General features: G+C 66.9%; 46 protein-coding genes and 1 riboswitch (1 of these 47 cut by a window edge). Of the genes, 17 read left to right on the top strand and 29 right to left on the bottom strand.

The window, feature by feature from the left end; genetic code table 11:
• Window positions 1-201, bottom strand: the beginning of a protein-coding gene (metX, locus tag WIX41_RS13845; protein WP_339448434.1) for a homoserine O-succinyltransferase MetX. It extends 828 nt beyond the left edge of the window; the window shows 201 of its 1029 coding nt (coding positions 1-201); the start codon lies at window positions 199-201; the stop codon falls past the left edge of the window.
• 78 nt (window positions 202-279) lie between these two features.
• Window positions 280-399, bottom strand: a riboswitch (SAM riboswitch).
• Window positions 400-544: 145 nt separating this feature from the next.
• Here metX and WIX41_RS13840 point away from each other — a divergent pair.
• The 4 genes from WIX41_RS13840 (at window position 545) to WIX41_RS13825 (ending at window position 6320) form a co-directional block, all read left to right on the top strand.
• Entirely contained in the window at window positions 545-1435 is an 891-nt protein-coding gene (locus tag WIX41_RS13840) for a M23 family metallopeptidase (RefSeq protein WP_339448433.1), read from the top strand.
• A gap of 75 nt (window positions 1436-1510) precedes the next feature.
• The gene (locus tag WIX41_RS13835; RefSeq protein WP_339448431.1) at window positions 1511-3115 is read left to right on the top strand and encodes a peptide chain release factor 3; all 1605 of its coding nucleotides are present in this window, start codon (window positions 1511-1513) and stop codon (window positions 3113-3115) included.
• A 91-nt stretch (window positions 3116-3206) separates the two neighbouring features.
• Window positions 3207-3839 (top strand): PAQR family membrane homeostasis protein TrhA, encoded by a 633-nt coding sequence (gene trhA, locus WIX41_RS13830; protein ID WP_339448429.1) that lies wholly within the window; start codon window positions 3207-3209, stop codon window positions 3837-3839.
• Between the two features lie 498 nt (window positions 3840-4337).
• Window positions 4338-6320, top strand: a complete 1983-nt coding sequence (locus WIX41_RS13825; protein ID WP_339448427.1) for an AsmA family protein — start codon at window positions 4338-4340, stop codon at window positions 6318-6320.
• Between the two features lie 67 nt (window positions 6321-6387).
• Here WIX41_RS13825 and WIX41_RS13820 read toward each other — a convergent pair whose 3' ends face one another.
• From WIX41_RS13820 to mtgA, 3 genes are read right to left on the bottom strand one after another with little or no spacing between them, the layout of a single operon-like run.
• On the bottom strand, window positions 6388-6819 hold the full coding sequence (locus WIX41_RS13820) for a CBS domain-containing protein (protein WP_339448425.1): 432 nt from the start codon (window positions 6817-6819) through the stop codon (window positions 6388-6390).
• Complete coding sequence (locus tag WIX41_RS13815) at window positions 6779-7798, bottom strand: glycosyltransferase family 2 protein (RefSeq protein WP_339448423.1); 1020 nt, start codon at window positions 7796-7798, stop codon at window positions 6779-6781. Before WIX41_RS13815 ends, WIX41_RS13820 begins: the two co-directional genes overlap by 41 nt.
• 39 nt (window positions 7799-7837) lie before the next feature.
• On the bottom strand, window positions 7838-8587 hold the full coding sequence (gene mtgA, locus WIX41_RS13810; RefSeq protein ID WP_339448421.1) for a monofunctional biosynthetic peptidoglycan transglycosylase: 750 nt from the start codon (window positions 8585-8587) through the stop codon (window positions 7838-7840).
• An 83-nt stretch (window positions 8588-8670) separates the two neighbouring features.
• Here mtgA and WIX41_RS13805 point away from each other — a divergent pair, with 83 nt between their 5' ends.
• The 3 genes from WIX41_RS13805 (at window position 8671) to WIX41_RS13795 (ending at window position 13776) form a co-directional block, all read left to right on the top strand.
• Entirely contained in the window at window positions 8671-9564 is an 894-nt protein-coding gene (locus WIX41_RS13805; protein ID WP_339448419.1) for an Hsp33 family molecular chaperone HslO, read from the top strand.
• 152 nt (window positions 9565-9716) lie between these two features.
• Window positions 9717-10541 carry a hypothetical protein gene (locus tag WIX41_RS13800; RefSeq protein ID WP_409187507.1) on the top strand — a complete coding sequence of 275 codons (825 nt, stop codon included), beginning with the start codon at window positions 9717-9719 and terminating at the stop codon, window positions 10539-10541.
• Between the two features lie 388 nt (window positions 10542-10929).
• Window positions 10930-13776, top strand: coding sequence for a TonB-dependent receptor domain-containing protein (locus WIX41_RS13795; protein WP_339448415.1), 2847 nt, complete (start codon window positions 10930-10932; stop codon window positions 13774-13776).
• 138 nt (window positions 13777-13914) lie between these two features.
• Here WIX41_RS13795 and WIX41_RS13790 read toward each other — a convergent pair whose 3' ends face one another.
• Window positions 13915-14517, bottom strand: coding sequence for a TetR/AcrR family transcriptional regulator (locus WIX41_RS13790; protein WP_068853700.1), 603 nt, complete (start codon window positions 14515-14517; stop codon window positions 13915-13917).
• A gap of 177 nt (window positions 14518-14694) precedes the next feature.
• Between WIX41_RS13790 and WIX41_RS13785 the strand changes: the two genes are divergently transcribed.
• The 3 genes from WIX41_RS13785 (at window position 14695) to WIX41_RS13775 (ending at window position 18653) form a co-directional block, all read left to right on the top strand.
• On the top strand, window positions 14695-15615 hold the full coding sequence (locus tag WIX41_RS13785) for an alpha/beta fold hydrolase (RefSeq protein WP_339448413.1): 921 nt from the start codon (window positions 14695-14697) through the stop codon (window positions 15613-15615).
• Window positions 15612-18092: an acyl-CoA dehydrogenase gene (locus WIX41_RS13780; RefSeq protein ID WP_339448411.1), complete on the top strand. Its 2481-nt coding sequence runs from the start codon at window positions 15612-15614 to the stop codon at window positions 18090-18092. The genes WIX41_RS13785 and WIX41_RS13780 overlap by 4 nt, the downstream gene beginning before the upstream one ends.
• An 87-nt stretch (window positions 18093-18179) precedes the next feature.
• Window positions 18180-18653 (top strand): hotdog fold domain-containing protein, encoded by a 474-nt coding sequence (locus WIX41_RS13775; protein ID WP_339448409.1) that lies wholly within the window; start codon window positions 18180-18182, stop codon window positions 18651-18653.
• Window positions 18654-19048: 395 nt separating this feature from the next.
• Here WIX41_RS13775 and WIX41_RS13770 read toward each other — a convergent pair whose 3' ends face one another.
• Window positions 19049-19405, bottom strand: a complete 357-nt coding sequence (locus tag WIX41_RS13770; protein WP_339448407.1) for a DUF1304 domain-containing protein — start codon at window positions 19403-19405, stop codon at window positions 19049-19051.
• Window positions 19406-19434: 29 nt separating this feature from the next.
• Window positions 19435-20772, bottom strand: coding sequence for an NTP/NDP exchange transporter (locus WIX41_RS13765; RefSeq protein WP_339448405.1), 1338 nt, complete (start codon window positions 20770-20772; stop codon window positions 19435-19437).
• Between the two features lie 177 nt (window positions 20773-20949).
• Here WIX41_RS13765 and WIX41_RS13760 point away from each other — a divergent pair, with 177 nt between their 5' ends.
• Both WIX41_RS13760 and WIX41_RS13755 read left to right on the top strand, forming a co-directional pair.
• Entirely contained in the window at window positions 20950-22542 is a 1593-nt protein-coding gene (locus WIX41_RS13760; protein WP_339448403.1) for a GMC family oxidoreductase, read from the top strand.
• Window positions 22543-22684: 142 nt separating this feature from the next.
• Window positions 22685-24082, top strand: a complete 1398-nt coding sequence (locus WIX41_RS13755; RefSeq protein WP_409187396.1) for a serine hydrolase domain-containing protein — start codon at window positions 22685-22687, stop codon at window positions 24080-24082.
• A 542-nt stretch (window positions 24083-24624) separates the two neighbouring features.
• Here WIX41_RS13755 and WIX41_RS13750 read toward each other — a convergent pair.
• From WIX41_RS13750 to nudE, 9 genes are all read right to left on the bottom strand, one after another.
• The gene (locus WIX41_RS13750) at window positions 24625-25176 is read right to left on the bottom strand and encodes a hypothetical protein (protein ID WP_339448399.1); all 552 of its coding nucleotides are present in this window, start codon (window positions 25174-25176) and stop codon (window positions 24625-24627) included.
• Between the two features lie 915 nt (window positions 25177-26091).
• Window positions 26092-26487 carry a glycine cleavage system protein GcvH gene (gene gcvH / locus WIX41_RS13745; protein WP_339448397.1) on the bottom strand — a complete coding sequence of 132 codons (396 nt, stop codon included), beginning with the start codon at window positions 26485-26487 and terminating at the stop codon, window positions 26092-26094.
• Between the two features lie 65 nt (window positions 26488-26552).
• Window positions 26553-27665, bottom strand: coding sequence for a glycine cleavage system aminomethyltransferase GcvT (gene gcvT / locus WIX41_RS13740; RefSeq protein ID WP_339448395.1), 1113 nt, complete (start codon window positions 27663-27665; stop codon window positions 26553-26555).
• 180 nt (window positions 27666-27845) lie between these two features.
• Entirely contained in the window at window positions 27846-28277 is a 432-nt protein-coding gene (locus tag WIX41_RS13735; RefSeq protein ID WP_339448393.1) for an NfeD family protein, read from the bottom strand.
• A 1-nt stretch (window position 28278) separates the two neighbouring features.
• Window positions 28279-29241, bottom strand: coding sequence for an SPFH domain-containing protein (locus tag WIX41_RS13730; protein ID WP_339448391.1), 963 nt, complete (start codon window positions 29239-29241; stop codon window positions 28279-28281).
• 59 nt (window positions 29242-29300) lie between these two features.
• The gene (locus tag WIX41_RS13725; RefSeq protein ID WP_339448389.1) at window positions 29301-29624 is read right to left on the bottom strand and encodes a YnfA family protein; all 324 of its coding nucleotides are present in this window, start codon (window positions 29622-29624) and stop codon (window positions 29301-29303) included.
• Window positions 29621-30433, bottom strand: a complete 813-nt coding sequence (mazG, locus tag WIX41_RS13720) for a nucleoside triphosphate pyrophosphohydrolase (RefSeq protein WP_339448387.1) — start codon at window positions 30431-30433, stop codon at window positions 29621-29623. Before mazG ends, WIX41_RS13725 begins: the two co-directional genes overlap by 4 nt.
• Before the next feature lie 11 nt (window positions 30434-30444).
• Window positions 30445-31248, bottom strand: coding sequence for a 3'(2'),5'-bisphosphate nucleotidase CysQ (cysQ, locus tag WIX41_RS13715; RefSeq protein WP_339448385.1), 804 nt, complete (start codon window positions 31246-31248; stop codon window positions 30445-30447).
• Window positions 31245-31793: an ADP compounds hydrolase NudE gene (gene nudE, locus WIX41_RS13710; RefSeq protein WP_339448384.1), complete on the bottom strand. Its 549-nt coding sequence runs from the start codon at window positions 31791-31793 to the stop codon at window positions 31245-31247. The genes cysQ and nudE overlap by 4 nt, the downstream gene beginning before the upstream one ends.
• Before the next feature lie 62 nt (window positions 31794-31855).
• On the opposite strand from nudE, the gene bioA reads away from it, so the two are divergent.
• Both bioA and WIX41_RS13700 read left to right on the top strand, forming a co-directional pair.
• Window positions 31856-33247, top strand: a complete 1392-nt coding sequence (gene bioA, locus WIX41_RS13705) for an adenosylmethionine--8-amino-7-oxononanoate transaminase (RefSeq protein WP_339448383.1) — start codon at window positions 31856-31858, stop codon at window positions 33245-33247.
• A complete protein-coding gene (locus WIX41_RS13700) occupies window positions 33238-33972 on the top strand; it encodes a 16S rRNA (uracil(1498)-N(3))-methyltransferase (protein ID WP_409187395.1) in 735 nt (244 codons plus the stop codon). Before bioA ends, WIX41_RS13700 begins: the two co-directional genes overlap by 10 nt.
• Before the next feature lie 45 nt (window positions 33973-34017).
• Here the strand turns inward: WIX41_RS13700 and WIX41_RS13695 are convergent, their stop codons facing one another.
• The 7 genes from WIX41_RS13695 to pilG form a co-directional block, all read right to left on the bottom strand.
• Entirely contained in the window at window positions 34018-34488 is a 471-nt protein-coding gene (locus WIX41_RS13695) for a chemotaxis protein CheW (protein ID WP_339448378.1), read from the bottom strand.
• Between the two features lie 33 nt (window positions 34489-34521).
• Window positions 34522-35835 carry a chemotaxis protein CheB gene (locus tag WIX41_RS13690; RefSeq protein WP_409187394.1) on the bottom strand — a complete coding sequence of 438 codons (1314 nt, stop codon included), beginning with the start codon at window positions 35833-35835 and terminating at the stop codon, window positions 34522-34524.
• Window positions 35822-42100, bottom strand: coding sequence for a hybrid sensor histidine kinase/response regulator (locus WIX41_RS13685; protein ID WP_339448374.1), 6279 nt, complete (start codon window positions 42098-42100; stop codon window positions 35822-35824). The genes WIX41_RS13690 and WIX41_RS13685 overlap by 14 nt, the downstream gene beginning before the upstream one ends.
• Window positions 42101-42194: 94 nt before the next feature.
• Entirely contained in the window at window positions 42195-44231 is a 2037-nt protein-coding gene (locus tag WIX41_RS13680; RefSeq protein ID WP_339448372.1) for a methyl-accepting chemotaxis protein, read from the bottom strand.
• Between the two features lie 43 nt (window positions 44232-44274).
• Window positions 44275-44805: a chemotaxis protein CheW gene (locus WIX41_RS13675; protein ID WP_339448370.1), complete on the bottom strand. Its 531-nt coding sequence runs from the start codon at window positions 44803-44805 to the stop codon at window positions 44275-44277.
• Entirely contained in the window at window positions 44805-45173 is a 369-nt protein-coding gene (locus tag WIX41_RS13670) for a response regulator (RefSeq protein WP_339448368.1), read from the bottom strand. The genes WIX41_RS13675 and WIX41_RS13670 overlap by 1 nt, the downstream gene beginning before the upstream one ends.
• A gap of 18 nt (window positions 45174-45191) precedes the next feature.
• On the bottom strand, window positions 45192-45593 hold the full coding sequence (pilG, locus tag WIX41_RS13665) for a twitching motility response regulator PilG (RefSeq protein WP_339449486.1): 402 nt from the start codon (window positions 45591-45593) through the stop codon (window positions 45192-45194).
• Window positions 45594-45841: 248 nt separating this feature from the next.
• On the opposite strand from pilG, the gene gshB reads away from it, so the two are divergent.
• Window positions 45842-46792, top strand: coding sequence for a glutathione synthase (gene gshB, locus WIX41_RS13660; RefSeq protein WP_339448366.1), 951 nt, complete (start codon window positions 45842-45844; stop codon window positions 46790-46792).
• A complete protein-coding gene (locus tag WIX41_RS13655) occupies window positions 46789-47676 on the top strand; it encodes an energy transducer TonB family protein (RefSeq protein WP_339448364.1) in 888 nt (295 codons plus the stop codon). Before gshB ends, WIX41_RS13655 begins: the two co-directional genes overlap by 4 nt.
• A gap of 476 nt (window positions 47677-48152) precedes the next feature.
• Here the strand turns inward: WIX41_RS13655 and tsaB are convergent, their stop codons facing one another.
• The 6 genes from tsaB to mrcB form a co-directional block, all read right to left on the bottom strand.
• Complete coding sequence (tsaB, locus tag WIX41_RS13650; protein WP_339448362.1) at window positions 48153-48860, bottom strand: tRNA (adenosine(37)-N6)-threonylcarbamoyltransferase complex dimerization subunit type 1 TsaB; 708 nt, start codon at window positions 48858-48860, stop codon at window positions 48153-48155.
• 5 nt (window positions 48861-48865) lie between these two features.
• Window positions 48866-50899, bottom strand: a complete 2034-nt coding sequence (locus tag WIX41_RS13645) for an ATP-dependent DNA helicase (protein WP_339448360.1) — start codon at window positions 50897-50899, stop codon at window positions 48866-48868.
• 407 nt (window positions 50900-51306) lie between these two features.
• Complete coding sequence (locus WIX41_RS13640) at window positions 51307-51648, bottom strand: hypothetical protein (RefSeq protein WP_339448358.1); 342 nt, start codon at window positions 51646-51648, stop codon at window positions 51307-51309.
• Window positions 51649-51891: 243 nt separating this feature from the next.
• Window positions 51892-52269, bottom strand: a complete 378-nt coding sequence (locus WIX41_RS13635) for a hypothetical protein (RefSeq protein WP_409187393.1) — start codon at window positions 52267-52269, stop codon at window positions 51892-51894.
• Window positions 52270-52324: 55 nt separating this feature from the next.
• Entirely contained in the window at window positions 52325-52855 is a 531-nt protein-coding gene (locus WIX41_RS13630; RefSeq protein WP_339448357.1) for a tetratricopeptide repeat protein, read from the bottom strand.
• A 23-nt stretch (window positions 52856-52878) separates the two neighbouring features.
• Window positions 52879-55317 carry a penicillin-binding protein 1B gene (mrcB, locus tag WIX41_RS13625; RefSeq protein ID WP_409187506.1) on the bottom strand — a complete coding sequence of 813 codons (2439 nt, stop codon included), beginning with the start codon at window positions 55315-55317 and terminating at the stop codon, window positions 52879-52881.
• Between the two features lie 95 nt (window positions 55318-55412).
• Between mrcB and WIX41_RS13620 the strand changes: the two genes are divergently transcribed.
• Window positions 55413-57512 (top strand): glycosyltransferase, encoded by a 2100-nt coding sequence (locus tag WIX41_RS13620; RefSeq protein WP_339448355.1) that lies wholly within the window; start codon window positions 55413-55415, stop codon window positions 57510-57512.
• The last annotated feature ends 18 nt before the right edge of the window (window positions 57513-57530 follow it).

Raw genomic sequence — 57530 nt, 5'->3', positions numbered from 1 at the left:
GGAGATGCCCCCGGCCAGCACCGCCACCGGCGCCTCGGCACGGCCGACCAGCTCATAGCGCAGCCGCACCGGACGTGCCCCGCCATGTCGCATCGACAGGATCGCGGCGATCTCGCCGCGCACGGCGCGACGCCCGGCATCCACCGGAACGCTCAAGGGGGCGAAGGAGTCGGAAGCAACGGCGGCAGTGGCGAAACTCATGGCGGTATCCCAAAGAGGAAAACGGCCATCGAGCTTTCGCGGAGCTCGCGTTCGAAGCGCACGCATGGTGCACGGTTCGAACCATCTTTCGGAAGACACCACGGTCCCCGCAGGATTTGGCACCTACGCGGGTCGCTTGCGCGCCTGCGGGCTGCCCCGGCTTCAAAGGGCCTGTCCCTCTGCCGGTCTCGATGGTGGAGCCACGATGCCAGCACATTCCGGCCATGTCAATCCTTTCATCTGGATGAAGCGATATAGTTTTTTCTCATCAGCCCGGAACGGGCCTCTTTCCTGAACGGACGCGGTTGCGTAGAGTCCGCGCACCCTCACTGGAAGATCGACGATGCGCCGGATCCTGCTGTTGTCCCTGCTGGCGTGCCCGCTCATGGCGCCGGCGGCCGAGCCGGGCCGTCCTTCGGACTGGCGTGCCGGCTGGGGGCTGGTCCAACCGGCAAACGAGCCGCCGCAGGGTTCCAGGAGTGGCCCCCTGGCGTCGGTAAGGCTCGAAGGCGGCGCTGCCCACTGGCAGGCGCGGGTCGACAACCACCTCACTGGCCCGGTGCAGATCGCCCTGCGCCAGGATGCCGGCGCTGCGCTGTTGCCCGGCCTGCCCTTGCAGACCGTGTTGCCGGGGTCGGCCAGCGTCGTGGTGGCGCGGTTGCAGCTGCCACCCGGCACCCAGCGCCTGAACCTGCTGCTGGACGCCGTGCCCGGTGACCCGGCAGCACGCCCGCAGGATGTGGCCTACCCGTTGCCGTTCGATGCCCGCCGCTTCCAGGTAACCCAGGCGCCGCGAGGCCGTTTCAGCCATGACGACGCCGAAAACCGCGACGCGGTGGACTTTGCCCTGCCCGAAGGCACCCCGGTGCTGGCCGCCAGAGCTGGCAAGGTGATGCAGGTACAGGGCAATTTCAGCGGCCACGGCCTGGACCCGGTACGCGACCGTGAGCGGGCCAATTTCATCCGGGTGCTGCACGAAGACGGCAGCATGGCGGTGTACGCCCACCTGCGCGAAAAGGGGGTACTGGTGCGTAGTGGGCAGCGGGTCGAGGCCGGCCAGCGTATTGGCGTTTCCGGCAACACCGGCTACAGCACCGCCCCGCACCTGCACTTCGTGGTCCAGGCCAACGTGGGCATGCAGCTGCGCTCGATTCCGGTGCGGATCGTGGCCCCCCAGGGTGAGCTGCACTTCGCGCGTGAACAGGCCGACGGCGGCGAGGCGGCCAGCCACTGACCCGTCGTGGGGGGCGGCCCGGTATACTGATGGGCTTATCTCTTTGAAAAGCGCCCCGGGCGGGCGCGTCACGCCATGTCCGAAGTCGCTACCGAAGCTGCACGCCGCCGCACCTTCGCCATCATTTCCCACCCTGACGCAGGCAAGACCACGCTGACCGAAAAGCTGCTGCTGTTCGGTGGTGCGATCCAGATGGCCGGCTCGGTCAAGGGCCGCAAGGCGGCCCGCCATGCCACCTCGGACTGGATGGCGCTGGAAAAGGAGCGCGGCATCTCCGTCACCTCCTCGGTGATGCAGTTCCCCTACGAAGGCAAGATCGTCAACCTGCTCGACACCCCGGGCCACGCCGACTTCGGCGAGGACACCTACCGCGTGCTGACTGCGGTGGACTCGGCGCTGATGGTGATCGACGTGGCCAAGGGCGTGGAAGAGCGCACGATCAAGCTGATGGAGGTGTGCCGCCTGCGCGACACGCCGATCATGACGTTCATCAACAAGCTCGACCGCGAAGGCAAGGAGCCGATCGACCTGCTGGATGAAGTGGAGAGCGTGCTCGGCATCCAGTGCGCGCCGGTGACCTGGCCGATCGGCATGGGCCAGCGCCTGAAGGGCGTGGTCCACCTGATCAGCGGCGAAGTGCACCTGTACGAACAGGGCCGCAACTTCACCCGCCAGGATTCGACCATCTTCCCCTCGATCGATTCGCCCGGCCTGGCCGAAAAGATCGGCGAGCGCATGCTGGCCGATCTGCGCGATGAACTGGAACTGGTGCAGGGCGCCAGCCACCCGTTCGACCTGGAGGCCTACCTGGCCGGCAAGCAGACCCCGGTGTTCTTCGGTTCGGGCGTGAACAACTTCGGCGTGCAGCCGCTGCTGGACTTCTTCGTCGAGCACGCACCGTCGCCGCAGGCGCGCGCCACCACCGGCCGCGTGATCGCACCGCAGGAGAACAAGCTGACCGGTTTCGTGTTCAAGATCCAGGCGAACATGGACCCGCAGCACCGCGACCGCGTGGCGTTCATGCGGGTCTGTTCGGGGCGATTCGTGGCCGGCATGAAAACCTTCCATGTGCGCAGCGGCAAGGAAATGAAGCTGGCCAACGCGCTGACCTTCATGGCAAGCGACCGTGAAATCGCTGCCGAAGCATGGCCGGGCGATGTGATCGGCATCCACAACCATGGCACCATTTCCATTGGCGACACGTTCACCGAAGGCGAAGCGGTGAGCTTCACCGGCATTCCGAACTTCGCGCCGGAGCTGTTCCGCCGCGCACGCCTGCGCGATCCGCTCAAGCTCAAGCAGCTGCAGAAGGGCCTGGCGCAGCTGTCCGAAGAAGGCGCCACCCAGTTCTTCCGCCCGCTGATGAGCAACGACCTGATCCTGGGCGCGGTCGGCGTGCTGCAGTTCGACGTGGCCGCCTACCGCCTGAAGGACGAATACGGCGTGGAAGCCACCTTCGAGCCGGTCAGCGTGACCACGGCGCGCTGGGTCACCTGCAACGACGCGAAGACGCTGGAAGAGTTCCGCGAAAAGAACGCGGGCAATCTCAGCATCGACGCCGCTGGCCAGCTGGTCTACCTTGCCCCGACCCGGGTCAACCTGCAGCTGGCGCAGGAACGCGCGCCGGACGTGCGCTTTGCGGCCACCCGCGAAGCGGCCCACAGCGTGTCGGTCTCCTGATCTGCTGAAACCGACGGCGCGTGCAAGCACGCGTCATCGCGGCGATGATAGGGGGGAGCGGGCTCCCCCTCCCCGCGCGACGATCATCGCCATGACCTCTGTTGCTTCCGTACGTGAAGAAATCGCCAGCGCCCTGACCCACGGGCTGGGCGCGGTAGCCGCACTGGCCGCCAGCGCGGTCCTGATCACCCTGGCCGCAATCCATGGCGACGCCTGGCAGCTGGCCAGCGCCATCGTGTTCGGCGTGGCGCTGCTGCTGCTCTACACGGCCTCCACGCTCTACCACGCCATCCAGCACCCGATCGCCAAAGGCCGGCTGAAGGTGTTCGACCACTGTGCGATCTACCTGCTGATCGCGGGCACCTACACGCCGTTCACCCTGATCGGCCTGCGCGGTCCCTGGGGCTGGGGCATGTTCACGGCCATCTGGGCACTGGCGCTCGCCGGCGTGATCTTCAAGCTTTTCTTCACCGGCCGTTTCAAGCTGCTCTCCACGATCATCTACATCGCCATGGGCTGGATGGTGCTGGTGGCGATCAAGCCGATGTGGTCCCACATCGACGGCTGGACCTTGGGCTGGCTGTTCGCCGGCGGCCTCTCCTACACGCTCGGCACCTATTTCTACCACCGCGAATCCATCCCCTACTCCCACGCGATCTGGCACCTCTTCGTCATCGGCGGAAGTGTTTGTCACTTCGTTGCGGTTACTGCACAGATTCTTTGAAGCAACGGCGAAGGCGAAGACGAAGGCAACAGCAACAGCAACAGCAACAGCAGGTTGCCGTTTGCTTACTGTTTAGGGGCGATGTGGGTGGGCCGCCGGGACACGCCGCAAGTACGTCCTTGTAGGCTCGTTCGCGCCATCCATGGCGCTCTACGGTCCCGTCAACCCACCCACACCGCCCCTTCGACACTTGGTCGGCCACCAACGAAGATCAAGAGCAGAAATCCGCTCCATTGTCCGCCGACGCAATGCTGAGGGGACGGGCGGGGGTATGCCATTGCGGGACCGTAGAGCGCCATGGATGGCGCGAACGAGCCCCCATGGATGGGTTTACGGCGTGTCCCGCAATGGCATACCCCCGCCCGCCCCAGCTCGTAAAAGTGAACAGCACGCGCTTTGGCCTTGGCTGTGGCTCTGGCTTTGCTTTTGGCGCCACGCTGACGCGATCCTTACCAATACTTCGCGTTGCCTGCACGATGAACGGGCAACGATGGGCGCGTGAATACCGTCCCTGCGTCTACGCCTGATGCGCCCTCCCCCCGCTCACGCTGGCGTCTGCGCCGCCCTGGCAAGCGCGGGCAACGCTGGTTGGCCGTGCTGGTGTTCCTGTTCGCGCTGGTCCTGCTGGTGATCGCACTGTGGGACTGGAACTGGTTCAAAGGCCCCGTCGAACGCGCGGTGCAAGCCAAGACCGGGCGCGAATTCCATATCGGCGGCAATCTGGATGTCGATCTGGGGCGCACCCTTACCGTACGCGCCGATGGCCTGACGTTCGCCAATGCCGAATGGTCCAGAACACCACGAATGGCCAGCGCCGATCGCGCCGAAATCGATCTGCGCACCTGGCCATTGCTGCGCGGCCAGGTACGCATTCCCGAAATCCGCCTGACCCGCCCCGACCTCCTGCTCGAAACCGCGCCCGGCGGGAATCAGCCCGGCAACTGGGATTTTCTCGGCCCCAGCGAAGGCAACCCGCCTATCCTGCAGCGCCTGCTGGTCGATGATGGCCGCCTGAAATTTCTCGATGCCGCCGGCAAGACCGATATCCTGGTCGCCCTCACCAGCGGCAAACCGCGCAGCACCGATAGCGCCCCGCCCCTGCTCGTTAGTGGCAAGGGCCGCTGGCAGGGCAACCCGTTCACGCTGGAGGGAAACACGGAATCCCCGCTGGAGCTCACCAACAGCGACCATCCCTTCCGCATCCACCTCGACGGTCGCGCCGGCAACACCCGCGCCATCGCCAGCGGCACCCTGACCAACCCGTTCGCACTGCGCACCTTCGATCTTGATTTCGCACTGAGCGGCCAGGACATGGAAGACCTGTATCCGTTGATCGGGCTGGCCATTCCATCCACGCCGCCCTACCGGCTCAAGGGCCGACTCAAGCGCAACAACGATGTCTGGCGCTACGAAAACTTCACCGGCGTGGCCGGCGACAGCGACCTGGGCGGTACCGCGCAGATCGATGTCAGCGGCGAGCGCCCGTTCCTCAAGGCCGAACTGGTTTCCCGGCGCTTGGACTTCGATGACCTGGCCGGCTTTGTCGGCGCACCGCCCAGGACCGGTGCAGGCGAATCGGCCAATGCCGAGCAGAAAGCCAAAGCCGCCGCGCTGGCGGTAAAGGCGCGCGTACTGCCCGATACGCCGTACGACCTGAGCAAGCTGCGCGCAATGGACGCCGACGTGCACTGGAAAGCACAACGCATCAACTCGCCTGCGCTGCCGCTGGACGACATGGACGCCCACCTGAAACTCGACGACGGCCTGCTGCGCCTGGAACCGCTCGACTTCGGCGTGGCCGGTGGCGACATCCGCAGCACCATCCACATGGACGCCCGCACGCCGACCATCGCCACCCAGCTCAAGGCCAGCATCCGCAAGGTGCAGCTGGGCAAGCTCTTTCCCGATGCGAAGCTGGCCGAGCAGGCTTCCGGCGGGATCAGCGGCGAGATCAACCTCAGTGGCAACGGCAACTCGATCGCCGCCATGCTGGGCAGTTCCGATGGCGGCGTGGCGGTCGGCATCGGTCGCGGCCATGTCGGCAACCTGATCATGGAACTGGCCGGCCTGGACGTGGCCGAGTCATTGAAATTCCTGTTCACCGGCGACAGGCAGATTCCGCTGCGCTGCGCGTGGGGCGACTTCGGCGTGGCCAATGGGCTCATGACCTCGAAACAACTGGCGTTCGACACCACCGATACGCTGATCCTCGGCGAAGGCACGGTAGACCTGAAGCAGGAGAAACTCGATCTGCTGTTGCGCCCGCGCCCCAAGGACATCAGCATCCTGGCGCTGCGTTCGCCGTTGCGGATCGGCGGCACGTTCAAGGATCCCTCGTTCCGCCCCGACTTCAAGGCGCTGGGCATCCGCGGGGCGATCGCGCTCACGTTGGGCAGCATTGCGCCGCCGGCGGCGTTGCTGGCGACGATCGAGACCGGCCCGGGTGAGGATTCGAATTGCGGTGGGCGGTATGCGAAGTAGAGCCGGGCTCTGCCCGGCTGCTCACGGACCATGCCAGCCGGGCAGAGCCCGGCTCTACGCCCCCCAATCAGCCGGCGACGATGTATTGCTGCAGCTGGTCCAGCTTCTGGGCCTGTTCGTCGATCACCGACTTCACCAGGTCGCCGATGGAGATCACGCCGATCACACCGCCGCTGTCGACCACCGGCAGGTGGCGGATGCGGTAGTCGGTGACCAGTTGCAGGCAGTGCTCCACCTGCTCGGCGGGCGCCACCGTGACCACCTTGGGGGTCATGATGTCGCTCACCCGCGTTGTCCGCGACGAACGCTCATGCAGCACGACCTTGCGCGCGTAATCGCGCTCGGACAGGATGCCGACCAGGTTGGGGCCGTCCATCACCAGTACCGCACCGATGCCTTTGTCGGCCATCAACCGGATCGCATCGATCACCGCCGATTCCGGGCCTACCGCGAAAACCTCAGGGGACTTGCCTTCCAACAGCTGTCGTACCGTGGTCATCTCGCTGCTCTCCACCGATGGGATGCACGGTCGAGTCTGCCACGAACGGTGCCTGCCAGGTGTCAACCAGATATAACGGCCGCTGCTTGGATTCTTCGTACAGCCGGCCCAGGTATTCGCCGATCAGGCCCAGCGCGATCAGCTGCACCCCGCCCAGGAACAGGATCACCGCCATCATCGTCGGGTAGCCGGCCACCCGGTCGCCGTACAGCGCCGCCTTGAGCACCACCCACACGCCGAACACGATCGCCGCGCTCGCCGTAGCCAGCCCCAGGTAGGTCGCCGCGCGCAGCGGCACCGTTGAAAAGCTGGTGATGCCTTCCAGCGCGAAATTCCACAGCTTCCACAACCCGAACTTGGTGTCGCCCACCATCCGCGCGTGCCGGTGATAGGGCAATGGCTTGCGCCGGAAGCCGACCCAGCCGAACAGGCCCTTCATGAACCGGTGGCGTTCACGCAGCTGACCCAGCGCCTGCAGGGCGCGCGGCGACAGCAGGCGGAAATCGCCGGTGTCGGCCGGAATGGGGATCTTCGACAGGCGTCCGATCACCCGGTAGAACGCCGCAGCCGTGCTGCGCTTGAGCAGGCTTTCGCCGTCGCGCACCTGGCGGGTGCCGTAGATGTTGTCATAGCCTTGGCGCCACAGCGCCACGAATTCCGGAATCAGTTCCGGCGGATCCTGGCCGTCCGCGTCGAGAATCATCACCGCCCCGTCGTCGACGAAATCCAGGCCCGCCGTCAAGGCCGCCTCCTTGCCGAAATTGCGCGACAGGCGCAGCAGCCCGACGCTGTCGTCGGCAGCCGCCAGTTCCTGCATTACCTGCCAGGTCGCATCGGTGCTGCCATCGTCGACATACACGATGCGGCCATCGATGTCGTCCAGTCCATCCAGTACCGCGCGCAGGCGCGGATGCAGCATGGGCAGCGCCATGGCTTCGTTATGCGCGGCAATGACCAGGGTAAGGCGTTCGTCGGACATGGGCCGATTGTACCGTTGCCTCGTCACGGACATGAATGCTCACTCCTCCTGCAGGTAGGCACCGCCCCCCAGCTGTCGGGCCTGGCGTTGGATCCATGCGGCGCGACGCTGCACATAGGGCCCCGGGCGCGCGGCGTTGTAGCGGCGTGGCGCCGGCAGCACCGCCGCCAGCTTCGCGCTTTCAGCCGGCGTCAGCTGCGCCGCATCCTTGTTCCAGAACTGTTGCGATGCCGCCTGTGCCCCGTAGATGCCATCGCCGAATTCGGCAATGTTGGCGTACATCTCCAGGATGCGGGATTTCGGCCACAGCGTTTCGATCAACAGCGTGTACCAGACCTCCAGCCCCTTGCGGATCCAGCTGCGGCCCTGCCACAGGAACAGGTTCTTGGCCACCTGCTGGCTGATCGTGCTGGCCCCGCGCAGGCGCCCGCCGCGGGCGTTGTGGTCGCGCGCCTTTTCGATGGCTTTCAGGTCGAAGCCGTTGTGGTCGGGGAAGCGCTGGTCCTCGGCGGCCACCAGCGAAATCGGCAGGCTGTGCGCCATCTGGTCCAGGTCGCGCCACTGGTAATGCAGCCGATAGTCCCAGTCGCCCTGGGTGAGCGCCTCGCCATAGCGCCACAGCATCACCGTGGACAGTGGCGGGTCGATGAAGCGCAGCACGGCCACCTGCAGCACGCTGCCGGCCACGAACAGCACCGGCAGCCACAGCAGATGCTTCCAGCGCCAGCGACGTCGGCGGGACGGTTCCAGGCCCGGTTCGGCCTTGTGGTTGCTGCGCTCTGCCCCCATTACTGGTGCATCCTCTGCTTGCACGGTTGTCGGCGCATTATCCGGCAACACGCCCTCATTACTTAAGCGCAGCCACCGAACCGATGACCGCCCAGACCGACTCCCTTGTCCGTTTCCTGCTTCCCGATGCCGGCGTGCGCGGCGTGCACGTGCACCTCGACGCCAGCTGGCAGCAGATCCTCTCCCATGGCACCTACCCGCCGGCCGCTGCCGAGCTGCTTGGCGAAGCCACCGTGGCCTCGGCGCTGTTCACCGGCCACACCAAGGTGGACGGCCGGCTGTCGATCCAGCTGCGCAGCGACACCGCCATGCGCACCCTGTTCGCCGAATGCACCGCCGCCGGTACCCTGCGTGGCATCGTGCAGCTCTCTGGTGAGGGCGATGCCCCGCGCGACCTGGCCGCCCTGGGCGAGGACGCCCTGCTGGCCATCACCATCGAGAACCCGGGCCTGGATCCGCGCGAGCCGCAGCGTTACCAGAGCCTGGTCGGGCTGGGCGCGTCGGGCCTGGACGAGGCCTTCGAAGACTACTTCCGCCAGTCCGAACAGCTGCCCACCCGCCTGCTGCTGGCCGCCGACGGCGGCCGCGCCGCTGGCCTGCTGCTGCAGAAGCTGCCCGGCGACGAGGGCGACACCGACGGCTGGGTCCGTGCCAGCGCGCTGTTCGAGACCCTGGGCAAGCAGGAACTGCTGGACGCCGCCGGCGATACGCTGCTGCACCGGCTGTTCCACGAAGAAGCGCCGGAACTGCTGGGCGAGCGTCCGCTGCGTTTTGCCTGTTCCTGCTCGCGCGAGCGGGTGGAGGGCATGCTGCAGTCGCTGGGCCGGGAAGAAGCGCGGGCTGCGGCCGAACCCACCGGTGCGGTGGAGATCCGCTGCGAATTTTGCGGACGGGAGTATCACTTTCCGTTGACGGAATTGGACATACTGTTCCGCGATGCCGCCGTTTCCTCACCGGCACCTGAACGGCTTCAGTAATCGCCGCGCGAGTTTTGTTCTGGGGAGAACCAAGACTTGTTAAGAATTCATAAACGCCCTAGGATCAGTGTCCCGCTTCGGCGGGAACTTGTGTTCGTCACCGCTGTCTGAGAGTTCCCATGCGCGCCCTTTTGCGTCTACCGCTGGCCCTGATGATCGCCCTTGCCGCGATCCCGGGCGCCTATGCGCAGTCCACGGCCCGGCAGGACAGCACGGTGATTCCAGTCTGGAACAAGGGCAGCGGCAAGGTTGAGGCCCTGCTCTACCTGGAACCCACCGGGGAACAGGCCGCTGGCGCACGCTGGCATTTCGGGCGCAGTTCGCTGGACGCCGCCTTCGGGCTGTCGTCGGGCGATTCGCTCGGCCTGCTCTGCAACAGCAGCCGTGGCACCAGCATCAGCGGGCTTGCCAGCCATTGCATGCTGGCCAGCCTGGGCGACGACGACGACGACGCACTCAGTCGCCGGGTGACCGGTACGGCCGCGTTCAACCGCCCCGGCGGTCGCCTGGGCATCACCGCCGGTACCGGCAAGGACACCCTGCCTGCCTGGCTGGCCGGCCCGAACAAGTCACCGGCGCTGCGCGCCGAGCAGAACGACCTGACCGTGTTCGGTCAGAAGAACATCGGTCGCGAAGGCTTCGTGTCCATTGGCGGTACCTATGCCAAGGCGCGCCTGGTGCCGCTGTCCGACATGTCGCCCGCCCTGGTGGACCGCTGGGACAGCAAGAGCCTCACCATCGGTGCGGGCTACGGCAATTTCAGCGGCAACATCATCGGCCGCGTGGTCGATGTTCCCGGCCAGCCCGGCAAGTGGGAAGGCCTGGGCGTGGGCCTGACCTGGCGCACCCCCTGGAGTGGCCAGCTCACGGTCGGCGCGGAAAACGTGATCACCCGCGGCAAGAACCCGTTCGCGCCGCGCAACGAGAGCACCGACGAGGGCACCGTGCCCTACGTCCGATACGAGCAGGACCTGTAGGTCGCCTGAAGGGGACCTCGGCCGGACCGCAAAAGGCGCGCCATTGGCGCGCCTTTGTCGTTTCGGCGGCACAACGCTGTCCTGCGCCCCCCCTGCAATGGCCCAAACACACCCTCCTGATACAGAACGTGACAAAACAACTGCAACTATTTTTCCAACATTTTGTTAACAATTGGGACGAGTGTCGCTTCGAACACCTTCTTGGGCCTTGATCCACAAAGACTTTGCCGAATTTCACGCGAATCACAGACTTCATTAACGCTACTTTAATTCTTGCGAAGTGGCAGTTACTATCGAGTCAGCCTTCTGGTCTTTGGTGCTCGTTATTGGCACCGCCGTAGGCAAACACCCCAGTGAATACCCAAGATTCCCTTGGAGAGAGAGAGCAATGAACTTTAAGTCCAACAAGCTGCGTGATGCAGTGGTCGTTGCACTGGTCGTCGCGGCCGGCAGCGCCACCGCACAGGCGCAGGAAGAGACCAACACCACCAATCTGGACCGCATCTCGGTCACCGGCTCGCGCATCCGCCAGGTCGATACCGAAACCGCCCAGCCGGTGCTGACCATCAGCCGCGACCAGATCGAACGCCAGGGGTTCAAGTCGGTTGCCGACATCCTGCAGAACATCCCGACCGCAGGCTCTCCGGCCATCAGCCGTACCTCCCCGCTCAGCTCGGGTGAAGCAGTCGGTGGTTACTACATCGATCTGCGCAACCTCGGCGCCAACCGTACCCTGATCCTGGTCGACGGTCGTCGCCTGGGCATCACCAACGACGGTCTGCAGGACGTCGCGTCGATCCCCTCGGCCATGGTCGAGCGCATCGAAGTCCTGAAGGACGGCGCGTCCACCATCTACGGCTCCGACGCCATCGCCGGTGTGATCAACATCATCACCCGCAAGGACTTCGAAGGCGCAGAAGCCAACGTTTACCTCGGCCAGTGGGACCAGGGCGACGGCAAGCGCGAAAACTACGACTTCATCATGGGCTTCCGTGGTGAACGCGGTTCGCTGACCGCCGGCGTCGAATACACCAACGAAGATCCGGTGTGGGCCAAGGACCGCTGGTTCTCGCGTGATCGCTTCCCGACCGGCGAAAAGAGCGCGCCGCGTCCGGGTGGCCTGTCCGGCACCTCGCAGTGGGGCCGCTTCTCGTACAACGGCGCGACCTATACCCTGCGCCGTGACGTCCCGGGCCTGGATCCGACCGATTTCGCCAGCTTCCGTCCGACCGACGGCAGCATTGACGTCTCCAATCCGGCGCTGGCCTCGACGGTCTACAGCGGCATCAAGCGCAAGTCGGCCTTCTTGAATGGCCGCTTCGACTTCACCGACAACGTCCGCTTCGACACGAGCGTGATGTACACCGACCGCGACTCGTTCGCGCAGAACGCCGGCTACCCGTTCTTCAGCGAAGATTATCCGCTGGCCGGCCCGCTGTCGGCCGACAGCGCCTTCAACCCGGTCGGCGAAGACGTGGACTACGTCCGCCGTGGCTGGGAAGTGCCGCGTGAAGTGCACAACAGCCTGACCACCACCCGCTTCACCGGTGCGTTCAGCGGTTCGTTCCAGACCGGCGAGAAGTACTGGGACTGGGAAGCCGGTTACCTGTACAACCAGAACAAGGGCACCCAGATCAGCACGGGTAACCTGAACACCTACGCGGTGGGCCAGGCAACCGGTCCGTCGTTCATCAACGCCAACGGCCAGTACCAGTGCGGTACCCCGGACGCCGCCATTCCGCTGGGTGCCGGTCCGGGTTCGTGCACGCCGTGGAATCCGCTGATTCCGCAGGGCTACAACGCGCCCAACAGCCTGGCTGATCCGGACGTGCAGGCCTACCTGTACCAGCCGGGCCAGGCACTGTCGAAAACCACCACCAAGAACTACTTCGCCAACATTGCCGGCACCATCGCGACCCTGCCGGCCGGTGACTTGGGCATGGCGGTCGGCGTGGAACGTCGTGAGGAAAGCGGTACGTTCTCGCCGGATGCTCTGGCGCAGACCGGCATCTCCACCGACCTGGCCGCCGGCCCGACCGCTGGCGGTTACAACCTCAACGAAATCTACGCAGAATTCCAGGTTCCGATCCTGGCCGACCTGCCGTTCGCCAAGGAACTGACCGTCACTGCGGCCACCCGTTACTCGGACTACGACACCTTCGGCGACACGCTCAACAGCAAGTTCGGCCTGAAGTGGAAGCCGATCGACCAGCTGCTGGTCCGCGGCACCTGGTCCGAAGGCTTCCGCGCCCCGACCGTGGCCGATCTGTACGGCGGCACCTCGCAGACCTTCCCGGGCTACACCGATCCGTGCGATACCAGCTTCGGTACCGCCGCCGGTAATGCCCGCTGCCTGCAGGATGTGCCGGCCGGCTTCCGCCAGCCCAACACCTCCAGCAGCGGCCCGGCCCAGGGCCCGGGTGAAGCCAGCGACACGCCGTTCGTCACTGGTTCGACCCCGACGCTGACCCCGGAAACCTCGACCTCCAAGACCCTTGGTCTGGTCTGGAGCCCGGAGTTCCTGCAGGGCTTCAACACCTCGCTTGACTGGTGGAACGTCCGCATCGAGAACACCATCGTTGCCGACAGCCCGACCGACCTGCTGGACGACTGCTACCTGCGTGGCATCGAATCGCGCTGCGTAGGCTTCACCCGCAATGCGAACGGCAACATCACCGACCTGTCGTTCGCGCTGCGCAACGCCGGTTACCAGGAAATGGAAGGCTTCGACTGGGACGTCAACTACCGGTTCGAAACCAGCTTCGGCAACTTCACCACCTCGCTGCAGAGCAGCTACGTGGTCAAGAACGAGCTCAAGCAGGACAACTCGGAGAACCCGCCGAGCCAGCAGAACGGCTTCGGTGGCAACTTCCGCCTGCGCTCGAACGCCTCGGTCAACTGGCAGCTGGACGACCTGTCGATCACCTGGACCGCGCGCTACTACTCCGGCGTCAAGGAACAGTGCTTCTTCACCGACCGCTGCAGCGTGCCGGATTACGCCGCACCGGATACCAACGGTGCGATCGCGCCGCAGAACGAGCTGGGCTCCAACACCTTCCACGACCTGCAGGTGGCTTACAACCTGCCGTGGAATGCGACGGTCGCCCTGGGTGCCAACAACGTGTTCGACCATTGGGCCGCTCCGGCGTACTCCAACCCGAACTCGGGCTATGCGTACTACGGCGGCTTCGACATCGGTCGCTTCGTGTACATGAAGTACCAGCAGAAGTTCTGATCGATCCACTGATCAGCACCTGATGCAGCAACGGCCCCGCAAGGGGCCGTTGCTTTTTGTGCGGGTGCTGCCTGGGCGATTTCTGCGGGCATGAAAAAGGCCGCAATCTGCGGCCTTTTCCCTGCGGCCAGCGTTGGCTCAACCGATCGGGATCAACGTCTCGATCACATGCTCCACATATGCTTCAAAGTCTTCGCGCGCCGGCTTGGGCTGCTGCAGCTGCAGCGACAGCTGCAGGAAGCCCACATAAGCTGCGTAAGCCAGGCGCGCACGGTGCTGTGCATCGGTGCGGCTCAACCCGGCCTGGCGGAACGAGGCCACCAGGTACTCCAGGCGGCGGTGCGATACGCGGTCGATGACCGGGCGCACCATCGGGTGGTCCAGCGCCTTGAGCAGTTCGCTGTAGATGATGTGCGGCTGCACTTCGTGCGCCACCACCTGGAACAGCTGGCGCAGGCGCGCACGCGGGTCCGGCACGTCTTCCAGGCTGCCAAACACCTGTTCCTGCTCGAACAGCTCCCAACGCTCCAGCGCGGCCTGCAACAACGCATCGCGCGACGGGAAATGCCAGTAGAAGCTGCCCTTGGTGACCCCCAGGCGACGCGCCAGCGGCTCCACCGCCACCGCGCCGACACCCTGTTCAGCGATGAGGTCCAAGGCGGCCTGCGCCCAGTCTTCCGCGCTCAGGCGGCTGTTGCGGCCGGCACGGGGCTCGCCGGCGGAAGCTTCAGGTTCATTCATGCTGTGATTTAACCATACGCCGGGGTCGGTTTGTGTGGAATTGCCCGAAACTGCGGCCGGAAAACCCTGCGTTGTCTGGCCGCCCTCCTGTAGAGCCACGCCCTGCGTGGCTGCCTCGGCAAGCCAACCATACTAGAGAGTATTGACATGCCCAAAGCCAGGTCCATACTAACAAGTATGGTAAACCCAGACTCCCTCCTGCCCGCGACCACCGACGAGCGCCTCACCGCCGCGCACGACGCCGTGCTCGCCGCCACCCGCTCGGCTCCCGGGCGCCGCGGCACCGTGCTGTTCGCCCACGGCTTCGGCCAGACCCGGCACGCCTGGACCGCCACCGCGCAGTCGCTGGCGACCGCTGGCTATCAGACCCTGGCCTACGATGCGCGCGGCCACGGCGATTCCGACTGGAATCCCGCCACGCTGGCCTATCACGGTGAACAATTCGCCGATGACCTGATCGTGCTGGCCGGCGAACAACCGCAGCCGCCGATCCTGGTGGCGGCCTCGATGGGCGGGCTGTTCGGCCTGCTCGCCGAAGCGCGTTGGCCCGGCCTGTTTTCGGCGATGGTGCTGGTGGACATCACCCCGCGCTGGGACACCGCCGGAGTCGAGCGCATTTTGATGTTCATGACCGCCCACCCGGAGGGTTTCGACTCGCTGGCGCAGGCGGCCGATGTGATTTCCGCGTATCTGCCGCATCGCCCGCGCAAGTCCGAAGCCTCGCTGCGCGCCCTGCTGCGCGATGACGGCCACGGCCGCTGGCGCTGGCATTGGGACCCGCGCCTGGTGGCCGAACTGGCGCGCGACAGCGAACAACACCAGGATGCGCTTGCAGAAGCAGCGCGCCAGGTGAAATGCCCGGTGCTGCTGGTCAGCGGCGGGCGCAGCACCCTGGTCACCCCGCAAACGGTGGCCGAGTTCCTGGCGTTGGTGCCGCACGCACGCCACGTGCAGTTGCCGGAGGCCACGCATATGGTCGCCGGCGACGACAACAACGCCTTTACCGCTACTGTGTTGGACTATCTGGACGTGTTGCCCTCGGCCTCCGCCGTGGCACTGTCCGCCACAACCGAGCACGTCACCGGAGCACGCTCATGAGCATTGTCGTTCCCTTCCTCGCCATCCTGCTGGCAGGCGCCATCGTCGCCTACCATCGGATGCGGCTGATCACCTGGACGCTCGTCAGCCTGGTGCTGCTGGCGGCCTGCTGGTTCGTGCCCTCCATCAACCAGACCGCCACCATCGTGGCGGCGGCCATCGTGGCCGTCATCGCCGTGCCGTTGCTGCTGCCGTTCATCCGCAAGCCGCTGCTGACCGCGCCGATGATGAAGGTGTTCCGCAAGGTGCTGCCACCGCTGTCGCAGACCGAGCGCATCGCGCTGGAAACCGGCTCGGTCGGTTTCGAAGGCGAGCTGTTCACCGGCGACCCGGACTGGAACAAGCTGCTCAACTACCCCAAGCCGCAGCTCACCGCCGAAGAACAGGCCTTCCTGGACGGCCCGGTGGAAGAACTGTGCGCGATGGTCAACGACTGGGAAATCACCCACGTCCATGCCGACCTGCCGCCGGACATGTGGGCCTTCATCAAGAAGAACAAATTCTTCGGCATGATCATTCCGAAGGAATACGGCGGCCTGGGCTTCAGCGCGCTGGCCCACCACAAGGTGATCCAGAAGCTGGCCTCGGTGTCGAGCGTGGTCAGCTCCACCGTCGGCGTGCCCAACTCGCTGGGCCCGGGCGAACTGCTGGTGCATTACGGCACCCAGGAGCAGAAGGACCAGTACCTGCCGCGCCTGGCCGATGGCCGTGAAGTGCCGTGCTTCGGCCTGACCGGTCCGTTCGCCGGTTCGGACGCGACCTCGATCCCCGATTACGGCATCGTCTGCAAGGGCGAGTGGAACGGCGAGCAGGTGCTCGGCGTCAAGCTCACCTTCGACAAGCGCTACATCACCCTGGCCCCGGTCGCCACGCTGATCGGCATGGCCTTCCGCATGTACGACCCGGACGGCCTGATCGGCCCGACCCGCGACATCGGCATCACCCTGGGCCTGCTGCCGCGCGACACCGCCGGCGTTGAAATCGGCCGTCGCCACTTCCCGCTGAACTCGACCTTCCAGAACGGTCCGATCCGCGGCAAGGACGTCTTCATTCCGCTCACCCAGCTGATCGGCGGCGCCGAGAAGGCCGGCAAGGGCTGGAACATGCTCAACGAGTGCCTGGCCGTGGGCCGCTCGATCACTCTGCCCTCCACCGCCAGTGGCGGCGCCAAGGCCGGCGCGGTGGTAACTGGTGCCTATGCGCGCATCCGCAAGCAGTTCGGCCTGTCGGTCGGCCGCTTCGAAGGCGTGGAGGAAGCCCTGGCCCGCATTGGCGGCAAGGCGTATGCGATCAGCGCGCTATGCCAGGCCACCGCCGCCGCGGTGGACCGCGGCGACGTGCCGTCGGTGCCGTCGGCGATCGCCAAGTACCACTGCACCACCATGAGCCGTGAAGTGATCTCCGACGTCATGGACGTGATCGGCGGCAAGGGCATCATCCTGGGGCCGCGCAACTTCGCCGGCCGCAGCTGGCAGGCCGCGCCGATCGCCATCACGGTGGAAGGCGCCAACATCATGACCCGCAGCCTGCTGATCTTCGGCCAGGGTGCGATCCTCTGCCACCCGTGGGTGCTGCAGGAAATGAAGGCCGCGCAGGATCCGGACACCAAGGCCGGCCTGCAGGCCTTCGACCGCAGCCTGTTCGGGCACGTCCGTTTCGGCATCTCCAATGCGGTGCGTTCGTTCTGGCTGGGCCTGACCGGCGCCCGCTTCGGCGCCGCCCCGGGCGATGCCTATACCCGCCGCTACTTCCGCAAGCTGGACCGCTATTCGGCCAACCTGGCGCTGATGGCCGACATCTCGATGATGACCCTCGGCGGCAAGCTGAAGTTCAAGGAATCGCTGTCCGGCCGCCTGGGCGACGTGCTGAGCCACGTGTACATGACCAGCGCCATGCTCAAGCGTTACCACGACGAGGGCGCACCGGTGGCCGACCAGCCACTGCTTGCCTGGGCGTTCCATGACAGCGTGCACAAGATCGAGGAATCGCTGTCGGCGGCACTGCGCAACTTCCCGATCCGTCCGATCGGCTGGCTGATGTGGCTGCTGATCTTCCCGTTCGGCCGCCGTGCCGAAGCCCCGGGCGACCGCCTGGGCCACCGCGTGGCCGCGCTGCTGATGGCGCCCAACGAAGCCCGCGACCGCCTGGCCAGCGGCGTGTTCCTGACCCCGTGCGAGAACAACCCGGGCGGCCGCATCAACAGCTACCTGTCCAAGGCGATCATGGCCGAGCCGGTGGAGCGCAAGTTCATCAAGGCGCTCAAGACCAAGGGCATCGAGGCCCTGGACTTCACCGCCCAGCTGGACGAAGCCGTCGCCGAAGGCGTGATCACCCAGGACGAGCGCACGCTGCTGGAAGAGCTGCGCACGCTGACGATGGACACCATCACCGTGGACGATTTCGAGCCGCACGAACTGCGCTCGGCCAGCTACTACGACCGCGAACGCAAGGACGCCACATCGCAGGCAGCGGCGTAATTCCCGCGTCGACGTAAACAGGAACGGCGGACTTCGGTCCGCCGTTTTTCATTGCAACCCGCCCAATCGAGCTCCAGGAGACCCCGGATGTCCGCTCCCCTCTTGACCCTGTACCGCCGCATGCAGCGCTGGCCGGCCGGCCAGTGGCTGTTCTCGCGCGCGGTGTGCTTCAAGGCGCCCTACTTCGCCAGCATCGCCCCGCGCATCACCGTGCTCGAAGCGGGCCGCTGCGAAGGCCGCATCGCGCACCGGCGCAGGGTCACCAACCACATCGGCACCGTGCACGCGATCGCGCTGTGCAACCTGGCCGAACTCACCGCCGGCCTGATGGTCGATGCCTCGCTGCCCAAGGGCATGCGCTGGATCCCCAAGGGCATGGAAGTGAAGTACCTGGCCAAGGCCACCGGCACGCAACATGCGGTGGCCACGCCTGCGCAGGCGATCGTCGCGGCCGAAGCGGGCTATGCGCTGCCGGTGAATGTGCAGGTGCGTGATACCACCGGAACGGTGGTGTTCGAAGCGCGGATTGATATGTGGGTGTCGCCGGTCAAGCGTGGTTGAATTTTTCCGCGGAGAGCGGCGTTTCAATTCATGCGTGCTGGGGCGGCCGTCGGGTAGCCCCGCTCCGGGACACGGCGTGTTCCGCGCATGGGTAGGGTCGATCGCCAGACGACTGCACGGGATGTCCATCGGCGCGGTAGCGCATTGTTTCGAACGGAAACGGCATCTGGAGGGCCGGCCAACGGCCGGCGCTACCGCGTTTTCCGCGTTCCCGCGTTTCCCTTGGCCACCCCCGCCGGCCCTCGGCAGACCGCAGCTGTTCGCCTGAATGCATGAAGCAGCCGGGCAGAGCCCGGCTCTACGGGATTGCGTGCAACCTGGCGCAGCCACGCAGGGTGTGGCTCTACGGATGGCATGCAATCAGGCGGTGCGCGATTTACATGCGATCCGGGGTGTTACGCCGGCACGAACTGCCAGGCGATGACCGCCAGGATTGCGGGCACGGCCTGCACGAAGAAGATGCGCTTGTTCACGCTGTATGCGCCATACACGCCCGCCACGATCACGCAGCCGAGCATGAAGTTCACCAGCATCGGCAGGTGATCGAACAGCCCCCACAGCAGGCCTGCTGCCAGGAAGCCGTTGTAGAGGCCCTGGTTGGCCGCCAGCACCCGCGTGGCCTCCGCCTTCTCCAGCGTGTTGCGGAACGTCTTCAGGCCCAGCGGGCGCGTCCACAGGAACATTTCCAGTACCAGGAAGTACACGTGCAGCAGCGCGACCACCAGCGTCAGGATCAGTGCGGTCCAGTACATGGGCAACCCTCGAACAAGATGGAGGAAGCTTACTCCGGCCGCTCGGCCGGCAGCTTCTTTTCTTCGCGCAGCAACCCGAATGCCGCCACCGTCATGATCCCCGCCACCACCAGCCCGCCGGCAAACACCGCGTGCGAACCGAACAGCGACAGCCCCTTGTGCACCCAGGCGAAGGTCAGGTCGCCACCGCGATAGACCACCGTGTCGATCGCCGCGCCCGCCTTGTAGCGCCACTGCCGGTCCACCCGGGTGAAGATCGTCTCGCGCGCCGGCTTGGCCAGCGAGAACTCGCTGGCGCGTGTCATCACCTGCACCATTGCCACCAGCAACGGCAGCGGCGAGGCGGCCAGTACCGAGAAACCGATGATGATCGCAAAACCCGGAATCAACAGCGCCGGCGCAATGCCGAAGCGCGACAGCAGCCAGCGCGTCACACCCAGCTGCAGGATCAGCGTCAGCGCGTTGATCGCCAGATCCACCCGCGAGTAGAACGCCGTGCTCGCCGCCGGGTCCGTATACAGCCGGCGCACGATCGAGGCCTGCTCGTTGTAGAGCAGCGTGCCGATGCCCACCCCGAACACCACCATCAGCGCCAGCCAGCGCAGCAGCGGCTCGCGCGCGATCAGCTTCAGCCCGTCCAGTACCCCGCCGCCCATCGGCGCCTCGCCCGACGCCAGCTGCAGCTCCTGCTCGCGTGCCACCGCCCACAGGCGCAGCCGCCAGATGCAGAACAGGCAGACGGTGAGGAAGCCGGCCGAGACCAGCATCAGGTTGGCGATGCCCACCCGCTGCACCAGCGTTGAAGTCAAGGTCGGGCCCAGGAACGCCCCGATCGTGCCGGCCGCCCCGATGTAGCCGTAGAAGGCCCGCGCCTGCGCATTGGAGAACACATCGGCCATGAAGCTCCAGAACACTGCCACCGCGAACAGGTTGAACACCGTGGTCCAGAAGAAGAACAGCATCCCCCGCCCCGGTGTCCCGGTGTTGAACAGCACGTAGAAAACCAGCAGCGTCACGATGAAGAAGCCGTACACCGCCGGCAGGAACACCCGGCGCGGGTAGCGGCTCACCAGCGCGCCGTACAGCGGCTGCAGCACCACCATGATCACGAACACACCCGTGAACAGCACCTGCAGCACGAAGTCCTGCAGCGCGATGCCATGGCGGTCGAACCAGCCAATGAGCCCCGGCGGGAACACCGTCTGCAGGTCGGCCGAGGCGGCCATCGCCTCGCGCACCGGGCGCAGCACGTAGTAACCGCTGAGCAGGCAGAAGAAGTACACGCAGGCCCACAACAGCGGCGGCGACTGCCGCAGTGCCGCACGCAGGCCGGGCTGCGCGGGCGGGCGCGGGTCCGGGGCGTTCATGGCGCGCAGGTCCCGCACAGGCGGCGTGGCAGCGGCAGCATCGTGGGGGATTCCGGGCGGCAAAGCGCGAAAGGTAAACGATGCACCGCAACATCGCCAGTGGTCGGCGCGCCCGCGCAAGGCAGCGGCGCGCGGCCCGCTGCCTTATGCTCGTGACATCACCGTTGGGGAACGGACATGTACGACTACATCATCGTTGGTGCCGGCTCGGCCGGCTGCGTGCTGGCCAACCGGCTAAGCGCCGACCCGCACTGCCGCGTGCTGCTGCTGGAAGCCGGCCCGCGCGACCGCAACCCCTTCATCCACATGCCGGCCGGGTTGGCGCGGCTGGTCAACAACCGCCGCATCAACTGGAACCTGTACACCGAGCCGCAGGCGGCCCTGGACGGGCGCCGGCTGTGGTGGCCGCGCGGCAAGGTGCTCGGCGGCTCCAGCGCCATCAATGCGATGTGCTACGTGCGCGGCGTGCCGGCCGACTACGACCACTGGGCTGCGGCCGGGGCCACCGGCTGGGAGTGGTCGCACGTATTGCCCTGGTTCCTGCACAGCGAAGCCAACAGCCGTGGCGCCAGCGCCTGGCACGGCAATGCCGGGCCGCTGTCGGTGGCCGACCTGCGCCACCACAACCCGCTGTCCGATGCCTTCCTGGAGGCCGCCACGCAGGCCGGGCACGCACGCAACGACGACTTCAACGGCGAACACCAGCTCGGCGTCGGCCTGTACCAGGTCACCCAGCGCGACGGCGTGCGCTGCTCCAGCGCCACCGCCTACCTGCGCCCCGCGCGCGGCCGACGCAACCTGACCGTGCTGACCGGCGCCAGCGCGCGCGCCCTGAGCTTCCAGGGCGACACCGCCAATGGCGTGTACTTTCGCCACCACGGCGCACACCGGCACGCGCAGGCGGCCGGCGAAGTGATCCTCAGTGCCGGCGCGATCCATTCGCCCCACCTGCTGATGCTGTCCGGCATCGGCCCGCACCGGCACCTGCGCGCGCACGGCATCAGCACCCGGGTCGACCTGCCCGGCGTCGGCGGCAACCTGCAGGACCACCTGGATATCTGCACGCTGGTGCACACCCACCCCGGTGTCAGCTACGACCGCAGCAACCAGGCGCGCATCGCCTTCGACTACTTTCTCCGTGGCCGCCGTGGCGCCGGCACCAGCAACATCGCCGAGTCCGGCGGCTTCGCCCGCTCGCCGCTGGCGCACGGTGCCGGTGCCGACGTGCAGTTCCACTTCGTGCCGGCCATGCTGGACGACCATGGCCGCCACCGCCTGCCCGGCGACGGCTACACCCTGCACGCCTGCGCACTGCACCCGCGCAGCCGCGGGCGCATTCTGCTGCGCGATGCCGACCCGACCTCGGCACCCCGGATCGAGGCCAACTACCTGGGCGATGCCGATGGCCACGACCTGGCCATGATGAAAGCCTGTGTACGCATGTCGCAGCAGATCCTGGGCCAGCCGGCCTTCGACCGCTGGCGCGGCGCGCCGATCTTCCCGGCGCGCGAGGATCTCGATGACGCCGCGCTGGAGGCCTTCATCCGCGCCAAGGCCGAGACCATCTACCACCCGGTGGGTACCTGCGCGATGGGCCAGCATGCCGACGCCGTGGTCGACCCCCAGTTGCGCGTGCAGGGCGTGCGGGGCCTGCGCGTAGTGGACGCTTCGGTGATGCCGGGCCTGGTCAGTGGCAACACCAACGCCCCTACCCTGATGATCGCCGAGCGCGCCGCGCGCTGGCTGGGGGCAAGCGTCAACGCTACCTGAACGGGGCGTCGACGACGCCCCTCCCATTCAATGCAAAAACCGGGCCTTTTCAATGCGATACGCATTCATCTTCGCTTCGTTTGTGCAATCACGAAAAGCAGCGCTAGAATCAGTCCCAGCAGTCGCGCACGGGCCCAAAACGATGAAACAGAACAGCAGGCGCCGACCGATCCGTTCGGCGGCAACCGGGTTGCTGGGCATGCTCATGCCCATCGCCATGTCGTCCACCGCGCAGACGCCCAGTGCGACACCGGCCGCGTTCCCCGTCAACATCGAGAACAGCGCTGCGTCCGCCATTCCGCACACGCAGCCTGCGGCGTACCGGGCCACCACGACCAACCCGACGGTGCTGCCGCCGGCCGCCGGGTTCAACGTGGCCAACATCGAATCCATGGCCCAGCAGCTCACCTACGGCGAGCGCGTGCCCGGCATGGCCATCGCCATCGTGCAGGGCGGCCGCGTGCTCAGCGCGCGCGGCTACGGCGTTACCGACGTCAACAACCCGCAGATGGTCGATGCGCATACCGTGTTCCGCCTGGCGTCGCTGTCCAAGGCATTCGCCGGCACCATGGCCGGGCTGCTGGTCAACGACGGCACGCTGCGCTGGGACAGCAAGGTCACCGACTACGTGCCCGGCTTCCAGCTCAACAGCCCCGAAGCAACCGACCGGTTGACCGTGGCCGATCTGCTCAGCCACCGCGTGGGCCTGCCGTACAACGCCTACGACCGTGATGTGGAGGCCAACGCCGAGTACTACACGCTCACCCACAAGCTGGCCTCGACCTCGCTCAAGTGCCAGCCGGGCGACTGCTATGCCTACCAGAACGTGGCCTTCAGCCTGATCGGGGACGTGGTGTACGCCGCGTCGGGCAGCTTCTACGAGCAGTCGGTGGAGCGCCGCCTGTTCAAGCCGCTGGGCATGGACGATGCCAGCCTGGGCCTGGCCGGTATCCAGGCCAGCTCGCGCTGGGCGCGCCCGCACGTGCGCAGCCGCAATGGCTGGGTATCGCTGAGCCCGAAGCCGACCTACTACCGCCTGGCCCCGGCTGCGGGCGTCAACGCCAGTGCCAGCGACATGGCGCAGTGGCTGCTGGCCCACACCGGCCACCGCCCCGACGTGCTGCCGGCGCCACTGCTGGCCACGTTGCATTCCACCCTGATCAACACCCCCGGTGAAATGCGTTCGGGCTGGCGCCGCGAACGCCTGCATTCGGCCGGCTACGCGCTGGGCTGGCGCAACTTCGATTACGCCGGGCATGAAGTGATTTTCCACGCGGGCGCCGTGCAGGGCTACCGCGGCCTGGTGGCGCTGGTGCCCGAACGCGACCTGGGCATCGCGATCATGTGGAACGGCGAAAGCAGCCTGCCCAGCGGCCTGCTGCCGACCGTGCTGGACGCGGCCATCGGCCTGCCCGCGCAGCGCTGGCTGGATGTGGATACCGACTTCGGCAGCGACAACCTGATGACCGAAGACAGCACGCCGGCACCGGGCAAGCGCAAGGGCGTGTCGTCGGATCGGGCGGTGGCGTCGCCCAGGTAATCCGGTGAGGTGCGTCGCCTCGGTAGCGCCGGCCGTTGGCCGGCCCAGGCGGTGCTGACACGTTCTGCCAGCTCTGACGAACTCTGACCTTCGGCGAGACCGCCTGGGCCGGCCAACGGCCGGCGCTACCGTCGGGATCAACGTTCGTTGATCCCTCGCCCAGCGGGAGGGGCTTTTTTCAGGGTAAAAAAGCGGCCTATAGGTCGCCCTTTTTCGTAGTGCCGGCCGCTGGCCGGCTTCCAACACCGCCTGGGCCGGCCAACGGCCGGCGCTACCGTCGGGATCAACGTTCGTTGATCCCTCGCCCAGCGGGAGGGGCTTTTTTCAGGGTAAAAAAGCGGCCTACAGGTCGCCCTTTTTCGTAGTGCCGGCCGCTGGCCGGCTTCCAACACCGCCTGGGCCGGCCAACGGCCGGCGCTACCGTCGGGATCAACGTTCGTTGATCCCTCGCCCAGCGGGAGGGGCTTTTTTTTTGCTTGCAAAAAAAAACCCCTCCCGCTGGGCTGCCGGGAAGGGGTTTCAGTACGGCTATCGGGAATGGATCAGATCAGCGGTGCCGGGGTTGCCGGCAGGGCGACCGGTGCTGCCTTCTTCTTGCGGACCGCCGGCTTGCGCTTGGCGACCTTCTTCACTGCCTTCTTGGCCGAGGCCTTCCTGGCGGCCGGCTTGCGCGCGGTGGCCTTCTTGGCGGTGGCCTTCCTGGCTACCTTGCGGACAGCCTTTTTGGCGGTCTTCTTGGCAGTCTTCTTGGCAGCCGCCTTCTTGGCTACCTTGCGGACGGCCTTCTTCGCGGTCTTCTTGGCGGCGGCCTTCTTGGCAACCTTGCGGACTGCCTTCTTCGCCGTCTTCTTCACTGCCTTCTTGGCGGTCTTCTTGGCGGCGGCCTTCTTGGCGACCTTGCGGACCGCCTTCTTTGCCGTCTTCTTCACTGCCTTGCGGGCAGTCGCCTTCTTGGCTGCCTTCTTTACCGTCTTCTTGGCAGCCGCCTTCTTGGCTACCTTCTTCACGGTCTTCTTGGCAGCCGCCTTCTTGGCGACCTTCTTTACGGCCTTTTTGGCGGCCGGCTTTTTCTTCGCAGCTTTCTTGGTTGCCATGGGATGGCTCCTCGTCAGTGATCTATGGAGTTGAAACGCCCAGGTAAAGCAAACCCGCCATTACTGCTGTGCGGGGACCGCCGTCGCGTCGAGCGCGTCGTGACGGATACGGGGATACCTGCCACAGGATGCCAGGCAGGTATCGAATGCGGGGTGCTCTTGCATTTCACCGGAGGAAGCGAAGCCGACTCCACCGTCTTGGGACGCGCGGCGGATGTTCTGGTTGTGCTTCGCGACTGGATGTCGATTCGGCTCACTCGTTTGGCAGGCAAGGTCTGCTGGGCGAAACCTAATCACGCTTTTTTTCACTGTCAACAACCCCCGCGAAAAAATTTCACATGGCCGCCCTTCCGCGCGCCTCGCCAAGACCCTCCACAGGCGGTCGGCAACACCCCTTCGACGGTCGTTGTCCGCGTACGCGCATCCGCTCAAGCGACGATGCGTTGAAAGAAAAACACTTAAAAGAAGCACTTTCGCATCAAGCGCTACAGACGCGGACGTTTCGTTGCCGCCGCCGCGGGCATGTGGCGGCGACGTCGCAACGCCTTCCCACACGGGGACAAAACGGAGGCAAAAACTTTTCACATCCGCGAACGCTTTTTACGTCCGGATTTGCAGAACTGCGCAAACTTTTGGGCGGCGGTCGGCGGCAGGTTCATGCCGGTTACGTGCATCGATGACCCGTCCGATGGGTGGTCGACGTGCATCGATGCGACCCTCGACGCGTGCTCATGACCTGTGCGTCGGCATGCCGGCACCGTCCCGCATGAGCACGACAGAGACGGTTCGAACGCGTCCACGCCGGGCCATCCATCACGCACGGATAACGCATTGGACATCCATGACCGGACGCTGCCGCGCGCAGGCAAAAAAAAACGGCCGCACAGGGCGGCCGTCTTTCCAGGCAGGCGAGGATCAGTGATCGTCGTCTTCCAGCACTTCGGCGTAGGCGTCCGGACCCAGCAGTTCGTTCAAGTCGTCCTTGTTGGACAGCTCGATCACGCAGATCCAGCCTTCGCCATAGGCGTCTTCGTTGATGGTTTCCGGCTTGCCGTCCAGCGCCTCGTTGACCTCGACCACCGTGCCGGAGACCGGGCTGTACACGTCCGAGGCGGCCTTGACCGACTCGACCACCGCGATCTGCGCGCCGGCCTTGGCCTCTGCACCGACTTCGGGCAGCTCGACATAGACCAGGTCGCCAAGCAGGCCCTGGGCGTGGTCGGAAATGCCGATGGTGACGCGGCCGTCGCCTTCAACGCGCGCCCACTCGTGGGACTTGAGGAATTTGAGGTCGCCGGGGATCTCGCTCATGGGACTGCTCCGAAGAAATTCAGGGGGGTCAAAAAACGGGGGTAGTGTAAAACAACAACCGGTGGTCAGCCTTCGACCAGGACGCCGGGCTGGGCCTGGCCTTCGCGCACGAACGGGAACTTCACCACGCGTACCGGCACCTGCTTGCCGCGGATGTCCACGTGCACCTGGCCCAACTCGCCGGCCGGCACGCGCGCGAACGCAATGCCCTTGCCCAGCGTCGGCGAGAAGGTGCCCGACAGGATCTCGCCGGTACCGCTGGCGGTGGTCACCGCCTGGCCGTGGCGCAGCACGCCCTTCTCGTCCATCACCAGGCCGATCATCTGCCGCGCGTCGCCAGCCGCCTTCTGCGCTTCCAGCACGGCGCGGCCGATGAAGTCGCGGCCTTCGTCCAGCGCCACCGTCCAGGCCAGCGCGGCCTCGAACGGGCTGATCGCTTCGTCCATGTCCTGGCCGTACAGGTTCATGCCCGCTTCCAGGCGCAGCGTGTCGCGCGCGCCCAGGCCGGCAGGGCGCACGCCGGCAGTGGCCAGCGCATTCCAGAAGGCGATGACCTGGTCCTGGGCAACCAGGATCTCGAAGCCGTCTTCGCCGGTGTAGCCGGTGCGGGCCACGAACAGCGGCGCGCCACTGGCGGCGGTCACCTCCACAGCGGCGAAGCGACCCAGCGTCTGCAGCGCGGCGCGGTCACCCTCGGCGACCAGGCCGGCGACGCGCTCGCGCGCGGTCGGGCCCTGCACGGCAATGATCGCCAGCTCTTCACGTTCGGTGACCTGCACGTCGAAGGCGGCGGCCTGTTCACGGATCCAGGCCAGGTCCTTCTCGCGGGTGGAGGCGTTGACCACCATGCGGAAGAAGTCATCGGCCAGGTAGTAGACGATCAGGTCGTCGATCACACCGCCCTGCGCGTTGAGCATGCACGAGTACAGTGCCTTGCCCGGCACCTTCAGCTTGTCCACCGAGTTGGCCAGCAGGCGGCGCAGGAACGGTCGCACCTGCGCCCCGCGCAGGTCGACCACGGTCATGTGGCTCACATCGAACATGCCGGCGTCGGCGCGGACCAGGTGGTGCTCGTCCAGCTGCGACCCGTAGTGGATGGGCATGTCCCAACCGCCGAAATCGACCATCTTGGCGCCAAGCGCGCGGTGGGTATCGTTGAGTAGCGTCTTCTGGGTCATGACCACGGTCCGGGGGATGAAAAAAGCAGGGGTTCATTATCCCAGAACCGCCCGTGCAACGCCTGCGGCGGTGCGCCATGCGCGCGACCCGGCGGTGCGCGACCTGGTATCGGACATGGCGCAGCCACGCAGGGCGTGGCTCTACGGCGGCAATCCGCCACGCCCTGCGTGGCTGCGCCGTCAGACCTGCTGCACTTTCAGCGTCATGCCATCCACGGCCACCACGCGCACCGGCGTGCCAGCCGGAAGATCGGGGCCGGCAACCACCCAGAATGCGTCATCGACCTTGGCGCGGCCGATGCCAGCCACGATCGGCTGGTCGAGCGCCACCACCCGCCCGATGAGCTGCTCGGCCCGGCGGTTCAACAGCGGTGCATCGGTTTCCCGCGCACGCTTGCGCCCCCACTGCCGGTAGCACTGGATCGAAACCACGCTGAGCAGCGCGAACGCCACCACCTGCCACAGCAGGGGGATGTCGGCGAACACCGCCACCAGCACGAACACGGCAGCCGCGCCGATCCCGATCCACAGCATGAAGGCGCCCGGCGCGAGTGCCTCGGCAGCGAACAGCACCAGCGCCAGCGCGCCCCACCCCACCACTTCCCAACGCATCTCAGCCTCCGATGCGCGGCGGCACCGCGCGGGTGGTCTTCTTCTCTTCCTGCTTGGCAAATGCCTCACGCGCCAGTTCGGCCACGCCGGCAATGGAGCCGATCACACCACTGGCTTCCATCGGCATCAGCACCAGCTTCTGGTTCGGCGAGGTCGCCAGTTCCTTGAACGCTTCCACGTACTTCTGGGCGATGAAGTAGTTGATGGCCTGCACATCGCCCTTGGCGATCGCGTCGGACACCATGGCGGTCGCCTTGGCTTCGGCCTCGGCCAGGCGCTCGCGCGCCTCGGCGTCGCGGAACGCGGCTTCCTTGCGCCCCTCGGCCTCGAGCACCGCGGCCTGCTTTTCGCCTTCTGCACGGAGGATCTCGGACTGGCGCGACCCCTCGGCTTCCAGGATCTGCGCGCGCTTCTCGCGTTCGGCCTTCATCTGCCGCGCCATCGCATCGAGCAGGTCGCGCGGCGGCTGGATGTCGCGGATCTCGATCCGGTTGACCTTCATCCCCCATGGGTTGGTGGCCTGGTCCACCACGTTGAGCAGCTGCGCGTTGATCACCTCGCGCTGGCTCAGCGATTCGTCCAGGTCCATCGAGCCGATCACGGTACGGATATTGGTCTGCACCAGCGCGATCATCGCCACTTCCAGGTTGGCGACCTCATAGGCGGCCTTGGAGGCATCGAGCACCTGGAAGAACACCACCCCGTCCACGCGCACGGCGGCGTTGTCCTTGGTGATCACTTCCTGGCTGGGCACGTCCAGCACCTGCTCCATCATGTTCACCTTGCGGCCGACCCCGTACACGATGGGGATCAGGAAATGCAGGCCCGGCGACATGGTGTGGGTGTAGCGGCCGAAGCGCTCCACCGTCCATTCATAGCCCTGCGGCACCATCCGCACGGCCTTGAACAGGATCACCACGGCCACGAAGCCCAGAATCAACGAGAACAGCACGGTCGGAAACATCGGAAACTCCTTTCCATGGGGTAACACCGAATATACCGCTGTTCCCACCCGGGGCCCGGTTACCCCGCGCGCGGGGCGAACATGATCACCGCCATGCCGGCCAGGCACAGCCCGACCCCGAGCAAGTCCCAGCGGCCGGGGCGAATGCCGTCCACCACCCACAACCACGCCAGCGCGGTGCCGATGTAGACCCCACCGTAGGCGGCATAGACCCGGCCGCTGGCGGCCGGGTGCAGGGTCAGCAGCCACGCGAACAGGGCCAGGCTGGCGGCGGCCGGCAACAGCAGCCAGGCGCTGCCATCCCGGCGCAGCCACAGCCACGGCAGGTAACAGCCGACAATCTCAGCCACGGCAGTCAATGCAAACAACAGGAATGTTTTCACGGTTTGGCTTCGGTGGCCTTGGCGTGTTCCCACAGTTGCTCCTGCGCCTGCAGGTCCAGATCGACCATCGCCTGGCCGTGGGCCGCAGCCTGCGCTTCCATGGTGCGGAAGCGCCGCTCGAACTTGTGATTGGCATGGCGAAGTGCGGCACCGACATCCACCTTGGCGTGCCGGGCCAGGTTGGCGCAGACGAACAGCAGGTCGCCCAGCTCCTCGGTCAGCCGCGCCTGGTTGTCCTGCACCGGGCCGCGTGCGAATTCGGCGGCCACCTCGTCCAGTTCCTCACGCACCTTGTCCAGCACCGGCGCTGGGCCAGGCCAGTCGAAGCCCACGCGGGCCGCGCGCGCCTGCAGCTTTACCGCCCGCTGCCATTCGGGCAGGCCGCGCGAGATGCCGGCCAGCACGGAGCGGTCGGCATCGCCCTTGGCGGCACGCTCGGCGCGCTTGATCGCTTCCCAGTTGGTGTTGACGTCTTCAGCGCCATCCACCTGCACCTGCGCAAAGACATGGGGGTGGCGGCGCTGCATCTTGTCGCTGATCGCGCGGGCGACATCGGCGAAGCCGAAGGCGCCCTGTTCACTGGCCATCTGCGCGTGGAACACCACCTGCAACAGCAGGTCGCCCAGTTCATCGCAGAGGTCGTCCAGGTCGCCGCGGTCGATCGCATCGGCGACCTCATAGGCTTCTTCGATGGTGTACGGGGCGATGCTGGCGAAATCCTGCTGCAGGTCCCAGGGGCAGCCCTGAAGCGGGTCGCGCAGACGCGCCATGATGCCCAGCAGGCGTTCCAGTTCGGCGGGTGCGGACATCGGTGCTCCGGTCAGGCGGGAATCCAGGTGCGCCACGGCAGGCGGGTATCGCCCAGCGCGATGAAGTCGCCGTTCAACAGCGTTTCGCGGCGGTTGTAGCGGAACGGCTTGCCGGTGTCGACCGACAGCACCGCACCGCCGGCAGCGTGCAGCACGCACTGGCCGGCGGCGGTATCCCATTCGGCGGTTGGGCCCAGCCGCGGGTACACGTCCAGCGAGCCTTCGGCGAGCCGGCAGAATTTCAGCGACGAGCCCTGCGCGACCACCTCGATCTCGCCCATGCGGTCAAGCAGCGCCTGGGTCTCCGGGCTGCGGTGCGAGCGGCTGGCAGCCACCTGCAGCGGCGGCAGCGCCGGGGTACGCGTGCGCAGCACCGAATCGTGCATGCCGTCGCGGCGGTAGGCCAGCTCGCCGCGCATGGCGTGCCAGGCCACGCCACTGACCGGCGCCAGCACCACGCCGAAGGCCGGTGCGCCTTGATGGATCAGGGCGATGTTGACGCTGAACTCGTCGTTGCGCTTGACGAATTCGCGGGTGCCGTCGAGCGGGTCCACCAGCCAGTATGCGCCCCAGTGGCGGCGGACTTCCCACGGTACCAGCGCCGATTCCTCGGACAGGATCGGCAGGTCCGGGGCCAGCTGGCCCAGCCCGCGCAGGATCACCTGGTTGGCCGCCAGGTCGGCGGCGGTCACCGGACTGCGGTCGGACTTGATCTCGACATCGAACGGGGTCGCGTACACCGCCATGATGGCAGCGGCGGCGTCCTGGGCAATGGCGATGACCGTTTCGCGCAGATCGGTGGTGAGTTTGATCATTCCCCGCGTTCCAGCCACTGCCGGGCGATGAACAACGCGGCCAGCGAACGCCCTTCGGAAAAGTCCTCGCGCAGCATCAGCTGGTCGAGCTCGGCGATTTTCCAGGGCACCACTTCCAGCTCTTCGGGTTCATCGCCGACCAGCCGCTCGGGGTACAGGTCGCGCGCCACCACCAGGTGCGACAGATGGCTCATGTAGGTTGGGGCCAGGGTCATGGCGCGCAGCACATCCAGGCGGCGCGCGCCGTACCCGGCTTCTTCCTTCAGTTCGCGGTCGGCGGCCTGCGCCGGGGTTTCGCCCGCGTCGATGCGGCCTTTGACCAGGCCCAGTTCATAACGGTGCACGCCGGCAGCGTATTCACGCACCAGCAGCACGGTCTCCTCATCCAGCATCGGCACCACCACTACCGCCCCATGCCCACGGCTGACCAGTCGCTCGAAACGGCGGCGTTCGCCGTTGGAGAACTCCAGGTCCAGATGCTGGCGCTGGAATGGGCCACTTTCCTCGTCCGTGATCTGGTGGATGGTGGGCAGCGGACGGGTCATGCGAACTGGCTCTTGGAGATCGATAGAATGGAGGCAGGTGAAAACGTGTCCATGAGCTCGAAATGCTAGCAGACCCAGCCCCCTTTACGTTGGCCGACCGGTGGCGGCAACGCGACCTGGCCGTGGTGTGGCACCCGTGCACGCAGATGCGCGAGCACCCCGACACCCTGCCGCTGGTGCCGATTGCGCGCGGTGAAGGCCCGTGGCTGGTCGACCACAACGGCCACCGCTACCTGGACGCGGTGAGCAGCTGGTGGACCAACCTGTTCGGCCACGCCGAACCCCGCATCGGCGCGGCCATTGCCCGCCAGGCCACGCAGCTGGAACAGGTGATGCTGGCCGGCTTCAGCCATGAACCAGCGGTGGAACTGGCTGAACGGCTGCTGGCGATTGCCCCGCGCCAGGCCGGGCGCGCGCCGCTGTCCAAAGTGTTCTACGCCGACAACGGCTCGGCCGGGGTCGAGGTGGCGCTGAAGATGGCGTTCCACTACTTCCACAACCGCGGCGAGGCGCGCCGCACCCGCTTCGTGGCCCTGGAGAACGGCTATCACGGCGAAACCCTGGGCGCGCTGTCGGTCGGCGACATTCCGTTGTACCGCCGCGTGTATGCCCCGCTGCTGACCGAGGCGCTGTTCGCGCCCTCGCCGGACGCCTACCTGGCCGAACCCGGGCAGAGCGCCGCGCAGCGCGCCCATGAGGCGGCGGACCGCCTGGCCGATCTGTTCGACCAGCACCCCGGGCAGATCTGCGCGGTGATCCTGGAACCGCGCCTGCAGTGTGCGGGCGGCATGCGCATGCACGACCCGGTCTATCTCAAGCGGGCGCGCGAACTGTGCGATGCCAACGGCGCGTTCCTGATCGCCGATGAGATCGCCACCGGCTTTGGCCGCACCGGCACCCTGTTCGCCTGCGAACAGGCCGGGGTGATGCCCGACCTGCTGTGCCTGTCCAAGGGCCTGACCGGCGGCTTCCTGCCGCTGGCGGCGGTGCTGGCCACTCAGGCGCTGTACGACGCCTTCCTGGACGACAGCCGCGAGCGCGCCTTCCTGCATTCGCACAGCTACACCGGCAACCCGCTGGCCTGCGCCGCCGCATTGGCAACGCTGGATATCTTCGCCAGCGAGGACGTGATCGCCCGCAACCGCAGCACCGCCGAGGTCATGCGCACCCTGGCCGCACCCTTCACCGACCACACCCATGTGGCCGATGTGCGCCAGGCCGGCATGGTGGTGGCCTTCGAACTGACCCGCAACGGCGACAAGCGCACGCCCTTCCCCGCCGAAGCGCGGGTCGGGCTGCGCGCCTACAACGCCGCGTTGCGGCGCGGCGTGGTGCTGCGCCCGCTGGGCAACGTGCTGTACTGGATGCCTCCCTATTGCGTGGAGGACGAACACCTGGACCTGCTGGCCCAGACCACCCTGGCCGCGATCGAGGACGCTGTTGCATGCGCATGACCCGTTCTTACGTTGATGCCCCGCTGGCCGTCGGCCAGACCCTGTCCCTGCCCGAAGAGGTGGCCAACCACCTGGTGCGGGTGATGCGGCTGCGCGAGGGGGAAAGCTGCGTGCTGTTCAATGGCGACGGCCACGACTACGCCGCCACGCTGGTGGAATCGGGCAAGCGCGATGCGCACGTTCGGATCGAGGGCGCACAGCCGCTGGAGAACGAGTCGGGGCTGTCGATCACCCTGCTGCAGGGCATCGCGCGCGGCGAGAAGATGGACCTGATCCTGCAGAAGGCCACCGAGCTGGGCGTGCAGGCGATCGTGCCGGTCAACGCCGAGCGCACCGAGGTGAAGCTGGACGCGGCGCGGGCGGAGAAGCGCCTGGCGCATTGGCGCAGCGTGGTGGTGTCGGCCTGTGGGCAGTCGGGGCGGGCGACGGTGCCGACCGTGGCGGCGCCGCAGGGCGTGCAGGAGGCGGCGCTGGCAATGCCGGCCGGTGCGTTGAAGTTGACCCTGGACCCGTTGGGCGGGCATCGGCTGTCGACGCTGGGCGCCGCGCCCGGTGGCGTGGTGATCGCGATCGGCCCGGAGGGGGGCTGGTCGCCGCGCGATCGGCAGGCGCTGGCTGCGGCAGGCTTCCAGGGATTGCAGCTGGGACCGCGCATTCTGCGCACCGAAACGGCCGGGCTGGCCGCTATTGCAGCATTGCAGGCGCGGTTGGGTGATATGGGGTAATCCGGCACCGCGCAGCCACGCAGGGCGTGGCTCTACGGCGCGGGATTACGCGACGGGCAATGCCTCGTCCAACGCCGCTTCCAGCGCATCCAGATCCGGCAACAACGCGCTCTGCTCGCCCAGCAGCACGCGCATGTGCACGCCCTGCGGCAGGGTTTCTTCCGATGCGTCGGCCAGCAGGCCGTCGCGCGGCACGGCAATCAGCTGAGGGAAGGTCTGGGTCAACAGCGCGAAGTACGGGCGTTTGGCGTTGCCGCCCAGCGCTTTGAGCACCACCACTTTGTTGTTGCTCACTACCGCTTCTTCGCCCAGCCCGGACAGGCGTGCGAACGACATCAGCGGTACGTCCCAGTTCCGCCACAAAATCTGCCCGACCAGCCACGCCGGCGCATGCTCAACCGGGGTGACCGTCACCTTGGACATCATTTCAGCCACCGTCGCATTGGGCAGCAGCACACGTTCGTGCCCGGCCTGGATCAGTACCCCGCGGATTTCGTCGTTGCTGGCGTAGCTCATGGTCTGCTTCCTGAAAGTGATACGGTGCGGCGATTACTCGCTCACACCCCAGCGTTCGGCGATGGCGGCGGCCAGCTGCGGCGGTTCGCCGGCGGCCATGCCGGCGGCAACCACCGCGTTGGCGGCGATCGGGTCGTAGCAGCCTTCACCGGTCTGGCCAGCCACCCAGGCACCGGCGACGGCCAGCGACAGCACCTCATCCAGCAGCGCGACATCGCTGCCGCTGAGCATCACCACGGCGCTGTGTGCCGGCGGCAATGCGGCCACCTGGATGCCCTTGGCGTCGGCGGTGAAGTGCAGGCCACGGTTGTGGACGGCCACGCCCACGTCATCGGGCAGGATGTAGGCATTGCCCGCCAGTACCGGCTGGTCGGATTCGGCCAGCACTACCGGCAGCGCCGACACGCGCGCCATCTGCTTGACCAGGTTGCCGTAACGGCCGCCGTCCAGGCGCATGTAGACCAGGATCGGCACCGCCAGACCGGCCGGCAGCGCGGCCAGCAGGCGGCGCAGCGCGTCGGGGCCACCGATACCGGCCAGCACCAGCACCGCGCCGGGCGCGGCGCCGCTGGGGTCGGCTTCGGGTTCCAGCGCGACCAGCGAAAGCCGGTCGATGGCGAATTCGTCCGGTGCGGCCGGTGCGCTGACGGGCGTGGCGTGCACGACAGCCTGCACCTCGCTGCCTTCATCCACCAGCGACCAGCTGCTATGGTCGCCCAGCGGCGCGGCCGGCGCCGCCGCGGGTACCGGCGGCGGCATGCTGGCCGGTGGCGCGGCCACCGGTGCCTGCATGGCGGCCAGCGCTTCTTCCAGCGACATCGGCTCGCTGTAGCCTTCCGGACGCGGGTACAAGCCATCCGTGGGCACATCGCCGGCAGCGTCGAAGGCCTCGCGCACGTGGAATTCCAGTGGCGCATCGGCATGCAGTTCGGCAGGCGTGACCGGCAGGCCCGGTTCGGGCTGCAACAGGCCATCCTGTTCCGCGCCCGGCGGCAGCACGTCCTGATGCCCGTGCAGCTTGGCCACCAGGTGACGGGCCCAGCGCTGGGCTTCCCAGCCTTCGCGGCGCGCTGCCAGCTCGGCTTCGTCGAAGATCACCGTCAATGACGGCGAGGCCAGCACCGGGTCGAGGCGTTCCAGCGCTTCCTCGATGGCCGGCTCCAGCGCGATCAGCACTGCACCGGCGTCCACGCCCCCCAGGGTTTCCAGGTCCACGCGGTTGGGGTCTTCTTCCAGCACTACGGTCGCGCCGGCCTGGACCAGCGCTTCGCGCAGGCGCTCACGCGCCGGGCCGACCCGTGCCAGCAGCGCCACCAGCGGCAGCGGGTTCAGGTCATTCACGGGCACGGGCGATCCCCAGCAGGTCATACACGTTTCGCATCAGGTCCAGCTCCTGGTACGGCTTGCCCAGGTAACGCTGGACACCGATTTCGAAGGCGCGTTGACGGTGCTTGTCGCCGCTGCGTGAGGTGATCATCACGATCGGTACGCCCTTGTAGCGTGGATCGGCGCGCATGGCAGTGGCCAGTTCATAGCCATCCATGCGCGGCATTTCAATATCCAGCAGCATCAGGTCGGGCACCCGCTCCTCCAGGCGCTCCAGCGCTTCGATACCGTCGCGGGCGACGGCCACTTCGAAGTTGTGGCGCTCCAGGATGCGGCCGGTGACCTTGCGCATGGTCAGCGAATCGTCCACCACCATGACCAACGGCGCCTGGCGGTCGCTGGCCTGCGCGGCCGGTGCGATCGGCTTGAGCGGGTTGGCCTGGTAACGGCGCACCAGTGGCGCGACGTCCAGGATCACCACTACGCGGCCATCGCCGGTGATGGTGGCACCGTAGATGCCCGGCACCGACGCAATCTGCAGGCCGACCGGCTTGACCACGATTTCGCGGTTGCCCAGCACCTGGTCGATCGCCACGGCAGCGCGCAGTTCACCGGCACGAACCAGCAGCAGCGGCACCTGGGCCTGCCCTTCGGCACGGGCCTGGCCCTGGCCGACCAGCGTGCCCAGGTCGTGCAGCACGAATTCTTCGCCGCCGTAGTGGTAACCGCCGCTGGCCGATTCGAAGCGCTCGCGCGAGATCCGGCCGATGCCGCTGACCGAAGCGACCGGCACCGCAAAGGTGGTGTCGCCGATCTGCACGAACACCGCCTGGGTGACCGCCAGCGTCTGCGGCAGGCGCAGGGTAAAGGTGACGCCCTTGCCCGGCACCGAGTGGATGTCCACCGAACCGCCCAGCTGGCGCACTTCGTTGTGCACCACGTCCATGCCCACGCCGCGGCCCGCCAGCTGGCTGACCTGGTCGGCGGTGCTGAAGCCGGCTGCGAAGATCATCGCGTCCAGTTCGGCATCGCCGAGCACGGCACCGGCCTCGACCAGGCCGCGCTGTTCGGCGCGCCGACGGATCGCCTCGCGGTTCAGCCCGGCGCCGTCATCGGCCACTTCCAGCACGATTTCCGAACCTTCGCGGCGCAGGCGGATGGCGATCTCGCCCTCTTCCGGCTTGCCGGCCGCGCGACGCTGGTCCGGGGTCTCCAGGCCATGGGCAACCGAGTTGCGCAGCATATGTTCCAGCGGCGCGACCATGCGGTCGAGCACATTGCGGTCCAGTTCGCCGTGGGTTCCTTCCAGGGTGACGTGGACCTGCTTGCCGGTGTCCTGGCCCGCTTGGCGCACCACGCGGCGCAGGCGCGGCACCAGGCCGTCGAACGGCACCATGCGCGCGCGCATCAGGCCATCCTGCAGCTCCGAGCTGACGCGCGACTGCTGCTGCAGCAGCACGTCGTACTGGCGCGACAGGTCGTCCAGCACGCCCTGCAGGCCGCCAAGGTCGGCCGCAGACTCGTTCAGCGCACGGCTGAGCTGCTGCAGCGTGGAGAAGCGGTCCAGTTCCAGCGGATCGAACGTATGGTCGACCTGTTCCTGCTCGCGCTGGTAACGCGCCACGATCTGCGCTTCGGTTTCCATGTCCAGGCGGCGCAGCTGGTCGCGCAGACGCGCGTTGGTGCGGTCCAGTTCGCCCATGGCGCCGCGGAAGGCACCAAGCTGCTGTTCCAGGCGCGAGCGGTAGATCGCCACTTCACCGGCGTGGTTGACCAGGCGGTCGAGCAGGTCGGCGCGCACGCGCACCTGTTCCTGCTGCGGACGGGCCAGCGTCTCTTCGTCGTTGGCCGCTTCCACCGGTACCGGTGCCGACAGCGGCGCGGTGGCCACGGCGGCATCCACCTCGACGGGCGCGGAGGCAACCGGGGCGTCGACCTGCGTGTCGCCCGCACCGGGCGCTTCCTCGACGTCGGCGCGACCAAGGGTGCGCTGTTCGAATGCAGCGATCAGATCGTCGGGCATCGCCACGTCGCGATGACGACCGGTGCGGGTCAGCATCTGGTGCAGGCGGTCGAAGCCACGTTCCAGCAGGTGGACGTCGCTGCGGTCGATGTCGGTGCGGTTGGCCGCCACCGCCTCCAGCAGCGATTCGATGCCGTGACCCAGGTCGCCGATGGCGTTGATGCCGGCCATGCGCGCACCACCCTTGAGGGTGTGCAGGTCGCGCTGCAGGCCGGCGATCGCTTCGCGGTCCTGTGGTGCGGCGCGCAGTTCGCTGATCAGGCCATCGCAATGGTCGAGCAGGTCCTTGCCTTCCTCGACGAAGATGTCAACCAGCTCGCGGTCCAGGATGCTGAAGTCCAGCAGACCGGCATCGTCCAGCTCCTCTTCGGCGGTCTCATCCTGTACCGCAACGGCGGTGGCGAGCGGAGCCCGCTCAAGCTCGAACAGCGGTGCCAGCGGGACATCCACCTCGGTTTCGGGCAGTTCGGCATCGTTCTCTGCGAAGGCGTCGGTCTCGTCCAGCGCCTGGTGGGTGGCATCCAGGCCGAGCACCGGTGCGTCTTCGGTCGACGCATCGGGACCATCGACAATGGTCAGGCCATCGTCCAGCGCCTGCTGCAGTTCCACGGTTTCGCCGAACGCGGGAATCGAGGGAATGACCTCCTCAAGCGCGGCGGCTTCGTCGCTCTCATCGACGCTGTCCAGGCGGTACACGGCAGCGTCATCGGCCGTGCCCGGCAGCGTGTGTTCGTAGAAGCGCGACAGATCGTCGGCACCGGTCAGTTCCACCGTTTCCAGGCCGTGCTCGACGGCGATGGATACGGATGGTTCCGGCGTGGCGGTTTCGATCGGTGCGCTGGCCGCTGCGAACGGCGTCACCAGCTCAGCATCGAAGTAGGCCGACAGGTCGTCACTGGCGGTCAGTTCGTCGACCACCCATGCATCCGCGACGGTCTCGACCACCGACAGCGCGTCGGCCTCGACAGTGGCCTGCTGCAGGTCGGCGCTGGTGCCCTCGTCGGCAATGGCAACGCCATTGCGTTCATCGAACTGTGCGGAGAACGCAGCCAGCTCGTGGGCGGTGACATCGTGCGCGTCCTGCGACGCATCGGCCTGGGCATCGTTGTCGGCATCAAGGTCGTCGGCGTCATCAACCTCAAGGTCGATGCCATCGTCGGCCACCAGTGCCGGCCAACGGGCTTCGGGCAGGGTCTCGGCCAGGGCCTGAAGGCGTTCGGCAAGCGCGGCCTGCGACGGAATGCGTGGCGCTTCGGCCTGCAGCGCGACCATGGTGGCGCGGATCGCGGCAGCCGCCGCCGCCAGCGCCTCGACGCCTTCGGTACCGGGCACGGCATCGGCCGCCAGCGAGCGCTTGATGAAACTCTCAGCGCCACCGGTAACTGCGGTGATTTCCGGCACATCGGTCATCGCGAACGCACCATTCATGGTGTGCACCGCGCGCAGCAGGGTATCGGTGACCGGTTGCGGCGCCGCCTGCGCCGTTTCCAGCCAGGCCTGCAGCGTGGCGTGGTGAGCCTCGACTTCGGCCTCCAGTATCTCGCGCAGCACCTCGTCGATGTTGGCCGGGGTACCCGCCGCTTCCAGCGTTTCCTGCGCCTCGACCGTTTCCACCGGCGCGCTGGCCGGGGTCGGCCGCTGCAGCGGAACGTGGAAGGTTTCCTCGCCTGCGGCAACGCGGTCTGCGATGCCCTGCATGGCCTGCAGGTCCGCGCTCACGCGGCTGCCGTCGCGCAGCGCAGCGTTGAGCTGCGGCAGCACTTCATGGGCCTGGGTGACCATGGCCACCACCGCCGGCGACGCCGGACGGCTGCCGTCCAGCACGCGGTTGAGCATGCCTTCGATCTTCCAGCTGAACTCGCCCAGCGTGCGCGCGCCCACCAGGCGTCCACTGCCCTTCAGGGTGTGGAACACGCGGCGGATCGGACGCAGGCGGTCCATGTTGTCTGGCGCCATGCGCCAGATCGGCAGCAGGTTGCCCAGATTGACCAGTTCCTCATCAAATTCTTCGATGAAGACTTCGCGGATATCCTGGTCGATGTTCTCACCATCATCCTCGAAGCCGGCTGCGATGGTCTCCTGCCCGGCAACGCCAGCGTCCACGCCAACCGGGGCATCCACCACGGCCGGCGAGGCGACGACCGGCGCCGTGGAGAACTGCGCGGCAGCGGCATCCAGCTCGGCCAGGAAACGCGCGGATTCGTCATCCAGTTCGATCTTGCTGATGACCGCTTCGTGCACGCCACCCACATTGCTGGGCGCAGCGGGCGCGACGAAGTCCCCAGTCAATGCGGCGGTCTCTTCAACCGGCGCATCTTCGGCCACGATTTCCTCGACGTCCTGCGCCACGGGCGCCGGGTCGAACTGCTCCTGCAGGAACGCGGGCAGCGCCTGCACATCCAGCGCGTTGTCGTGCGTGGCAGGCGTGTCATCGACCTGCAGCGACAGCACGTCGCCTGCGTTGTGCAGCGGCTCATCGAAGGTGAATTCGATCGGCTCGTCACTCAGTTCCAGCGCGTCGTGTTCGGCGGCGACCGGATCGAACCCGGTGGCGATCGGGGATACGGCATCGGGCGTAACGGCATCCGGGCCGTCCACGCCATCCAGTGCGATCGGCGCGACATCGGTCGCTGCGGTGCCCCACGACGGGTCAACATCGACGTTCTCGGCGAACACCCGATCGAAACTGGCGAGCGTCGGCGCGGCGTCATTGCGCGCAGGTTCGCTGTGCAGCGTCCATTGCGGCGCATCGGTGGCGACCGGGGCGGTGGAGGCCTCGAACACCAGCGTCGGCGCAGGCTTGGCGACCGGCGGGGCCGGTGCTGCGGCAGCCACATCAGGCAGCGGCTCGAAAGTGAAATCGGGCAGCGGCGGCGGCACATTGCCCGGTGCCGGCGCAGCCGGCGTCACTGCCGTTTCCACCGGCGCCACGACAGGCGCATCCCACCCGGTCAGCTCCACGTGTTCCGGCGCAACCGGCAACGCTTCGGCGCTGGCATCGACCGGTGCGGCGTTCTCATCCGGCAGCGGCCAGTAGCGCAGCGTTTCCAGGCTGGTACGGGTGATGTCGAGAATGTCGTCGCGACCCTGGCGGCGTTCGCGCAGGGCTTCCAGGTAGTACTCCAGGCTGGCCATGGCATCGGCCAGGGTGTCCAGCTGGCGGCCGCTGGGCACCCGCTGGCGGCCGATCAGCTCGACCGCAATGTACTGGCGCACGCCCTGCAGATAATCGGCCGGGGTGGCCAGATCGAGCATGCGCAATGCGCCGGCAACCTCACCCAGCAGGCGCGGCACTTCGTGCAGCTGCTCATGGTTCCAGTTGGTTTCAATGAACGCAACGAAATGTTCGCGCGCGGCCGAGAAGTTGGCGATTGCCTCATGGGCAAGCACTTCCACGGTACGGCGGCCTTCGGCGGCGCTCGGGTCGTCTTCGCCACTGCCGCCGGCGCCCAGGTGGGCCACCTGGTCGTCCAGCGAAGCGTCCACGTACAGCAGCGCCCCGGCGATATCCAGCAGCAGGGTTTCGTCGATCCGCTGTTGGCCATCGACCACGCCGCGCAGCGCGTCGCGCTGCTGCACGACCACGCCACGGGCCACGCCCAGGCCCATCATGCCAAGCGTGTCGGCCACCGCGCCCAGCTCGTTGACCTGGGTCTGCAGCTGGGCCGGCTCGGCGCCGGTACGCAGGTGCAGGTCCAGCGCATCCTTGATGCGCAGCAGCTCTTCCTTCACCGCGTTGCCCACGGTGTCGAGCAGCTCGCGGTTGCGTCCGCTCAGGCTGCCGCGCGCATGGTCCAGCTCGGCCTCCGTGGCGCTGGCACTATCCGGCGCGAACGCGAACAGCACGCTTTCATTGATGCCCGGTGCAGCGCGCGCCGAACGGATGTCGTTGAGCAGCGGCAGCAGCACGATCGGAATATCACGGTGGCCGTTCTGCAGGCGTTCCAGGTAGTCGGGCAGCAGCACGCTGCCGCGCATCAGGGTGGCGCAGGCTTCGTCGCGGTCGGGCACTTCCCCGGCCCCGATGGCATTGGCCAGCTGCTCCATCTCCTCGGCCACCATCGCCGGGGCATACAGCTCCACCATGCGCAGGGTGCCCTGCACCTGGTGCAGGTAGCCTGCACAGAAGCGCATGCGGCTGCCATCGGCAGGATCTTCGGCGTAGTACTCGAGCTCGTTGCGCACCTGGCGCAGGGTCTCGTCCAGCTCCGGCTTCACCCAGCCCAGGGCGGCGTGGCTCATGGCATCGCGCAGCGTGCTCATGCCAGGTCTCCCGGCAGGTGGGCGCGCGTGTCGTGCTGTGGGTTCTCGCGATGCATCATCTGCTGATTCCTTCCCTCTCCGCCCTGCCCGCGGCTCACGCCGGCAGCTTGAAGTCGGCAACCGAGCGGCGCAGGTCGGCCGCCAACTGTGCCAAATGACCGATCGACTCGGCGGTCTGTCCCGCGCCCTGCGAGGTCTGGCCGGTAATCTGACGGATCACGCCCATGGTGCGGGTGATGTCCGATGCGGCCGACGACTGCTGCTGGGCGGCGATCGAGATGTTCTTGATGAGGTTGTTGAGCGCGTTGGACACGCGCTCGATTTCGGTCAGTGCCGTACCGGCATCCTCAGCCAGGCGGGCACCGGACACCACTTCGGCGGTGGTCTGTTCCATCGAGCTGACCGCTTCGTTGGTATCGGCCTGAATGGCCTGGACCAGGTTTTCGATGCGCCGGGTCGCACCGGAGGTGCGTTCTGCCAGGCGCTGCACTTCGTCGGCCACGACCGCGAAACCACGACCGGCTTCACCGGCCGACGCGGCCTGCACCGCGGCATTCAACGCCAGGATGTTGGTCTGTTCGGAAATGTCGTTGATCAGTTCCACGATCGAGCCGATTTCCTGCGACGACTCGCCCAGGCGCTTGATGCGCTTGGAGGTTTCCTGGATCTGGTCGCGGATCTGGTCCATGCCCTGGATGGTTTCGCGCACCACGCCGGCACCCTCGGCGGCGATGATCACCGAACGCTGTGCCACGTCGGCCGACTCGGCCGAGTTGCGCGACACCTGTTCGATGCTCGATGCGATTTCGCCGATGCGGTCCGAGGCCGAGGTGATCTGGTTGGCCTGGTGGCCGGCCGCTTCGGCCAGCTGCATGGCCGTGGCCTGGGTTTCCTGGGTGGACACGGCGACCTTGGCCGACGTGTCATTGATGGTGGTCACCAGGTGGCGCAGTTCGTCCACGGCGTAGTTGATTGCGTCGGCGATGGCGCCGGTCATGTCCTCGGTCACCGAGGCCTTCACCGTCAGGTCGCCTTCACCCAGCGAGCTGATTTCGTCCAGCAGCCGCATGATCGCCTGCTGGTTGCGGCTGTTGAATTCCACCTGGGTCTGGTAGCGCAGTTCCTGTTCGCGCGAGCGGCTGCGCACGGTGCTGCTGACGAAACCGATGATGGCGATCAGCGACAGCGCGCCGGAGATCACGCCCAGCCAGAAATTCGGGAACAGGCGGGTATCACGCACCGAACCGAACGAGGAGAAGGCCTCGAACAGCTTCTTGCTGTCGTCGAGCATCCTGGTCGAGCCGCCGGTCAGCGCCGCGGCCGAGGACTGCGCCGAGAACAGCTGGCGCGAGCTGGCCAGGATCGCATCGGCGTCCTGCTTCATGGTGTCCCACTGCTTCTGCGACTGCTCCAGCGCCGCCAGCGCGGCGGCGTTGCGGACCGGGGCGATGCCCAGTTCCTCGTTGCCGTTGCGCAGCGCGTCCAGCACCTGGGTGAACACCACCGAATCGCGGGCCAGCGCGTCGCCGGCGGCGGCCGCGTTGCCACCGCCCGCACGCATTTCCGTCACGCGGCGGGCCATCGAGCCCACCACCACGACCTGCTGCAGTGCGTTGTACACCTGCGATGCCGGGGCGCCACTGGCCGACATGGCGCGCACCACTTCGTTCAGCTGGGCCTGCAGCGCAGGCACGCCGTTGACGAAGTTGTTGGCGTTGCCGGCCAGGGCCAGCACGGCCGGTTCGCTGGCCACCAGCTGGGCAGCGCTCTTGCCGAGCGGCTCCCAGGTCTGGGTCAGCTGGTTGAGCGGGCCGGACACGTTGGCTTCATTGCCGTAGCGCCCCTGCAGGCTGCTCACGGTGCTTTCGATGCGGGTCTTGGTGTCCTTGAAGGCGGTGAATGCCTGGGCGTTGCCCGACACCGCCTCACGGCCCTGGTTGGCCAACTGCTGGGACAGCACCTGGAGATCGGCCGCGCCGGTGCTGGCACCGGCCAGGCGACTGCCCTGCCAGGTGGCCACACCGGTGTTGACGCCGAACACGATCATCGACAGGGCCAGCAGGCCCAGCCAGAAATTGGTTCCTACCGTGCCCAGCTTGCCGGCCTTGGCGGTTTCCGAAGAAGTACTCATCGTTCAACCTCGATCTTCAATACAGTGAGGCAGGCAGCAGCGATCACGCCGCGGCCTGCCTGAATTCGGGGGTACGCGACAACAGCGACAGCGAGAACACGCCCCAGTCGTGGCCGTCGCCATGGAAGGCACGGTCGATGAAATGGGCGTAGCGGCCGCTGGCCAGGTCGCCGGTTACGGTGTCCTGGTCCAGCTCGAAGCTGCGCTGGCCAAACAGCTCATCGATGGTCAGGGCAACGTCGCCACCGGCCTGGCGCATGATCAGCACCCGCTGGCCTTCCTGCTGGACGGTGCGTTCGCCTTCCATGAAGTACTTCAGGTCGACCACCGGGAACAGGTTGCCGCGCAGGTTGCCCACGCCCAGCAGCCACGGCTGCGCGCCGGGCACCGGGGTGATCGGCGGCATCGGCACGATTTCGACCACCTCGCGGAAGTCCGACACCAGGTGGCGCTTGCCCACCCGGTAGCCGACGCCGCGCCACAGGTCCTGGGCGAACTGCCGCTCGGGCAGCTGCACCGCATGGGCCAGGCTGCGCCGTTCGTAGACTTCAAGGATGTCGAAGGGAGAACGCATCAGGACACCAGTTCGTTGATCCGCGCGATCAGGTCGTCCTCGCGCGGTGGCTTGACGATGTAGTCGCTGGCCCCCTGGCGCAGCCCCCAGGCCTTGTCGGTTTCCATCGCCTTGGTGCTGACGATGATCACCGGAATGCCCTTGGTGGCCTGGTCACGGGCCAGCGCGCGGGTGGCCTGGAAGCCGCTCATGCCCGGCAGCACGACGTCCATCAGCACCAGCTGCGCTTTCGGATCAAGGTCGCGCACCAGCGCGAGCCCGTCCTCGGCGTTGCCGGCCTCGAACACTTCGTGCCCGGCCTTGGTCAACCATTGCATGAACACCGCCCGGTCGGTCGGTGAATCCTCGATCAGAACGATTCGAGCCATTGTGCCTTTCCCCCCTGGTCAGGCGTTTACGTATGTGCGGATGGCACCCAGCAGTTCTTCACGCGTGAAAGGCTTGGTCAGGTATTGCTCCGAGCCCACGATGCGCCCGCGCGCCTTGTCGAACAGGCCGTCCTTGGAGGACAGCATGATGACCGGCGTGGACTTGAACAGCTGGTTGTTCTTGATCAGCGCGCAGGTCTGATAGCCGTCGAGACGGGGCATCATGATGTCCACGAAGATGATCTGCGGCTGTTGGTCGGCGATCTTGGCCAACGCCTCGAAACCATCGTTCGCGGTCACCACTTCGCAGCCTTCGCGCTTGAGCAGTGTTTCAGCGGTCCTGCGAATGGTCTTCGAATCATCGATGACCATCACCCTGAGCCCATCGAGTTCCCCACCCGACGCCTTGTTTTCAGTCATTACCTTTCCCCGAGCGCGCGACGCTTCTGCTTTGGTCCGGCGCCGCTGCGAAAGCGTATCTATATCCCACCACGCGGCCGTCATCAAGAGTGTGCTTCCCAAGCCAAGCCCGATGCGCCCCCTGGCAACCGGCCACGGCCGGAAGTGCGCAAAGCGTGAAGACTCCCGGACGCTGCGTTCCGCCCCCCGGGGCAGGCAGCGCAGCCGCATTGCCGCTACCATCAGCGCCTGCCCGCCAGGTTGCGACCATGCCGTTGAACGTCATCGTGGTGATGGATGCCATCGCCCACATCAAGATCGCCAAGGACACCACCTTCGCCATGCTGCTGGAAGCCCAGCGCCGTGGCCACGCCCTGCACTACGTCAGCCCCGGCGGGCTGGCCCTGCGTGACGGCGTGGCGGTGGCCCGTACCGCGCCGCTGCAGGTGCGCGACGACAAGCATGACTGGTTCACGTTGGGCGAATTCAGCCAGACCCCCTTCGGCCCCGGCCAGGTGGTGCTGATGCGCAAGGATCCGCCGGTGGATGCCGAATTCATCTACGACACCCAGGTACTGGGCGTGGCCCAGCAGGCCGGCGCGCTGGTGGTGAACGACCCGCAGGGCCTGCGCGACTACAACGAGAAGCTGGCCGCCCTGCTCTTCCCGCAGTGCTGCCCGCCGACCCTGGTCAGCCGCCGCCACGCCGACCTCAAGGCCTTCGTGCTGGAACACGGCCAAGCCGTGCTCAAGCCGCTGGACGGCATGGGCGGGCGCTCGATCTTCCGCAGCGGAACCGGCGATCCGAACCTCAACGTGATCCTGGAAACGCTGACCGATGGCGAGCGCAGGCTGACCCTGGCGCAGAAATTCATCCCCGACATCACCGCCGGCGACAAGCGCATCCTGCTGGTTGACGGCGAGCCGGTGGATTACTGCCTGGCGCGGATTCCGCAGGGCGACGAGTTCCGCGGCAACCTGGCCGCCGGCGGCCGCGGCGAAGGCCGCCCGTTGAGCGAGCGCGACCGCTGGATCGCCGCCCAGGTCGGGCCGGAGATGAAGCGCCGCGGCATGCGTTTTGTCGGGTTGGACGTGATCGGCGACTACCTGACCGAGGTCAACGTCACCAGTCCCACCTGCGTGCGTGAACTGGATGCGCAGTTCGGCCTGAACATCGCCGGCACCCTGTTCGACGCGATCGAGGCCGGCCTGCCGCGATGAGCACGGTGGTCGCTCCGGTGGTGCCGTTGCAGGCCCGCGAATCGCAGCGCCTGGGCGCGACGCTGGCGTTGTCGGCGCTGGTGCATGCGCTGTTGATCCTGGGCGTGGGCTTTGCGGTCAGCGATAACGCTGCGCTGGTACCGACCCTGGACGTGATCTTCAGCCAGACCCAGACCCCGCTGACACCCAAGCAGGCCGATTTCCTGGCCCAGGCCAACCAGCAGGGCGGCGGCGACCACGACAAGGCGCAGCGGCCACGCGACAACCAGACCGGGATCGTGCCCCAGCCGCAGGCCGGGCTGTCGCCGGTGCCGCAGCAGCGCCAGGATGCGGCCCGCCCGCCGCCGCCGCAGGCGCGGGTGGTGACCAGCCGCAACAGCCTCGACCAGGTGGCCGACGCCCAGCCGCAACCGCTGCCCGAGCGCCCACAGCCGGACGCGGCGCTGACCGCGCGCGAACAGCGCGATGCCGAGATGGCCCGGTTGGCCGCCGAAGTTCACCTGCGTTCGGCGCAGTACGCCAAACGCCCGAACCGCAAGTTCGTGTCGGCCAGCACCCGCGAGTACGCCTACGCCAGTTACCTGCGCGCCTGGGTCGACCGCGCCGAGCGCGTGGGGAATCTCAATTACCCCGACGAGGCACGCCAGCGCCGGCTGGGCGGCCAGGTGGTGATCACCGTCGGCGTGCGCCGCGATGGCAGCGTGGAAAGCAGCCGTATCCTGCGCAGCAGCGGTACGCCGTTGCTGGATGAAACCGCGCTGCGGGTGATCCGGCTGGCGCAGCCGTTCCCGCCGCTGCCCAGGACCGAAGATGGGGTGGATATCCTGCAGGTGACCCGGACGTGGGTGTTTTTGCCGGGGGGCGAGTTGCGGGATGACCGGTGATGATTGGTTGATCCCGATCCCAATGGGTCCGTAACGGTTCGTAGCCCCGGCCGTTGGCCGGACACCGCGCGCAGCGCGGCCCAAGCGTCCGAAACCGTGGCGTCTGATTCTCGCGGCGCTGCTTCCGACGTTTAGACCGTACCGAAACCACGCATCAGACGTCGTGAACGCCTGAAACACGATTTCGATACGGTGTAAACGTCGGGGTGTCGACCGCGGGCGATCAATAACGGTCTTCGGATACTTGGGCCGCGCTGCGCGCGGTGTCCGGCCAACGGCCGGGGCTACGAATTATTACGTAACGCCCGTAGATCCGGATCAATCAACCACGGACCCATTGGGATCCGGATCAACCAACCACGGGCCATTGGGATCCGGATTGAATAACCATGGGCCGCGATGGAATCCGGATAACCCACGGTAGAGCCACGCCCTGCGTGGCTGGGCCTTTCGCGGTTGCCACGCAGGGCGTGGCACTACGCCTGTTGTTTCGCCGCCCGCGCCGCCTGCTGCTCGACCAACGTCAAGGCGACGTTGTTGCGCAGGTACGCCGGTTCGACCAACTCCGGGGCCATGGCTTCACCGCGTTCGAACACCCGTACCGCCAGCGTCAGCAGATCGGAAGCGCGCGGCAGGGCCTGCGCATCGACGCCGTCGAGCTGGCTGGCCAATCGCGTTGCCAGAAGACCTTCAGCAGCACCAAACCCGGTGCCCACACCGAACCAACGGCTGCCATCGGGCAGCTCGACCGCTTCCGGCGCACAGACCACCTCTTCGCCCTGCAACTGCCACTGCCCGTCCACGCGCAGCTGGCGGGCCACGTATACCTCGCCCATGCGCGCGTCGATGCTGCTCAGCACGTGCGTGGCATCGGCCGGCGCACGCAGCGCCAGCACCTGCAGGGTGGACACCGGGATCAACGGGCGATCGAGCGCCAGTGCGATGCCCTGGGCGATGGCAATGGCCAGGCGCACGCCGGTGAAGGCGCCCGGCCCCCGCCCCAGCGCGATCGCGTCCAGCTGCGAACGCGCCAGTCCCGCCTCGGCCAGCAGCGCCTCGGCCCACGGCAGGCTCAACTCGGCGTGGCGGCGCGGGGCGATCTCGAAGCGCTCACGTACCTGCCCATCCACGTACAGGGCAACGGAACAGGCTTCAGTGGCGGTTTCAAAGGCGAGCAGTTTCATGGGGATCAGAACAGGGAAGTAGGAAAGGCATCGCCGCCCGCGACCACGCTGGCAGCCTTGGTATCGGCGGCGACAGGCCATTGTGGCGCAAAGAAGGTCCGCACATCGTCCAGCGACCGCGTGCGGCGGAACGGCGGCAGCGAATCCAGGAAGGTGCGACCGTAGCTGCGGCTGACCAGGCGCGGATCGCACAGCACCAGCACGCCACGGTCGGTCTCGCTGCGGATCAGCCGCCCCACCCCCTGCTTGAGCGCAATCACCGCCTGCGGCAGCTGCTCGTCGCGGAAGGGATTGCCGCCGTCGCGGCGGATCGCGTCCAGCCGCGCCTCGAATACCGGGTCGTCGGGCGCGGCGAACGGCAGCTTGTCGATCACCACCACGCTCAGCGCATCGCCCACTACGTCAACCCCTTCCCGGAAGCTGGCCGAACCCAGCAGCACGCCATTGCCCGATTCCCGGAAGCGCTGCAGCAGTGCGGCGCGCGGCGCTTCGCCCTGCACGAACAGCGGCCACGGGGCGTCGCGCAGTGCTTCGGCCGCCTCGCGAAGCGCGCGGTGCGACGCAAACAACAGGAAGGCACGGCCACCAGAAGCCTCCAGCACCGGCGTCAGGGCGCGGATCAGCGCGGTGCCGAAACCGCGCGCAGCCGGATCGGGCAGGTCGGTCGGCAGGTAGCACAGCGCCTGCTTCGCCCAGTCGAACGGGCTGGGCTGCAGCAGCGTGATCGGATCATCCAGCCCCAGCCGCTGCGCGATGTGCTCGAACTTGCCGTCGACGGTCAACGTCGCCGAAGTAAAGACCCAGGCGGCCATTGAGCGCTCCCGGTGCTCGCGCAGCGGCCCGGACACGTCCATCGGCGTGCGCTGGCAGCGGAAGCCACGGGGCGTGAGCTCATACCACAGCACCTCGGCCGGCGCTGGAGCCTGCTCGGGGTCGGCATCGAAATCCAGCACCGGCACGTCATCGCCCAACCAGCGCGACAACCGCGACACCGCCTCCATCGCCCGCGCATGGCAGGCGTCCAGGCCCGGCGAGGTCGTGCGCACGCCATCGAGCACGTCGCGCAGGGCGACCAGCGAACTCATCGCCGCGTCGAAGCCATCGCGGACCTGCGGCACCGCCAGCGCGCGCCACTGGGTACCGCGCGCCGGCAGGGCGTCCATCGCCGTGCGCAGCTCACGCAGGGTCTGTTCCAGTGTGCCGGCATGCACCTGCAGCGCAGCCTGCGCACCGGCCACGCTGCGGCTTTCGGCCAGGCAGTCGCGGGCCAGCTCCTGCCACGGTCGCATGCCAAAGCCTTCGCCGAAGAAGTTGGCGGCCAGTTCCGGCAGCTGGTGCGCCTCATCGATCACGAAGGCCTGTGCACCCGGCAGGATCTCGCCGAAGCCTTCCTGCTTGAGCGCCAGGTCGGCCAGCAGCAGGTGGTGGTTGACCACCACCACGTCGGCGGCCTGCGCACGCTGGCGCGCCTGCACCACGAAGCAGTCATCCCAGAACGGGCACTCGGTACCCAGGCAGTTGTCCACCGTGGAGGTGACCATCGGGTACAGCGGCGAATCGTCGGCCAGCGCTTCCAGCTCGGCCATGTCGCCGAACGTGGTGCGCCCCGACCAGGCCAGGATGCGCTGGAACTGCGCCACTTCCTGCGGCGAAGTGAAGCGCGGCTCGCCACGCGCCTGCTGCAGCCGGTAGCGGCACAGGTAGTTCGAGCGCCCCTTGAGCAGCGCGCTGCTGTGCCCCACCCCGAGCGCGGCGCGCACGCGCGGCAGGTCGCGGTGGTACAGCTGGTCCTGCAGCGCGCGGGTACCGGTGGAAATAATGGTTTTCAGGCCCGACAGCAGCGCCGGCACCAGGTAGGCGAAGGTCTTGCCGGTGCCGGTACCGGCTTCGGCCAGCAGCACCTCGCGCTGGTCGAACGCCTCGGCGATGGCGGTGGTCAGGCGCAGCTGCGCCGGTCGCGCAACGAAGGCATCGAGTTGGCTGGCGAGCGTGCCGCCCTCGCTGAGGGCTTCACTGCTGGCGTGGGCAAGGCGGGACATGCTGCCATGATAAGGGATGCTCTGAATCCTCTGCAGCGGAAGTCGAGCGGTAGCTAAAAGCATATTCCGAAATCAAGCCAGAGGAAAGAAAGTCATTCGAGGCATGCCTTGTGCATATGGGATATAGGGTTCTTCTCCTGCTTCCAATCAAATTTAAGTTCGATGCGCGATTTCGCATCCGTGGATGGATTGCATCCTTGATGCCCATCGGTGAACCGCCCCGGATTCCGTAGACACTCAGCTTCCGGATCATGAATGGCGCCGGGAGGTCGCCGAATTCAGATCACGTGTTGCACTTGCTTCTTGAGACCGCCCTCTGCAGATCCAACACTCGGCGTGGCCCCTGCGCCGACCTCTTACAACAGGAGCGATTGTCCACAGAACACCAAGCTGCCGCTGGTTTTCGCTCACGCAGACCAGCAATACAAAGGACTTCCAAAAACTCCGTGCGCTCCAAGGCAGCCTTGCTCAGGCCCCCAGAAGGCATAAAACTGATCATCGTCGGGCCGATATATCAACCAGCGACCATCGGACTTGGCGAGGCACAGTCCAGCTATACGCTCTCCCTCATCAAACCCCGGTAGTCCTGGCGCCATGACGTTCGCAGAAACTTCAAAAGGCTGGCATTCATTCCGTCTAATATCGTTCGCAAGCTCATCCAAGTATGCAATTGCATCGACTCCCGCATTCACATACACCCCTGCCGTGTCGGCCAAGCGGGATTCCAGCACTTCAAGAAATTTATTCACGGTTTTGGCCTGTTTGGCGGCGGAGGCGGCTTGGGATAATGAAGAGTCTCATGAGGCTTTTCACCATTCGCCGGAATATCTATTCGTGGTCCAGAGGCCTCCGTCCCTGGACGATAAATGACCCCGTTCCCACCCACTTGCGATCCTCCAGGAAGACGCGAACCATCAGGTGCAGGGCCGGCATTTCCACCGGTCAAGTTGCCGAAATCCGCCTCCGCATTTCCAGCCCCCCATTGTTCGGGGCTAGAGGACCATTATTGACTCGCCCCCTTGTTGGCGCCTCCCGCTATCCTGGGAGCCTACAAGCCCTCCAGGCAACGGAGAAGCATCGCGCTCCGATGATTCGGACTTCTGCGCAATTGCCGAACTGGATTCAACCGTGTTCCGAAGCAACCTACCAGCGTACACCGTGCCCACGTAGAGGTAATCAGCCGCGCACGTCAGTGCTCTACTGCAGTCGATCGAACACGAACTCTGACCGCACACAGCGGTTCTTCCGTCGGGATCGGTGAACCTGTACGGATTCCCGTTCGCATGCCGATACCTGTTGAACTGCTCAATTGGCTTCTGGTACGCCGTCACCGGGTCCACCGACAGGAATATCCCCAACTGCGGATCCATGTACCGCTGCTGCATGTAGCTCAGCCCGGCCAGAGTCCACCATCCAGCCACGGCGTCAATACCGCTTGATGCCCGGCACCGTGCAGCCTTCGAGCTGTGCATGCGCCGATACCGCGTTTTCCTTCTCGCCGCGCGCCAGGCGTGCCTGCTCGATGGTGGCCCAGTGGCGGCGGCACAGCGGACCGGTTTTCGAACCCAACTCCACCGCCTTGCGCGCCAGGGTTTCGGCGCGCGCCCAATCACCCTGCAGCAAGGCGATTTCAGCGCGCTCCTGCAGGATCGACGGATCGCCTTCGTTGATCAGCAGCGCCTGGTTGAGCGCCTCGGCTGCGCCCGCCAGGTCGTTGGCCTGGCGCTTGGCCTTGGCCACCACGCGCAGGTCTTCGATGCCCGCATCGCGCAGCGGCTGTACATCCAGCTCCTTGTCGTCCTTGCCGGCGGTGACATCCACCGCCGCCATGCGCTGCGCCGGGGTGGTGGTGTCGACCGGCGCCTTCACCGGCGGCGTGGTGGACACGCAGGCGGCCAGGGCCAGGCCCAGCGCGAGCACGGAAGCGGTACGGATCACGGTGCGGGAGGTCGTCATGCGGAGCTGCCTTGCGTTGCGCTTCATCGAGCGGGGGGAATGGCCGCGGGGGCGGCCGGCGCCGGCTCGGCGGCCGGTTCGGGCTTCTTGTCCAGGCCGAACCAGCTGCGCCAGCCACCGCCTTCGCTACCCTCGCCGCCTTCGCCTTCCGGCAACGCAGTGGGGGCCACGCAGGCAGTGTAGGCCGGGGCGTAACCGACCACGAACGGGAAGCGGCGTGCGCCCGGGCAGGACGCGTCGGTGGCGGCGGTACCGCCGGCTTCCACCGGCTGCCAGTCCAGGCCCTTGTTGCTGACCTTCAGCGGCGAGCTTGGCAGGCGGCTGAAGATCCCCGACCACACCCGCATGGCGCCGGTGGCGCCGAACAGGCCGGTCTGCTCGTTCTGGTCGTTGCCCATCCAGACCACCGCCAGGTGGTCGCCGGTGTAGCCGGCGTACCAGCTGTCGCGGCCGTCGTTGGAGGTACCGGTCTTGCCGGCGGCCTGCAGGCGCGAAAGACCATCGGCGTTGAGGCGTGCCGCGGTGCCGCTGGAGACCACCTGCTGCAGGCCGATGCTGATCAGGTTGGCGGCAATCGAATCGCCTTCCTGGGCCGGTGCCGGGGTTTTGTCGTAACGCTTGAGCAGCTTGCCCTGCGGGTCGAGCACGCCACGCACGGCGTGCAGCGGCTGGATCTCGCCACCGGAGGCCAGGAACTGGTACAGCTGCGCCATCGCATACGGACTCTGGTCGGTCGCGCCCAGGATCACCGACGGATTGCTCTCGGCCTTCAACCCGGCCAGCACGTGGATCAGCTGGGTGACCCGTTCCGGGCCGACCTGCATGCCCACGCGCACGGTGGCCTGGTTGTACGAATTGGCCAACGCGTCGATCAGGCGCACGGTGCCATGGCTGCGGTTGTCCGCGTTGCCCGGGGTCCAGCGCTTGCCGCGGCTGAGCTGCACGGTCACCGGCGAATCATCGACGAAGGTCGCCAGTGAGTACTTGTCCGGCTGTGCCAGGGCCAGTAGATAGACGAACGGCTTGAGCAGCGAGCCGACCTGCCGCTGCGCTTCGATGGCGCGGTTGAAGCCCGGTTCGGACACATCGCGGCTGCCGACCACAGCCAGCACGTCGCCGTTGTGGACGTCGGTCAGCACCAGGCCGGCCTGCAGCTCGGGGCGGCGCTTGTTTTCCAGCGACTTCAGCGTCCTGGTGACCGCGCCTTCGGCATAGGCCTGGGCCGATGGCGCCATGCCCGTCATCACACTGAGGCCAGCGCCCTGCAGCACGGCTTCGGGGTAGTCATGCCCAAGCTGGCGGCGCACCAGATCGACGTAGGCCGGGAACCGGTTGGCGGCGATCAGGCCCGGGTTCTTCGGCACGCCGAGGGGGGCCTTCAGGGCACGCTGCAGTTCGGCATCGTCGATCAGGCCGTTTTCGTGCAGCTTGCCGAGCACGAAGTTGCGGCGGTCCAGCGCGCGCTCGGGATTGCGGCGCGGGTCGTAGTAGGACGGGCCCTTGACCAGCCCGATCAGCAGCGCGATATGTTCGGTATTGAGCGAGGACAGATCCCGGCCGAACCAGAACTCGGCGCCGGAGGACATGCCGTGGATCGCCTGGCTGCCCCGCTGGCCCAGGTATACCTGGTTGAGGTAGGCCTCCAGGATGGTGCGCTTGTCGTACCGCGCTTCCATGATCAGCGCGTACAGCACTTCGTTGAACTTGCGGGTGACGGTCTGTTCCTTGCCGATCCCGAGCAGGCCGCTGCGGGCCAGCTGCTGGGTCAGCGTGGACGCGCCCTGGCGGCTCTGGCCGCCGGAACGCACGGTCACCCAGACCGCGCGCGCGATGCCGCTCAGGTCGATGCCGTGGTGGCGGTTGAAGTCCTTGTCCTCCACCGCCTGCAGGCCGGTCACCAGCAGTTCGGGGGTTTCCTCCAGGCGGACCAGGCGGCGCTCTTCCTGCTTCTGGCCGTACAGCGTGGCGATACGCGCCGGGTCCAGCCGCGCGGCCTTGAGCGCCTTGCGGCTGTCGGCGTCGCGCAGGGAGGCGATCTGGCCGCCGGAAAGGCTCAGTTCGATCCGGCGCGGGGCGACCTTGCCGTCCACGTCGTTGTAACCGCGGCTGGAAACGACGAAGCGGCCGCCGTCCTGGCTGAACGTCGCCGGCGCCTTGCCGGTGCCGTCGTCGCGGTACGCCGATGCCGCCAGTTCGGTCTTGAGCGTCTGTGCGTCCATGGCCACGCCTGGCGCCAGCGCCAGCGGCCGCGCGTAGACGCGCGTGGGAATCTGCCAGCGCAGCTCACCAAAGCGCTGGGTGACCTGGGTGTTCAGGTACACCGTGTAGGGAATGAGGAAGCCCAGCGCCAGCGCCACGGCGGCCATGCCCCAGGTGATCAGGCGACGACGCCACTGCGGCCAGCGGCTGTCGGTGTCGTCCTCGAACGCGTCGTTGTCGTCGGAATCGTAGCGTGGGGGCACGGGCATGCAAGAATGTAAAAGTCCGGCGAGTCTAGCGCAGCCATGGTGGCGCGCGTGTCCCCCGGTTTTCCCCGCTTAGCTGGAGTTGTAACGGGATGTCGACATCCTTGGCCGATGCACGCTACTTCCTGAACCGCATGATCGGCCTGTTCCGGCGCAGCCTGGCCAGCCTGCGAACACGGGGGTGGCAGGCCACCTGGCAGCGGATCCGGGTCCACACCCGTGCCCTGCCGGACCTGCAGCGCGAGCCGCTGTACCTGCCCGCCGCTGCCCCGTTCTTGCCCTTTTCCGTGCCGCACAGCGTTGAGCCGCGGGTCAGCATTGTGATCCCGGTGTACAACCACGTCGGCCATACCCTGGCCTGCCTCCGCGCGCTGACCGCCCACCCGCCACAGGTGGCCTGCGAGATCCTGGTGGTGGACGACGGCAGCAGCGATGAGACCGGGCAGTGGATGCCGCAGGTGCAGGGGCTGCGCTATGAAGTGCGCGCGGCCAACGGCGGTTTCATCGAGGCCTGCAACGACGGCGTGGCCCGTTCGCACGGCGCCTACGTGGTACTGCTCAACAACGATACCGTGCCGCAGCCGGGCTGGTTGGATGCGTTGCTGGACACCTTCGCCAGCGTGCCGGAGGCCGGCCTGGTCGGCTCGCAGCTGTTGTATCCGGACGGCCGCCTGCAGGAATCGGGCGGCGTGGTGTTCAACGATGGCAGCGCCTGGAGCTACGGGCGCTTCGAATCGCCCGACGACCCGCGTTACAGCGCGCTGCGCGATGTGGACTACTGTTCCGGTGCGGCGTTGATGCTGCCGCGCGCCTTGTGGGACCAGCTGGGCGGCCTCGATACCCGTTACCGGCCGGCCTATTACGAAGACACCGACCTGGCCTTCGCAGTGCGCGCCGCCGGCCGCCGGGTACTGGTGCAACCGGCCAGCCGGGTGGCGCACGACGAAGGCACCAGCAACGGCACCGATACCGGCAGCGGCATCAAGGCCTACCAGGTCCGCAACCAGGGCGTGTTCGCCGCCAAATGGGCGCAGGTACTGGCCAGCCATCCCGCCGTGGGCAGCGTGCCTTCGCCGGCACTGCTGCACCGCCACCAGCGCCAGGTGCTGATCCTCGACGAACGCGTGCCGCAACCGGACCGCGATTCCGGGTCCCTGCGCCAGTACAACCTGATCCGCATGCTGCTCGCCGAAGGCCTGCACGTGGTGTTCGTGCCGACCCTGCGCGAACATGCCGGCGCGCCCACCGAAGCGCTGCAGAGGCTGGGCGTCGAGGTCTGGTACGCCCCGTTCCTGGAGGGCGTCGGTGCGTGGCTGCGCGAGCACGGGCCGCGCTTTGCGGTGGTGATGATGGTGCGCCACCACGTGGCCAGCGAGTGCCTGCCACTGCTGCGTCGCTACGCACCGGATGCGCGCCGCGTGTTCGACACCGTGGACCTGCATTATCTGCGCGAGCGCCGCGGCGCCGAGCTGGCCGGCGATGCCGGGCTGCTGCGCAATGCCGAACGCACCCGCGCGCGCGAGCTGGCGGTGATGGCTGCCAGCGATGTGACCGTGCTGGTCAGCGAGGCCGAACGCGTCCAGCTCCAGGCCGACGCCCCGGCCGTGCACGTTGAACTGATTTCCAACCTGCATGAAGTAGCCGGCGGTGGCGCCAGCTGGGCACAGCGCCGCGACCTGGTGTTCGTTGGCGGTTTCCGTCATCCGCCGAACGTGGATGCGATGCACTGGTTCATCGGCGAGGTGTTCGCGCGCATCCGCGCGCAGCTGCCGGAGGTGCGCTTCCACTGCATCGGCGCCGATGTTCCGCCGGCGCTGCACGCATTGGCTGCCACCCAACCCGGGGTGGTGATCCATGGCTTCGTGCCGGTGGTGACCCCCTACATGGATGAAGTCCGCATCGCGGTGGCGCCGCTGCGCTTCGGCGCCGGCGTGAAAGGCAAGGTCAACCTGAGCATGGCGCACGGCCAGCCAGTGGTGGCCACCACCTGTGGTGTCGAAGGCATGCACCTGCGCGATGGCGAGGATGTGCTGGTGGCCGACGATGCAGAGGCCTTCGCGGCTGCCGTGGTCCGGCTGTACCGCGACGAGGCGCTGTGGCAGCGGTTGTCGACGGCGGGCCTGCACAACGTGGCCGACCACTTCTCGCTGGATGCCGCGCGCGGGACGGTGCGGCGGGTGTTTACCGAATGACGCGGCGTGCCGGGTAGA

It is taken from the genome of Stenotrophomonas sp. AB1(2024) (genome assembly GCF_037482345.1).
GTDB lineage: Bacteria > Pseudomonadota > Gammaproteobacteria > Xanthomonadales > Xanthomonadaceae > Stenotrophomonas.
This window is presented reverse-complemented; position numbering and strand designations above follow the sequence as displayed.

What these genes read in the sequence shown, in the direction of transcription:
- WIX41_RS13820 (WP_339448425.1), bottom strand. Translation starts at nt 6,819, where the DNA reads ATGACCACGGTACGACAGCTGTTGGAAGGCAAGTCCCCTGAGGTTTTC.
- WIX41_RS13780 (WP_339448411.1), top strand. Translation starts at nt 15,612, where the DNA reads ATGAGCATTGTCGTTCCCTTCCTCGCCATCCTGCTGGCAGGCGCCATC.
- WIX41_RS13785 (WP_339448413.1), top strand. Translation starts at nt 14,695, where the DNA reads ATGGTAAACCCAGACTCCCTCCTGCCCGCGACCACCGACGAGCGCCTC.
- WIX41_RS13760 (WP_339448403.1), top strand. Translation starts at nt 20,950, where the DNA reads ATGTACGACTACATCATCGTTGGTGCCGGCTCGGCCGGCTGCGTGCTG.
- WIX41_RS13655 (WP_339448364.1), top strand. Translation starts at nt 46,789, where the DNA reads ATGAGCACGGTGGTCGCTCCGGTGGTGCCGTTGCAGGCCCGCGAATCG.
- WIX41_RS13700 (WP_409187395.1), top strand. Translation starts at nt 33,238, where the DNA reads ATGCGCATGACCCGTTCTTACGTTGATGCCCCGCTGGCCGTCGGCCAG.
- WIX41_RS13800 (WP_409187507.1), top strand. Translation starts at nt 9,717, where the DNA reads ATGATCGCCCTTGCCGCGATCCCGGGCGCCTATGCGCAGTCCACGGCC.
- gshB (WP_339448366.1), top strand. Translation starts at nt 45,842, where the DNA reads ATGCCGTTGAACGTCATCGTGGTGATGGATGCCATCGCCCACATCAAG.
- mtgA (WP_339448421.1), bottom strand. Translation starts at nt 8,587, where the DNA reads ATGGGGGCAGAGCGCAGCAACCACAAGGCCGAACCGGGCCTGGAACCG.
- WIX41_RS13790 (WP_068853700.1), bottom strand. Translation starts at nt 14,517, where the DNA reads ATGAATGAACCTGAAGCTTCCGCCGGCGAGCCCCGTGCCGGCCGCAAC.
- WIX41_RS13795 (WP_339448415.1), top strand. Translation starts at nt 10,930, where the DNA reads ATGAACTTTAAGTCCAACAAGCTGCGTGATGCAGTGGTCGTTGCACTG.
- WIX41_RS13695 (WP_339448378.1), bottom strand. Translation starts at nt 34,488, where the DNA reads ATGAGCTACGCCAGCAACGACGAAATCCGCGGGGTACTGATCCAGGCC.
- WIX41_RS13685 (WP_339448374.1), bottom strand. Translation starts at nt 42,100, where the DNA reads ATGAGCACGCTGCGCGATGCCATGAGCCACGCCGCCCTGGGCTGGGTG.
- WIX41_RS13805 (WP_339448419.1), top strand. Translation starts at nt 8,671, where the DNA reads ATGACCGCCCAGACCGACTCCCTTGTCCGTTTCCTGCTTCCCGATGCC.
- pilG (WP_339449486.1), bottom strand. Translation starts at nt 45,593, where the DNA reads ATGACTGAAAACAAGGCGTCGGGTGGGGAACTCGATGGGCTCAGGGTG.
- WIX41_RS13670 (WP_339448368.1), bottom strand. Translation starts at nt 45,173, where the DNA reads ATGGCTCGAATCGTTCTGATCGAGGATTCACCGACCGACCGGGCGGTG.
- WIX41_RS13630 (WP_339448357.1), bottom strand. Translation starts at nt 52,855, where the DNA reads ATGACGACCTCCCGCACCGTGATCCGTACCGCTTCCGTGCTCGCGCTG.
- WIX41_RS13635 (WP_409187393.1), bottom strand. Translation starts at nt 52,269, where the DNA reads ATGGATCCGCAGTTGGGGATATTCCTGTCGGTGGACCCGGTGACGGCG.
- WIX41_RS13770 (WP_339448407.1), bottom strand. Translation starts at nt 19,405, where the DNA reads ATGTACTGGACCGCACTGATCCTGACGCTGGTGGTCGCGCTGCTGCAC.
- tsaB (WP_339448362.1), bottom strand. Translation starts at nt 48,860, where the DNA reads ATGAAACTGCTCGCCTTTGAAACCGCCACTGAAGCCTGTTCCGTTGCC.
- trhA (WP_339448429.1), top strand. Translation starts at nt 3,207, where the DNA reads ATGACCTCTGTTGCTTCCGTACGTGAAGAAATCGCCAGCGCCCTGACC.
- WIX41_RS13755 (WP_409187396.1), top strand. Translation starts at nt 22,685, where the DNA reads ATGAAACAGAACAGCAGGCGCCGACCGATCCGTTCGGCGGCAACCGGG.
- bioA (WP_339448383.1), top strand. Translation starts at nt 31,856, where the DNA reads ATGCTAGCAGACCCAGCCCCCTTTACGTTGGCCGACCGGTGGCGGCAA.
- WIX41_RS13835 (WP_339448431.1), top strand. Translation starts at nt 1,511, where the DNA reads ATGTCCGAAGTCGCTACCGAAGCTGCACGCCGCCGCACCTTCGCCATC.
- mazG (WP_339448387.1), bottom strand. Translation starts at nt 30,433, where the DNA reads ATGTCCGCACCCGCCGAACTGGAACGCCTGCTGGGCATCATGGCGCGT.
- WIX41_RS13815 (WP_339448423.1), bottom strand. Translation starts at nt 7,798, where the DNA reads ATGTCCGACGAACGCCTTACCCTGGTCATTGCCGCGCATAACGAAGCC.
- WIX41_RS13735 (WP_339448393.1), bottom strand. Translation starts at nt 28,277, where the DNA reads ATGCGTTGGGAAGTGGTGGGGTGGGGCGCGCTGGCGCTGGTGCTGTTC.
- WIX41_RS13750 (WP_339448399.1), bottom strand. Translation starts at nt 25,176, where the DNA reads ATGGCAACCAAGAAAGCTGCGAAGAAAAAGCCGGCCGCCAAAAAGGCC.
- WIX41_RS13675 (WP_339448370.1), bottom strand. Translation starts at nt 44,805, where the DNA reads ATGCGTTCTCCCTTCGACATCCTTGAAGTCTACGAACGGCGCAGCCTG.
- nudE (WP_339448384.1), bottom strand. Translation starts at nt 31,793, where the DNA reads ATGACCCGTCCGCTGCCCACCATCCACCAGATCACGGACGAGGAAAGT.
- WIX41_RS13775 (WP_339448409.1), top strand. Translation starts at nt 18,180, where the DNA reads ATGTCCGCTCCCCTCTTGACCCTGTACCGCCGCATGCAGCGCTGGCCG.
- WIX41_RS13765 (WP_339448405.1), bottom strand. Translation starts at nt 20,772, where the DNA reads ATGAACGCCCCGGACCCGCGCCCGCCCGCGCAGCCCGGCCTGCGTGCG.
- WIX41_RS13730 (WP_339448391.1), bottom strand. Translation starts at nt 29,241, where the DNA reads ATGTTTCCGACCGTGCTGTTCTCGTTGATTCTGGGCTTCGTGGCCGTG.
- gcvT (WP_339448395.1), bottom strand. Translation starts at nt 27,665, where the DNA reads ATGACCCAGAAGACGCTACTCAACGATACCCACCGCGCGCTTGGCGCC.
- WIX41_RS13840 (WP_339448433.1), top strand. Translation starts at nt 545, where the DNA reads ATGCGCCGGATCCTGCTGTTGTCCCTGCTGGCGTGCCCGCTCATGGCG.
- WIX41_RS13680 (WP_339448372.1), bottom strand. Translation starts at nt 44,231, where the DNA reads ATGAGTACTTCTTCGGAAACCGCCAAGGCCGGCAAGCTGGGCACGGTA.
- gcvH (WP_339448397.1), bottom strand. Translation starts at nt 26,487, where the DNA reads ATGAGCGAGATCCCCGGCGACCTCAAATTCCTCAAGTCCCACGAGTGG.
- WIX41_RS13620 (WP_339448355.1), top strand. Translation starts at nt 55,413, where the DNA reads ATGTCGACATCCTTGGCCGATGCACGCTACTTCCTGAACCGCATGATC.
- cysQ (WP_339448385.1), bottom strand. Translation starts at nt 31,248, where the DNA reads ATGATCAAACTCACCACCGATCTGCGCGAAACGGTCATCGCCATTGCC.
- WIX41_RS13645 (WP_339448360.1), bottom strand. Translation starts at nt 50,899, where the DNA reads ATGTCCCGCCTTGCCCACGCCAGCAGTGAAGCCCTCAGCGAGGGCGGC.